The sequence below is a fragment of the Zophobihabitans entericus genome, assembly GCF_011745665.1.
In the GTDB taxonomy this organism is placed as follows: Bacteria; Pseudomonadota; Gammaproteobacteria; order Enterobacterales; family Orbaceae; genus Zophobihabitans; species Zophobihabitans entericus.
On sequence record NZ_CP050253.1, the window covers coordinates 1,730,144 to 1,787,814 of the forward strand.

Annotated in this window: 56 protein-coding genes and 6 tRNA genes (2 of these 62 running past the window's edge); 35 read left to right on the forward strand and 27 right to left on the reverse strand. The window is 37.9% G+C overall.

Annotated features, from left to right (window positions below; all coding sequences use genetic code 11):
- Positions 1–951 carry the 3' portion of a citrate synthase gene (locus tag IPMB12_RS07865; RefSeq protein WP_166916584.1) on the forward strand. 405 nt of this gene lie to the left of the window's left edge, so the window shows 951 of its 1,356 coding nt (coding positions 406–1,356); its start codon lies off the left edge, out of view; its stop codon occupies positions 949–951.
- A 533-nt stretch (positions 952–1,484) separates the two neighbouring features.
- On the opposite strand, the gene pssA is transcribed toward IPMB12_RS07865, so the two are convergent.
- Entirely contained in the window at positions 1,485–2,840 is a 1,356-nt protein-coding gene (gene pssA / locus IPMB12_RS07870; protein WP_166916586.1) for a CDP-diacylglycerol--serine O-phosphatidyltransferase, read from the reverse strand.
- A gap of 212 nt (positions 2,841–3,052) precedes the next feature.
- Between pssA and IPMB12_RS07875 the strand changes: the two genes are divergently transcribed.
- From IPMB12_RS07875 to creC, 3 genes are read left to right on the forward strand one after another with little or no spacing between them, the layout of a single operon-like run.
- On the forward strand, positions 3,053–3,490 hold the full coding sequence (locus IPMB12_RS07875) for a GNAT family N-acetyltransferase (protein WP_208293463.1): 438 nt from the start codon (positions 3,053–3,055) through the stop codon (positions 3,488–3,490).
- An 18-nt stretch (positions 3,491–3,508) separates the two neighbouring features.
- Positions 3,509–4,195: a two-component system response regulator CreB gene (gene creB, locus IPMB12_RS07880; RefSeq protein ID WP_166916588.1), complete on the forward strand. Its 687-nt coding sequence runs from the start codon at positions 3,509–3,511 to the stop codon at positions 4,193–4,195.
- A gap of 1 nt (position 4,196) precedes the next feature.
- Positions 4,197–5,621 (forward strand): two-component system sensor histidine kinase CreC, encoded by a 1,425-nt coding sequence (gene creC / locus IPMB12_RS07885; protein ID WP_166916590.1) that lies wholly within the window; start codon positions 4,197–4,199, stop codon positions 5,619–5,621.
- A 10-nt stretch (positions 5,622–5,631) separates the two neighbouring features.
- Here the strand turns inward: creC and ydiK are convergent, their stop codons facing one another.
- Entirely contained in the window at positions 5,632–6,705 is a 1,074-nt protein-coding gene (ydiK, locus tag IPMB12_RS07890; RefSeq protein WP_166916592.1) for an AI-2E family transporter YdiK, read from the reverse strand.
- A gap of 155 nt (positions 6,706–6,860) precedes the next feature.
- Here ydiK and eco point away from each other — a divergent pair, with 155 nt between their 5' ends.
- Positions 6,861–7,352: a serine protease inhibitor ecotin gene (gene eco / locus IPMB12_RS07895; protein ID WP_166916593.1), complete on the forward strand. Its 492-nt coding sequence runs from the start codon at positions 6,861–6,863 to the stop codon at positions 7,350–7,352.
- A 71-nt stretch (positions 7,353–7,423) separates the two neighbouring features.
- Here the strand turns inward: eco and tolC are convergent, their stop codons facing one another.
- Positions 7,424–8,758: an outer membrane channel protein TolC gene (tolC, locus tag IPMB12_RS07900; protein ID WP_166916595.1), complete on the reverse strand. Its 1,335-nt coding sequence runs from the start codon at positions 8,756–8,758 to the stop codon at positions 7,424–7,426.
- A 131-nt stretch (positions 8,759–8,889) separates the two neighbouring features.
- On the opposite strand from tolC, the gene nudF reads away from it, so the two are divergent.
- A complete protein-coding gene (nudF, locus tag IPMB12_RS07905; protein ID WP_166916597.1) occupies positions 8,890–9,525 on the forward strand; it encodes an ADP-ribose diphosphatase in 636 nt (211 codons plus the stop codon).
- A gap of 206 nt (positions 9,526–9,731) precedes the next feature.
- Positions 9,732–10,508, forward strand: coding sequence for a 3',5'-cyclic-AMP phosphodiesterase (cpdA, locus tag IPMB12_RS07910; protein WP_208293464.1), 777 nt, complete (start codon positions 9,732–9,734; stop codon positions 10,506–10,508).
- A 50-nt stretch (positions 10,509–10,558) separates the two neighbouring features.
- On the opposite strand, the gene IPMB12_RS07915 is transcribed toward cpdA, so the two are convergent.
- The 6 genes from IPMB12_RS07915 to fldA form a co-directional block, all read right to left on the reverse strand.
- Positions 10,559–10,900, reverse strand: a complete 342-nt coding sequence (locus IPMB12_RS07915; RefSeq protein WP_166916601.1) for an HI1450 family dsDNA-mimic protein — start codon at positions 10,898–10,900, stop codon at positions 10,559–10,561.
- Between the two features lie 8 nt (positions 10,901–10,908).
- A complete protein-coding gene (gene cls, locus IPMB12_RS07920) occupies positions 10,909–12,378 on the reverse strand; it encodes a cardiolipin synthase (RefSeq protein ID WP_166916603.1) in 1,470 nt (489 codons plus the stop codon).
- A 1-nt stretch (position 12,379) separates the two neighbouring features.
- Positions 12,380–12,838, reverse strand: a complete 459-nt coding sequence (gene yciA / locus IPMB12_RS07925; RefSeq protein WP_166916605.1) for an acyl-CoA thioester hydrolase YciA — start codon at positions 12,836–12,838, stop codon at positions 12,380–12,382.
- 30 nt (positions 12,839–12,868) lie between these two features.
- Entirely contained in the window at positions 12,869–13,411 is a 543-nt protein-coding gene (locus IPMB12_RS07930; protein ID WP_166916607.1) for a septation protein A, read from the reverse strand.
- A gap of 18 nt (positions 13,412–13,429) precedes the next feature.
- Entirely contained in the window at positions 13,430–13,891 is a 462-nt protein-coding gene (fur, locus tag IPMB12_RS07935; protein ID WP_166916609.1) for a ferric iron uptake transcriptional regulator, read from the reverse strand.
- Between the two features lie 176 nt (positions 13,892–14,067).
- Complete coding sequence (gene fldA / locus IPMB12_RS07940; protein WP_166916611.1) at positions 14,068–14,580, reverse strand: flavodoxin FldA; 513 nt, start codon at positions 14,578–14,580, stop codon at positions 14,068–14,070.
- Positions 14,581–14,759: 179 nt separating this feature from the next.
- Here fldA and sucC point away from each other — a divergent pair, with 179 nt between their 5' ends.
- The 13 genes from sucC (at position 14,760) to IPMB12_RS08005 (ending at position 25,788) form a co-directional block, all read left to right on the forward strand.
- Positions 14,760–15,941, forward strand: a complete 1,182-nt coding sequence (gene sucC / locus IPMB12_RS07945) for an ADP-forming succinate--CoA ligase subunit beta (RefSeq protein WP_166916613.1) — start codon at positions 14,760–14,762, stop codon at positions 15,939–15,941.
- A gap of 13 nt (positions 15,942–15,954) precedes the next feature.
- Complete coding sequence (sucD, locus tag IPMB12_RS07950; RefSeq protein WP_166916615.1) at positions 15,955–16,824, forward strand: succinate--CoA ligase subunit alpha; 870 nt, start codon at positions 15,955–15,957, stop codon at positions 16,822–16,824.
- A gap of 179 nt (positions 16,825–17,003) precedes the next feature.
- Positions 17,004–18,572, forward strand: a complete 1,569-nt coding sequence (locus IPMB12_RS07955; RefSeq protein ID WP_166916617.1) for a cytochrome ubiquinol oxidase subunit I — start codon at positions 17,004–17,006, stop codon at positions 18,570–18,572.
- 19 nt (positions 18,573–18,591) lie between these two features.
- The gene (cydB, locus tag IPMB12_RS07960; protein WP_166916620.1) at positions 18,592–19,728 is read left to right on the forward strand and encodes a cytochrome d ubiquinol oxidase subunit II; all 1,137 of its coding nucleotides are present in this window, start codon (positions 18,592–18,594) and stop codon (positions 19,726–19,728) included.
- A 14-nt stretch (positions 19,729–19,742) separates the two neighbouring features.
- Positions 19,743–19,850, forward strand: coding sequence for a cytochrome bd-I oxidase subunit CydX (gene cydX, locus IPMB12_RS07965; RefSeq protein WP_166916622.1), 108 nt, complete (start codon positions 19,743–19,745; stop codon positions 19,848–19,850).
- A 240-nt stretch (positions 19,851–20,090) separates the two neighbouring features.
- A complete protein-coding gene (ybgC, locus tag IPMB12_RS07970; RefSeq protein WP_166916623.1) occupies positions 20,091–20,486 on the forward strand; it encodes a tol-pal system-associated acyl-CoA thioesterase in 396 nt (131 codons plus the stop codon).
- A 5-nt stretch (positions 20,487–20,491) separates the two neighbouring features.
- Positions 20,492–21,163 carry a protein TolQ gene (gene tolQ, locus IPMB12_RS07975; RefSeq protein WP_166917742.1) on the forward strand — a complete coding sequence of 224 codons (672 nt, stop codon included), beginning with the start codon at positions 20,492–20,494 and terminating at the stop codon, positions 21,161–21,163.
- A gap of 4 nt (positions 21,164–21,167) precedes the next feature.
- The gene (gene tolR, locus IPMB12_RS07980; RefSeq protein WP_166916625.1) at positions 21,168–21,590 is read left to right on the forward strand and encodes a colicin uptake protein TolR; all 423 of its coding nucleotides are present in this window, start codon (positions 21,168–21,170) and stop codon (positions 21,588–21,590) included.
- A gap of 207 nt (positions 21,591–21,797) precedes the next feature.
- Positions 21,798–22,811: a cell envelope integrity protein TolA gene (gene tolA, locus IPMB12_RS07985; protein ID WP_166916627.1), complete on the forward strand. Its 1,014-nt coding sequence runs from the start codon at positions 21,798–21,800 to the stop codon at positions 22,809–22,811.
- Positions 22,812–22,948: 137 nt separating this feature from the next.
- Positions 22,949–24,244 carry a Tol-Pal system beta propeller repeat protein TolB gene (gene tolB / locus IPMB12_RS07990; protein WP_166917743.1) on the forward strand — a complete coding sequence of 432 codons (1,296 nt, stop codon included), beginning with the start codon at positions 22,949–22,951 and terminating at the stop codon, positions 24,242–24,244.
- Between the two features lie 58 nt (positions 24,245–24,302).
- On the forward strand, positions 24,303–24,776 hold the full coding sequence (gene pal / locus IPMB12_RS07995) for a peptidoglycan-associated lipoprotein Pal (RefSeq protein WP_166916629.1): 474 nt from the start codon (positions 24,303–24,305) through the stop codon (positions 24,774–24,776).
- A 108-nt stretch (positions 24,777–24,884) separates the two neighbouring features.
- Positions 24,885–25,592: a tol-pal system protein YbgF gene (ybgF, locus tag IPMB12_RS08000; RefSeq protein WP_208293465.1), complete on the forward strand. Its 708-nt coding sequence runs from the start codon at positions 24,885–24,887 to the stop codon at positions 25,590–25,592.
- A 120-nt stretch (positions 25,593–25,712) separates the two neighbouring features.
- A tRNA-Lys gene (locus tag IPMB12_RS08005) sits at positions 25,713–25,788 on the forward strand.
- A 210-nt stretch (positions 25,789–25,998) separates the two neighbouring features.
- On the opposite strand, the gene IPMB12_RS08010 is transcribed toward IPMB12_RS08005, so the two are convergent.
- Positions 25,999–26,895 carry a LysR family transcriptional regulator gene (locus IPMB12_RS08010; RefSeq protein ID WP_166916633.1) on the reverse strand — a complete coding sequence of 299 codons (897 nt, stop codon included), beginning with the start codon at positions 26,893–26,895 and terminating at the stop codon, positions 25,999–26,001.
- Between the two features lie 199 nt (positions 26,896–27,094).
- Here IPMB12_RS08010 and IPMB12_RS08015 point away from each other — a divergent pair, with 199 nt between their 5' ends.
- The 4 genes from IPMB12_RS08015 (at position 27,095) to fruK (ending at position 30,996) form a co-directional block, all read left to right on the forward strand.
- On the forward strand, positions 27,095–27,763 hold the full coding sequence (locus tag IPMB12_RS08015; RefSeq protein ID WP_166916635.1) for an RraA family protein: 669 nt from the start codon (positions 27,095–27,097) through the stop codon (positions 27,761–27,763).
- Positions 27,764–27,776: 13 nt separating this feature from the next.
- Positions 27,777–28,427 carry a 4-carboxy-4-hydroxy-2-oxoadipate aldolase/oxaloacetate decarboxylase gene (locus IPMB12_RS08020; protein WP_166916637.1) on the forward strand — a complete coding sequence of 217 codons (651 nt, stop codon included), beginning with the start codon at positions 27,777–27,779 and terminating at the stop codon, positions 28,425–28,427.
- A 41-nt stretch (positions 28,428–28,468) separates the two neighbouring features.
- On the forward strand, positions 28,469–29,803 hold the full coding sequence (locus IPMB12_RS08025) for an MFS transporter (protein WP_166916639.1): 1,335 nt from the start codon (positions 28,469–28,471) through the stop codon (positions 29,801–29,803).
- Positions 29,804–30,060: 257 nt separating this feature from the next.
- Entirely contained in the window at positions 30,061–30,996 is a 936-nt protein-coding gene (gene fruK, locus IPMB12_RS08030; protein WP_166916641.1) for a 1-phosphofructokinase, read from the forward strand.
- 34 nt (positions 30,997–31,030) lie between these two features.
- Here fruK and IPMB12_RS08035 read toward each other — a convergent pair whose 3' ends face one another.
- Positions 31,031–31,606, reverse strand: coding sequence for an LOG family protein (locus tag IPMB12_RS08035; RefSeq protein ID WP_166916643.1), 576 nt, complete (start codon positions 31,604–31,606; stop codon positions 31,031–31,033).
- 183 nt (positions 31,607–31,789) lie between these two features.
- Here IPMB12_RS08035 and IPMB12_RS08040 point away from each other — a divergent pair.
- Positions 31,790–31,865 (forward strand) — tRNA-Asn (locus IPMB12_RS08040).
- 139 nt (positions 31,866–32,004) lie between these two features.
- On the opposite strand, the gene IPMB12_RS08045 is transcribed toward IPMB12_RS08040, so the two are convergent.
- Together IPMB12_RS08045 and IPMB12_RS08050 are read right to left on the reverse strand one after the other, a co-directional pair.
- Positions 32,005–33,462 (reverse strand): pyridoxal phosphate-dependent decarboxylase family protein, encoded by a 1,458-nt coding sequence (locus IPMB12_RS08045; protein WP_166916645.1) that lies wholly within the window; start codon positions 33,460–33,462, stop codon positions 32,005–32,007.
- 321 nt (positions 33,463–33,783) lie between these two features.
- Positions 33,784–36,393 (reverse strand): autotransporter outer membrane beta-barrel domain-containing protein, encoded by a 2,610-nt coding sequence (locus tag IPMB12_RS08050; RefSeq protein WP_166916647.1) that lies wholly within the window; start codon positions 36,391–36,393, stop codon positions 33,784–33,786.
- A gap of 531 nt (positions 36,394–36,924) precedes the next feature.
- On the opposite strand from IPMB12_RS08050, the gene recA reads away from it, so the two are divergent.
- The 8 genes from recA (at position 36,925) to IPMB12_RS08090 (ending at position 42,223) form a co-directional block, all read left to right on the forward strand.
- Positions 36,925–37,959: a recombinase RecA gene (gene recA / locus IPMB12_RS08055; protein ID WP_166916649.1), complete on the forward strand. Its 1,035-nt coding sequence runs from the start codon at positions 36,925–36,927 to the stop codon at positions 37,957–37,959.
- Positions 37,960–37,967: 8 nt separating this feature from the next.
- Complete coding sequence (locus IPMB12_RS08060) at positions 37,968–38,507, forward strand: regulatory protein RecX (protein WP_166916651.1); 540 nt, start codon at positions 37,968–37,970, stop codon at positions 38,505–38,507.
- A 332-nt stretch (positions 38,508–38,839) separates the two neighbouring features.
- Positions 38,840–41,470, forward strand: coding sequence for an alanine--tRNA ligase (gene alaS, locus IPMB12_RS08065; protein ID WP_166917744.1), 2,631 nt, complete (start codon positions 38,840–38,842; stop codon positions 41,468–41,470).
- A gap of 26 nt (positions 41,471–41,496) precedes the next feature.
- The gene (csrA, locus tag IPMB12_RS08070; protein ID WP_166916653.1) at positions 41,497–41,697 is read left to right on the forward strand and encodes a carbon storage regulator CsrA; all 201 of its coding nucleotides are present in this window, start codon (positions 41,497–41,499) and stop codon (positions 41,695–41,697) included.
- Between the two features lie 142 nt (positions 41,698–41,839).
- Positions 41,840–41,932: transfer RNA gene (locus IPMB12_RS08075), tRNA-Ser, on the forward strand.
- A 23-nt stretch (positions 41,933–41,955) separates the two neighbouring features.
- Positions 41,956–42,032 (forward strand) — tRNA-Arg (locus tag IPMB12_RS08080).
- 19 nt (positions 42,033–42,051) lie between these two features.
- Positions 42,052–42,128: transfer RNA gene (locus IPMB12_RS08085), tRNA-Arg, on the forward strand.
- A gap of 18 nt (positions 42,129–42,146) precedes the next feature.
- A tRNA-Arg gene (locus tag IPMB12_RS08090) sits at positions 42,147–42,223 on the forward strand.
- 456 nt (positions 42,224–42,679) lie between these two features.
- On the opposite strand, the gene IPMB12_RS08095 is transcribed toward IPMB12_RS08090, so the two are convergent.
- The 9 genes from IPMB12_RS08095 to rsfS form a co-directional block, all read right to left on the reverse strand.
- Entirely contained in the window at positions 42,680–43,405 is a 726-nt protein-coding gene (locus IPMB12_RS08095) for an amino acid ABC transporter ATP-binding protein (RefSeq protein WP_166916655.1), read from the reverse strand.
- Positions 43,406–44,080, reverse strand: a complete 675-nt coding sequence (gene gltK, locus IPMB12_RS08100) for a glutamate/aspartate ABC transporter permease GltK (RefSeq protein WP_166916657.1) — start codon at positions 44,078–44,080, stop codon at positions 43,406–43,408. It lies immediately after the preceding gene.
- Between the two features lies 1 nt (position 44,081).
- The gene (locus tag IPMB12_RS08105) at positions 44,082–44,819 is read right to left on the reverse strand and encodes an amino acid ABC transporter permease (RefSeq protein WP_166916659.1); all 738 of its coding nucleotides are present in this window, start codon (positions 44,817–44,819) and stop codon (positions 44,082–44,084) included.
- Positions 44,820–44,896: 77 nt separating this feature from the next.
- Positions 44,897–45,766, reverse strand: coding sequence for a glutamate/aspartate ABC transporter substrate-binding protein (locus IPMB12_RS08110; protein ID WP_407704081.1), 870 nt, complete (start codon positions 45,764–45,766; stop codon positions 44,897–44,899).
- A 213-nt stretch (positions 45,767–45,979) separates the two neighbouring features.
- Positions 45,980–47,506 (reverse strand): apolipoprotein N-acyltransferase, encoded by a 1,527-nt coding sequence (gene lnt, locus IPMB12_RS08115; protein ID WP_166916661.1) that lies wholly within the window; start codon positions 47,504–47,506, stop codon positions 45,980–45,982.
- Positions 47,506–48,375, reverse strand: a complete 870-nt coding sequence (corC, locus tag IPMB12_RS08120) for a CNNM family magnesium/cobalt transport protein CorC (protein WP_166916663.1) — start codon at positions 48,373–48,375, stop codon at positions 47,506–47,508. Before corC ends, lnt begins: the two co-directional genes overlap by 1 nt.
- A 17-nt stretch (positions 48,376–48,392) precedes the next feature.
- Entirely contained in the window at positions 48,393–48,857 is a 465-nt protein-coding gene (gene ybeY / locus IPMB12_RS08125) for an rRNA maturation RNase YbeY (RefSeq protein ID WP_166916665.1), read from the reverse strand.
- 6 nt (positions 48,858–48,863) lie between these two features.
- Complete coding sequence (gene rlmH, locus IPMB12_RS08130; RefSeq protein ID WP_166916667.1) at positions 48,864–49,334, reverse strand: 23S rRNA (pseudouridine(1915)-N(3))-methyltransferase RlmH; 471 nt, start codon at positions 49,332–49,334, stop codon at positions 48,864–48,866.
- A 6-nt stretch (positions 49,335–49,340) separates the two neighbouring features.
- Positions 49,341–49,658: a ribosome silencing factor gene (gene rsfS, locus IPMB12_RS08135; protein ID WP_166916670.1), complete on the reverse strand. Its 318-nt coding sequence runs from the start codon at positions 49,656–49,658 to the stop codon at positions 49,341–49,343.
- Positions 49,659–49,816: 158 nt separating this feature from the next.
- Between rsfS and fabB the strand changes: the two genes are divergently transcribed.
- Both fabB and asnA read left to right on the forward strand, forming a co-directional pair.
- Positions 49,817–51,028, forward strand: coding sequence for a beta-ketoacyl-ACP synthase I (gene fabB / locus IPMB12_RS08140; RefSeq protein WP_166916672.1), 1,212 nt, complete (start codon positions 49,817–49,819; stop codon positions 51,026–51,028).
- 387 nt (positions 51,029–51,415) lie between these two features.
- Positions 51,416–52,411 (forward strand): aspartate--ammonia ligase, encoded by a 996-nt coding sequence (gene asnA / locus IPMB12_RS08145; protein WP_166916674.1) that lies wholly within the window; start codon positions 51,416–51,418, stop codon positions 52,409–52,411.
- Between the two features lie 56 nt (positions 52,412–52,467).
- Here the strand turns inward: asnA and sppA are convergent, their stop codons facing one another.
- The 5 genes from sppA to lptD form a co-directional block, all read right to left on the reverse strand.
- The gene (gene sppA, locus IPMB12_RS08150) at positions 52,468–54,300 is read right to left on the reverse strand and encodes a signal peptide peptidase SppA (RefSeq protein ID WP_166916676.1); all 1,833 of its coding nucleotides are present in this window, start codon (positions 54,298–54,300) and stop codon (positions 52,468–52,470) included.
- 110 nt (positions 54,301–54,410) lie between these two features.
- Positions 54,411–55,229 (reverse strand): bis(5'-nucleosyl)-tetraphosphatase (symmetrical) ApaH, encoded by an 819-nt coding sequence (gene apaH, locus IPMB12_RS08155; protein WP_166916678.1) that lies wholly within the window; start codon positions 55,227–55,229, stop codon positions 54,411–54,413.
- 17 nt (positions 55,230–55,246) lie between these two features.
- Positions 55,247–56,050, reverse strand: coding sequence for a 16S rRNA (adenine(1518)-N(6)/adenine(1519)-N(6))-dimethyltransferase RsmA (gene rsmA, locus IPMB12_RS08160; RefSeq protein ID WP_166916680.1), 804 nt, complete (start codon positions 56,048–56,050; stop codon positions 55,247–55,249).
- On the reverse strand, positions 56,043–57,341 hold the full coding sequence (gene surA / locus IPMB12_RS08165) for a peptidylprolyl isomerase SurA (protein WP_166916682.1): 1,299 nt from the start codon (positions 57,339–57,341) through the stop codon (positions 56,043–56,045). The genes rsmA and surA overlap by 8 nt, the downstream gene beginning before the upstream one ends.
- Positions 57,342–57,458: 117 nt before the next feature.
- On the reverse strand, positions 57,459–57,671 hold the end of the coding sequence (gene lptD, locus IPMB12_RS08170) for an LPS assembly protein LptD (protein ID WP_166916684.1). 2,154 nt of this gene lie beyond the right edge of the window; the window shows 213 of its 2,367 coding nt (coding positions 2,155–2,367); the start codon falls outside the window, past its right edge — the gene reads right to left on this strand; its stop codon occupies positions 57,459–57,461.

Genomic DNA, 57,671 nt, shown 5'->3' on the forward strand with positions numbered 1-57,671 from the left:
GGGCAAAATATTATGAATATTTTAGCTCGTACAGTGCTGGAAATGTACACATATGATGAAGCACCTGATGATACCACGCGTGAGAATTTAATGCGTCAATCCATCGATCTGGTTGCGAAGTTCCCGGCAATTATCGCTTATGCTTATAATATTTTACGTCATAGTGCCAAAGGTCAGTCGCTACATATCCGTCATCCAAATGAGAATTTTTCTATTGCAGAAAACTTTCTATATATGATGAAGGGCTCAAATGGTTACACTAATTTAGATGTTCGAGTACTTGATCTGGCAATGATCATTCATGCTGAACATGGTGGTGGTAATAACTCAACATTTACGGTGAGAGTAACCAGTTCAACTGGAACAGATACTTATTCCTCAATTGCGGCGGGTATTGGTTCATTAAAAGGTCCTTTGCATGGTGGTGCAAATCTACAAGTGTGTAGTATGTTTGAACACCTGAAAGAGGCGATCAACGACTGGACAGATGTTAAAGAACTGGATACTTATCTGGCTAAAATGTTAAACCGCGAAGCATATAATAAGGCGGGTCTTATTTATGGTATTGGTCATGCGGTGTATACCATTTCTGATCCACGGGCCTCTTTATTAAAAGAAATGGCAAGGGATCTGGCTGAAGAGAAAGGTCGTCAGAAAGAGTTTGAATTTTTGCAGTTAATTGAAGAACGTGCGATCAATGCTGTGATGAGCCGTAAAGGAAGTAAAGCGAAGAAACAGGTTTGTGCTAACGTTGACCTGTATTCTGGTTTTGTGTATGAGATGATTGGTCTGCCTAAAGAAGTTTATACCGCGTTGTTTGCTATGTCTCGTATTGTTGGATGGTGTGCACATCGTATCGAAGAACTGAATTTTGATGATCGCCGAATTATTCGACCGGCTTATAAAAATATTGGAGATTTTGTTGAATTCGTTTCATTGAAGGATCGATAGAATTCAGTAATTTGTTTTTCAAAACGCGGCTATGCCGCGTAACTTATTAGTCTTAACAATGTGTTGAGCTGCGAACGCCAGTGGGAACACTGCGATTTTACTAAAGCGCAAGTATGAGAGGTCTTCTCGATTGTTTTGGTGCTGTCTGATTGGTCTTCTAACAGTATAATCAGGTTTTTATGCTAGCCACAATTTACTCTAACGCATTGATTAATAAGCATTTTAATTTTTAAATGTGTAATAAAATCAAATAATTATGATTTTATCTTGTAAATTTTTCTTAAAAGCATGGTCATGTAGCGCAATTGAAGATTTTTTGATGGTATTAGCAGGGGGTTTTTGCGGGGAAGCACGCCCCCTCTGTTCGTGTGTTTTTGTATCGCTACTCGTTATGAGTATTGGGTTTAGGACGGACTGCGCCGCCCATGCGCAATGCTTTTGGTGAGTTTGATGGCCTACCGCACCCCACAGGCTAATAGTTTTCACAGCTCTAAGATCTACAGAGCGCGACTACGTCGCGCAACTTTATCAACCTATAATAATCGTTTGATAATTCTATCAACCCGAATACGGCTCAAACGTTTGATCAGTTTATGAACATGTTTTGGATAGAACTGGCTGGCTTGTATTTGTTGGTAATGAGTAACCAAAAATGTGTGTTTACGAATACTTTCCAGTTCTTGCTCAAACTGAGATTGTAACTGGTGATGTGGGTCGTGAATTAATACTGCGTTTTCTAGATCTAAACGCCATGCACGTGGATTTAAATTATTACCCGTTATCATGACCCAGTTATTATCGATCCAGATACCTTTGAGATGATAAGTATGATCTTCATCTTTCCAGAGGCGAACGGTTAATAAACCTTTATCGATAAAGTGTTGTAAACGCGTAATGAAGTTACGTAAATTGACCTCATAAAGATAAGGTAATCCACCAGAAATATTAAATGGTTGGTCTTCCGGAATATAGAAGTCATTTGCTGTTTTGTCACCGATAATAATTTCTACCTGTTTGCCTTTCTTCAACAGACGAATAATATCTTTGATCAGAACTGCTGGCAGGTTGAAATAAGGAGTACAAAATGTTGCTTTGTGTTGTGTGCAATTAATCAGGTGATGAATCATCTGATTTAAATCGTTATTTCTACCCAGTCCAATAATAGGGGAAACAGCTAGCTCGTTATTATCAGCATCTGCTTTATATTGATATTGGTTTTGTGATAGTTGCCATCTAAGTTGTTTGATATCAGGCTTAATCTGTTTACGGGATGGTTGTTCCGGATTATCTAGCTTTTGAATCGCTGATGCAGTGATCAAATGCTGGTCAACATAATTAACCATACTGTCAGTTAACGCTTTATTCGTGATTAAGTGATAACGATCAAAGCGATATTTATCCAGTTTATGTAAATAGACATTATTAATACTTGCACCCGTGTAAAGCAGAGTATTATCAATGATGCTCCCTTTAAGATGCAAAACACCTAGCATCTCTCGGCGGTTAACTGGTACGCCATAATAATCAAGATGAATATCCGGATATTTCTGCTGCATCTTATGATAGTAATTGGCATTACTTTCAACAGGTCCTTCGCCGATACGCCCGCGCTGTGCACGATGCCAGTCGACAAAAATCTTAATATCTAATTGAGGGTTACTTTTCTTAGCCTGATAAAGAGCTTCTAATACTTCCTGACCCGCTTCATCTTTCTCCAGATAAAGGGCGATAATATAAATACGATGTTTAGCACTCTCTATGGCTTTTAGTAATTCAATGCGATATTCAGAAGGGGACAATAAAATACGAAACTCATCTTGAGATTGTTTGAGTTTTGGTAGTTCATCAAGATGTTTTTGATGATTATATTTGAAAAAAGGTATCCGCATGTTGTTATTGTCATTGCTAAAATTTGAAATAGAATAGCATAAATCGTTCAGTTAAAAAAACGTAATTTAGAATCTGTGATGGACTCAACAAACTGATAAGATTGACGTAGATAAAAATGATTTATTTTGAACTAATAGTAAATTGAATTGTCCTGAAATAAATATTTGGGTAACATCATTAAATTGAACAAATTAAATAGTATAGGTGTAGTGTGAAAATCAAACATGTCATTGGTAAAGTTTCTCCGATTGTAGATGATGCTTTCGCTGTCCGGAAACAAGTTTTTGTGGATGAACAGGGTTTTGATTTATCAATCGAAGTTGATGAGTATGATGAAAAAGCGTTACATCTGGTTGGGTATGAGAAAGAGCAACCTATAGCTGTTGCCAGAATGATTTTTAAAGATCATGGTGTGGGGAAAATTGGGCGAGTGGCCATTTTGAAGCCTTTTCGTCAGCAAGGTTTAGGTAAATTGATTATGGTGTATTTGATCGATGCCGCTAAACAGAATAATTTAACCAAACTTCAGTTATCTTCTCAGTTACATGCAAAAGATTTCTACCTGAATTTAGGCTTTGTTACAGAAGGAGATGTCTATCTGGAAGAAGGAGCTCCGCATATTTTAATGAACTATCAGATTACTCAATAGACAAAGGATAAAATATAGATGTCAGTGATTTGGTTAGTTGAAGATGAGCCTGCTATTGCAGATACGCTAATCTATAAATTACACGCTGAAAATTTTCAGGTGCGTTGGTTTGAGCGTGGTGAGCCTGTTTTACAGGCATTAACTCAAACATCTGATGTCTGCCCTGATTTAGTCATTTTAGATATTGGTTTACCGGATATTAGTGGCTTTGAATTAGCTAAAAAAATTCTGACTAGTCATGATTTGCCTATTATCTTTTTAACTGCCAGAAGTGAAGAGCTGGATCGTATCTTGGGTCTGGAAATTGGTGCCGATGATTATATTGCAAAGCCCTTTTCACCAAGAGAAGTGGTGGCAAGAGTTAAGGCGGTTTTAAGGCGCGTAGATAAACAGCAAAAGTCTCAGCCGGTTGTAAAGCAGTTCCAGTTAGACGAACAGAGTGCACTAATTGTTTATCAGGGGCAACGTCTGATATTAACCCGCTATGAATATCTGTTATTAAAAACACTACTGAAATCACCTAATCGTATTTATTCACGCTCACAATTAATGGATTTAGTCTGGTGTGATAATGAAGAGAGCCTTGAACGTACTGTTGATACACATATCAAAACGTTACGCAGTAAACTTCATCAAATCAATCCTGACAGCCAGCCTATTCAGACACATCGTGGCTTAGGTTACTGCTTAGTGCAGGAGTCATAAGATGAGAATTGGTTTACGGTTGCTTATTGGTTATCTGTTAATAGTTGCCATTGCCAGTTACTTTATTTTAAGTATTTTTCTTAAAGAGATTACGCCAAGTGTCCGCCGGGCTACAGAGGGGATGCTGGTAGATACTGCTAATTTACTTGCACATATTGTAACTCAGGACCGGGATGATTTAAGTCAGTTTAATGAGAGTGATTTTTATCGTGCTTTTGAAGAAGTTAATAAATATCCTATCGGCGCTAATATCGATGGCATTGTTAAAAACCGTGTCGCGTATCGAGTCTATATTACCAATAAACAAGGTATCGTCATTTTTGATTCAACAGGAATGGATGTAGGTAAAGATTATTCACGCTGGAATGATGTTTACTTAACTCTGCGAGGGAGATATGGTGCACGAAGTACTTTATCTAATCCGGCGGATAAAACCAGTAGTGTAATGTATGTTGCCGCACCTTTACGAATTAAAGGTGAGATTGCAGGTGTATTAACTGTCTCTAAGCCAAATAAAGATATGGCTGTGATCGTTGAGCGTAGTGAAAGACGGATTTTATATTTTGGCCTTATCCTTATTATATTGGCACTGGGTGTCGGTGGTGTATTTATCTGGTGGATAAATCGCTCGATCAGTCGCTTAGTGAACTATGCTGAAAAAGTGTCTAATCATGAAGAAGTGTTATTGCCGAAGTTAGATTCTCCGGAATTAACGACACTTGGTCTGTCTCTGGAGAATATGCGTTTAAAGCTTGAAGGTAAGGATTATGTTGAGAAATATGTACATACCTTAACGCATGAACTTAAAAGTCCGTTAGCTGCTATTCGTGGAGCGACAGAGATTTTGCAGGATAGTCATGATATTAATGAGACTGAACGGAGATTTCTAAATAACATCGATGAACAAAGTGAGCGTCTACAGCAGTTAATTGATAAGATGCTACAGCAAGCACGCTTAGAAAGTCGTGTTGGTGTTGATTTACAATCAACAGATTTATCTTCTTTGTTAAGTCAGGTGGTTGAAAATAAGCAGATTCAGGCGATAGCGAAACAGGTCACGCTTAAACTGGCTAAAAGTGAGAGTCAGAAATTAGTTCTCGATCGTTTTTTAATTACTCAGGCCATGAGTAATTTGCTTGATAATGCTTTAGATTTTACACCAGAAGGTGGGGAAATTAATGTTTCAGGAGAAGTAGCAGATAAACAATATATTATTACTGTCTCTGATACCGGTTCAGGGATTCCTGAATTTGCTAAAGAAAAGGTTTTTGAACGTTTCTATTCCCTTCCTAGAGCTAATAAAAGTAAAAGCACAGGACTTGGATTATCTTTTGTAAAAGAAGTGGTCATGTTACATCATGGTAATATCAGAATTCAGTCACAAGAAGATAAAGGAACTGTGGCAACTTTGATACTGCCAATTTAATACTAACCAATTAATTAATAAATTCCTGATTTTCTTGTTGTTCTTCAACCCAGGCATTAATGAGTTTATATGATAGGGCAAGTACTACCGGACCGATAAATAATCCCATGATACCAAATCCTAAAATACCACCAATTACACCACATAAAATGAGTAAGAAGGGTAAGTCTGCACCTTTTTTAATTAGAATTGCCCGCATTACACTATCAAGCGTAGTCAGTGCAATTGCAGTAATAATCAGAATAATACCGGCAACAATATTATCAGTCCAGAATTGCCAGATAATGCAAGGAATCATGACGAGCAATGGACCAAGTTGTGCAACACAGAAAATGAAAATAACCAGTGTTAAAAGTCCTGGATATGGTGTACCAGTGAGTGAGAGACTTAATCCACCAATCAGCGCTTGAGTTAAGGCGGTAACTACAACACCAAGCGCCACGGCTCGAATCGCCTGACCTGCTAACGTCACTGCAAAAATCCCTTTTTGAGGGGACAATCTGGCTGCAAATTGTTTTAGATGTTTAACAACACTTTCACCTTTAAAATACAGTAACGCACTGAAAATAATCATCACACCACAATGGAAAATAAGAATACTGATATTGGTGACTTGTTCAATCACCCAGCTAATCACTGTACCTATATGGGGCTGCACCTCAGCCATAAGCTGGGAACCATCGGTATTGACAATTTCTACCCATTTTTGCTGTAACTCAAGACCAACCACCGGAATACTCGCTAACCAGTCGAGTGTTGGAATTTGTTCATGGGAAAGGTTTTTAGCCCACTCAATCAGATATGCGCCATTTTTAGTGATACTGTAAATAATTAAAGAGAATGGAATAACAAAAACTAAAGAGAGAATTAATGTCATGACCAGAACAGCCAGAATACGGCGATCAAGCAGACGATGCTGAATTCTTAACATCAATGGCCAGGTTGCAATGACCACCATCACTGCCCAGAAAAAACCAAAAAGAAAGGCTTCTACTACACGATAAGTAATAATGATCAGTAAACCAATAATCAAAAGATTAAAAATGAGCTTTAGAAGATCATAGGTGTTTTTTTCTGCCGGCATAAAATGTTAATTTAATCAGTTTATTTTAGATCATACTATATCACATTAATCGTGAAAACTATGGTTTAAATAGGAGAGGTTGCTATAAATTATAATGACGATTTATATGAAAAGAACTAAAATAACAGGGTTAATTTATAACAGGAGAGTTTTGAATGAAAAAGTTAATGGCTTTAGTATTACCATGTGTTTTATTAGCGGCTTGTAGTATGCCAGCTCAACAGACAAGGAGTCAAAGTGTGAACGAAGTGGCACCATATCCGGAAGCGCAAGCGGGTTATACTCGTTCAGTAATCTATTTACCTGAACTTAAAAATGAAGAAAATGCCAAAGTGGAACTTGTGATTGGTAAAGATACTGAAGTGGATTGTAATTCACAATTCTATACAGGTACTGTGAAGGAAGAAACGCTCAATGGCTGGGGCTATAATTACTATGTTGTTGAGAAAGTAAATGGTCCGGTATCAACGCTTATGGCATGCTTAAATGCTGAAAAACAAACTAAGTTTGTGACATTAAACAGCAATTTAGATTTACTTCGTTATAACAGTAAATTACCAATTGTGGTATATGCACCAAGTGATCTTCAGGTTAAATATCGAGTCTGGACTCAAAGTGATTCAGCAATCCCGGCGACAATTGAATAAATCTAGTCAGATTTGAGATATAAAAAAAGCACGAACTCCGTGCTTTTTTTATATCTGTTACTTGTTACTTTTTAGTCGATTGAAACGATTGTTCCAACTTGTGCACCAAGCATATTATTTAATGTGACTAAGTCATCAGCAGTTAATGTACCAACAGCATATTTTAGACGTAGTAAATTAGTCAGATAGTTATACTTTGCATCAGATAATTGTTGTTTTGCATTATATAACGTTGTTGTTGCGGTTAATACGTCAACAATTGTTCGTGTCCCAACTTCATAACCAGATTGTGTGGCTTCTAATGAACTTTGAGCAGATATCACAGTTTGTTGGTAAGCTTTAATCGAACTGATTGATGCAGAAATATTGTTATGTGATGAACGAACCTGATTTACAACACTACGGTTAGTACTTTCCAGTTTTTCACTATAAACCACATAGTTATATTGTGCTTGTTTTACCTGAGATTGTGTTGCTCCGCCAGAGAAAATTGGAACATTCAAATTCAAAGAAATTTGATTAGTACCATTGATACGATTACCTGGTGTTTGTGCTGCAGAACCATAGCTCTCATTTTTTGCAATACCTGTTGAGGCATCAAGAGTCAGCGTTGGCATGTGGCCGGCTTCTGCCTGACGAATTTGCTCTTTAGATAAATCAAGGCTTAAACGAGCAGCGAGTAAACTTAAGTTAGTATTCTCTGACTGTTGTAATAAACGATTAATCTGTTCGGGTTTTTCAGTAGCAAATGATGAAGTATTGATCGTTGCTAAGCTGGCATAAAAACGTCCACTCACCTGACGTAAATCTTCAATCGCATTATTTAAATCATTGTGCGCACTCACTTGTTGAGCAATAGTTTGGTCATAATCAGCTTGTGCATTTTGTACATCAGTAATTGCCACCAAACCAACACGGTGTTTTTGACGTGTTTGTTCTAACTGACGATAGATAGCTTGTTTTTGAGCATCAATATAACTTAAAGTATCGATACTTTTTAAGACATTAAAATAAGCAACCGCAGTATCAAGGATAAGCGTTTGTTCTTGCGCTTCGTAGGTCATATCCTGAATACTTGCTGCTTTTTGACTGATACTCAGTGCCTTCCAGCTGGAAAAATCAAATAAAGATTGAGATAAGTTTAGAGTCAGACTACCTGATTTAGTGTTCTGGTCATCAGCTTCACGGTAACCATGAGCGACACCATATGAACCTTTTAAACCTAATTGTGGTAATAAACTTGCTCTTGAACCAGATATGGCCGCGTAAGCTTTATCGCGCTCTGCCTGCGCACTTCTTAAATCAGGATTTGATGATCTTGCTTGCTCATACACTTGTAATAAGTCTTCAGCTAAGGCATATTGACTAAAACATAATCCGATCAGAAGGGGTATTACTTTTTTCATGCATTGTCCCTGTAATTTCAACTAAAACTTGCGAATTATGCAATTTTAACAGATTATTTTGAGATATAAAGGTGACTTTTTAATCTCAGCACATTTTAATAAAATTTAAGGATATAAGGAGCAGATTTACTATGAAGGAACTGACCACTAACCCAGTCGTTTTTACGGATAAAGATGTCGAAGGGTTGACTAAAAAGGAACTTTATAAAGGCTTTTTTTCATTACTGCAATATAGTTTTCGTTATCGTAAATTTGATGGTTCAATGAGTGAAGTTGTCCAGCGTGAAATTTTTGAAAGAGGGCATGCTGTTGTTTTACTGGCTTATGATGCAAAACGTGACGATGTTGTGTTACTGGAACAAATTCGTATTGCTACAATTGGTCATCGTGATACTCCATGGATGCTTGAACTTGTTGCCGGGATGATCGACAAAGAAAATGAAAGTGTTGAGGATGTTGCCCGACGCGAAGCGATGGAAGAAGCGGGGATTAAGTTAGGTCGATGTAAACCGATTGTTAGTTATTTTGCCAGTCCGGGAGCACTAACAGAAAAGTTACATATTTTAATTGGTGAAGTCGATGCTTCTACTGCTAAAGGAATTCATGGTCTTGAAGAAGAAAGTGAAGATATCAGGGTTCATGTCACCAGCCGTGAGCAAGCGTATAAATGGGTTGAAAGTGGCTTGATCAATAATGCCGCATCAATTATTGCGCTACAATGGCTACAATTGAATTATAAGCAAGTTCAGGCTGAATGGTCTAAGTAGTGTCTTGATTTTATTTACTTATTATTTTTTATCTGCTGTAATATTTAAACAAATATTCGAGTTGATAATAAAAACTGTGCGCTAGACAACAGAATTTTCTGTCGAAACGTTGTATTATATAGCAGATAAAATAATAAGAATTTAATAGAGGCCTACTTTTGAGTGCATTTTTATCGTTACCTATAGATAAAAAAATAGGACGGATATTGCATATAACCGATACCCATCTTTTTGCCTGTGAAAATGAAACTTTACTTGGTGTAAATACCTTAGATAGTTTCAATGCAGTTATTTGTGAGATAGAGAAGAAAAAGCAATATTATGATTTAATCGTAGCAAGCGGAGACTTTGTACAGGATGGTTCTAAAGCCGCCTACGAACGTTTTGCCACACGTATTACACAGTTAGATATCCCTTGTGTCTGGTTACCTGGTAATCACGACATGTTACCCAATCTGCAACCTGTTTTTAATGAATATCAGATTCCAAATGAAAAACTTATTTTATTAGGTGAGAACTGGCTTATTATTTTGTTAAATAGCCAGGTTCCGGGTAAGGCATATGGCAGATTAGCCGAAAGTGAATTAAGTTTTCTGTCTGAGACGTTACAGCAATATTCTGAGCGTAATACTTGTGTTTTTTTACATCATCATCCGGTGCTGTCAGGATGCCAGTGGTTAGATCAACATTGTCTGCAAAATACTGAAAGTTTACAAAATATCCTTAAACAACATCCTCAGGTTAAAACTGTTGGTTTTGGGCATATTCACCAAAATATCGAACAGCAGTGGGAAGGTCGTATGGTTTTTGCCACACCATCTACATGTGCACAATTTAAACCACAATGTAATGAGTTTACTGTTGATGAATGTGGGCCCGGCTGGAGAGATTTATCTCTGTATGAAGATGGTACAATAGAAACTCAGGTTTCTCATATTGAGTCAACATTATTCATTCCTGATTTAACAATTAACGGCTATTAATTTATTAATAGATAATGTATTAATAGGCCGTTATTTTAGCCTCAACAGTGTTATTGCTTCCAAAGAATATGGCAGAATTTTTCATCTTTCTCGCGGCAAATTAGCATACGAGCAAAAATATCATCAATTTCACCTTGGTCATTGGTTAAACCAATAATGACTTCAGCAAAGAAATCATTGTTTAAAGGATCAAAATCAAGTTGCTCTTCCTGCCACATTGGATCGGGATCGTAGAGTTCTGCTGCGCCACGCTCTTCAAATTGTAAATTAAATAGAATGATATCTGCCGGCTCTAAATTATCCGGAGCAAGTTCTAAAAAGATATCATAAGCGGTATCAATAACTTCATCGTCTGATAAGCAGTTATTAATATCAAGTAAGGTTAAATCCATAAAAGCTCCTAGAGTAGCGGGGCAAAAAAGTAAAAAAGGCGTTCGATAATATGCTGCCAAAAAGGTCGTTTTAGCCAGCGCTGTTTATCAATAGGTTCTGAATTCGCCAGATAACCACTAAGTAACTGGTTAAGTTCCTGACCAAAGACACTATCATCAATGACTGCGGTAATTTCAAAATTTAGCCAAAGGCTACGCATATCCAGATTTACTGTACCAACAAAGCTGAGCTGTTTATCGATCAGAACACTTTTGGTATGAAGTAAATTATCTTTAAACTGGTAAAGTTTAACATTATTTTCTAGCAATTCAGAAAAGAAAGCCCGGCTGGCCCATTTTACCATTAAAGAATTGTTCTTTTGTGGAATGATAATGATAACTTCAACACCACGTTGTGCTGCTGAACAAATAGCATGTAATAAGTCATCACTAGGGACGAGATAAGGTGTAGTTAAAATAATCTGTTCCTGAGCAGCATAAACGGCGGTGAGAAGCACCTGGTGAATCATATTCTCACTATAACCAGGGCCAGAGGCAATAAGTTGTAATATATGGCCTTGTTCTTCCGGTGGTTCTGCAAACTCTAGTACTTTTGGGAGTATTAGCTGCTTGTTGGTTTCCAGCTTCCAGTCACTGGCATAGACGATTCCCATAACGGCAGTAATTGGGCCGGTCATACGAATCATAATATCTACCCATTCCCCAACATTACGGTCTTGCTTGAAGAAGCGAGGATCGACGATATTCATACTACCAGTGTAAGAAATATAGTTATCGATAATAATTATTTTACGATGTTGTCTGAGATCTAAACGACGAAACATCATACGAAACAGATTTACTTTTAATACTTCGATAACTTCTATACCTGCCTCACGCATCTTTTTACTATCTGGCGATCTTAAAAATTTACGGCTACCGGCAGAATCAAGCATAATACGGCAGGTAACACCACGTTCCGTAGCTCTGATTAAAGCAGCTTCAAGATCATCTGCTCGACCACCTTTATTCCAGATGTAGAAAACAAGCTCGATATTAGATTTTGCCTGATCAACGTCCTGAATTATATTGTCAAAAACGTCATCCGCATCCGTCAGTAATTCAATATGGTTTCCATTGATACCATCAAGACCAGTTTGATGTTTACAGAGTTGAAAGATAGGTTTGGCAACAGAACTAACATTAGAAGTAAAAATATGAGGGAAATCCTGCATTTCGTGCATGAAACTCTCGATTTGTGGTTTCATTTCTTGTGCTTGACTGGCACGCTTTTGACCAAGATGAACTTCACCTAGCAAGAAATACAGAATAATCCCAACGACGGGAATAAGATAAATAACTAACATCCATGCTACGACATAAGTCGTTGGACGACGTCTGGTGACAATACGTAAGATAGTTATAACGACGAGCAGCCAATAACTAAAAAAGATAACGGAGCTCATTATTGCATAAAATGAGCTAAGTGAAACATTCATTTTAACAGCCGCTGCGTAGTATACTTACATCATTCGTTTTAGCATCAAAATTCTGGTGTAATTCTGGTAAAGGTTTTGGATTGAAATGTTTATCTACTGAAACATAAGTAAATTCAGCTTCAGTAATACAAAAACGCTCACCAATTCTGGTATAGTCAGTGACTTTCTTTACCCATACTTCAATAGCAATAGTGAGTGAGGTTCTGCCTGTTTTTAATACTCTGGCATAACAACACACAACATCACCAATTAAAGCCGGTTTCAAAAAGGTAATACTACTGACATTTACTGTAACAACACGTCCTTTTGCTACTTCTTTAGCTAAAATAGCCCCACCCAGATCCATCTGAGACATGATCCATCCGCCAAAAATATGTCCATAAGGATTACTGTCGGCAGGCATAGCCAGAGTCCGTAAAACTAGTTCACCTTTAGGCGTACTTTTTTCTTCAGCGCTCATTTAAGTTCTCCACACTGATTTTGAGAAATATTATGCTTGGGAGCTATTCTTATCTATTTGTTTGTAGATGTAAATACCAGACAGAATAGTAAATACTAATGTGATACCCGGTAAAATAAAGGTCTTAAATGTTACCCAAAACTCTTGTGACATAGAGTAGGTGATATACAGATTCGCTAAGGCACATACAATAAAGAAGATAACCCAGCTAAAATTAAGTTTATTCCAGATTTGGGTTGGTAGATTAAGTTCTTTACCAAGTAATTTTTGTAACAGAGGTTTTTTAAAAATTAGCTGACTGGCCAGTAAAATAATAGCAAAGATAAAATAGATAATGGTTACTTTCCATTTTATGAAGTCAGGATTCCTGAAATAGAGTGTTAAAGCGCCAAAGATAATGATCATCAGGTAAGCAAACAAGGCGACTTTTTCTATTTTTTTATAGATAATCCAGGTAATGATTAGTGCAACTGTTGAAGCAATCATTAAGCCAGTTACACCGATATAGATATCATAAACTTTGAATAAAATAAAAAAGATGACCAAAGGAATAAAATCAAGTAATTGCTTCATTATCTAAAAACCTATGGTCTATTTTTTATTATTATTTGCTTGGTTGTGTAAGCCTGGTAATTTTTTACAATCGCCACCGGTACAGTTACCATAAAGATATAAACTATGATGTGTCAGAGCAATACCATGCTGTTTAGCGATTTCTTTTTGGCGTTGTTCTATCACTTCATCTCTAAATTCGAAAACTTCGCCACAATCCAGACAGATTAAATGGTCGTGATGAGTTTGATGGGCTAATTCGAAAACAGCTTTGCCGCCTTCAAAGTTATGACGGGTGACAATACCTGCATCATCAAATTGGTTGAGTACTCGATAGACAGTAGCTAGACCGATTTCTTCACCGAGTTCTAATAACTTTTTATAAAGATCTTCTGCTGTAATATGTTGGAATTCTGGGGTCTGTAACAACTCTAAGATTTTTAGACGGGGTAACGTAATTTTTAGCCCAGCTTTTTTCAATGCTAAATTATTATCAGCCATAGTAGAATCTCTTTATATCAAATTAATAACAGTTTTTCATTATAAGAGGATTAACCTAAAAATAAAACGATTATTATTATAGGTAGTATGAATGAGTGTACTTCATTTATGAATAAATCAAGTACACTAAAAAATAAAGGTGCCAAAGCACCCTTATTCTATAGTACAAGGTAGGATTATAAGTCCATTTCTGCAGAAACTTGTTTAACCCAAGTGTCAATACGTTGAGAAGAAAGTTCTGGCTGGCGATCTTCATCAATAGCAAGTCCAACAAAATGTTTATCATCTATCAGACTTTTTGAAGCTTCGAAATGATAGCCTTCTGTTGACCAGTGACCAACAATTTTAGCGCCTCTTGGCTCAATAATATCGCGTAATGTACCCATTGCATCACAGAAGTATTCTGCATAATCTTCCTGATCACCACATCCAAAGATAGCAACAGTTTTACCCGCGAAATCAATATTTTCTAATGTAGGGAAGAAATCATCCCAGTCACATTGAGATTCACCGTAATACCATGTTGGAATTCCAAATAAGAGTTTATCGAATTTCTCGATATCAGCCTGAGTACTTTTTGCAATATCGTGTAGCTCAGCAACATCATCCCCTAATTGAAGTTGGATTAGTTTCGCAACATTTTCTGTGTTTCCGGTGTCACTACCAAAAAAAATACCAACTTTTGCCATCTTTTAAATCCTATATTTGTTATGAAGATGGTCAATTATAACACTGCTGTTACAAAAGCGGTAATAATTGTCATTTAATATCTACACAATTGCGGGATATTAGATTAAACTGAAAAGACATCTCAAATGCTGGAAATATCACGTTTCTCAGCAAAAAATCGTAACATATGGACCGTTATATGAATCTGCATGAATACCAGTCAAAACAGCTGTTTAAACAATATGGGTTACCTGTTCCGGAAGGTTATGTTTGTAACTCAATCGATGAAATAAATGATATTGTGACCGAAATTGCTTCGCAAAAAGAGTGTGGGAAGTGGGTTGTTAAGTGTCAGGTTCATGCAGGTGGCAGAGGCAAAGCTGGCGGTGTTATTTGTACAGAGAATTTAAAAGATATACAAAAGTTTGGTGAAAAATGGCTGGGTCATCAACTCGTTACTTATCAAACAGATAGCTATGGTCAGATAGTTAATCAGATACTGATAGAGAAAGCATCGGATATTGCTAAAGAACTTTATTTAGGTGCTGTCGTGGATAGAAGTTCCCGTCGGGTAGTTGTTATGGCTTCAACAGAAGGTGGAGTCGATATTGAGTCAGTAGCTAAAAATACTCCTCATTTGATTCACAAAGTGATGATTGATCCATTAACTGGACCTGGAAGCTATCAAGGACGGGAACTGGCGTTTAAGTTAGGTTTAAGTGGGAAGCAAATTAATCAATTCACAAAAATCTTTTTAGGTCTTGCTAATCTGTTTATCAAAAATGATTTTGCCTTAGCGGAAATTAATCCTTTAGTTATTACACAAACAGAAGAGATTATTTGCTTAGATGCGAAAGTTTCTCTAGATGATAATGCCTTATATCGTCACCCTGAGTTGAGTGTTTTACGCGATATTACACAAGAAGATGAACGTGAATCAATTGCGGCAAAGCAGGGGATTAGTTATGTTTCATTAGACGGTAATATTGGTTGTATGGTAAATGGTGCAGGCTTAGCAATGGCCACAATGGATATCATTAAACTGTATGGTGGTGAACCAGCTAATTTTCTGGACGTTGGTGGCGGGACGACAAAAGAGCGTGTCACTGAAGCCTTCAAACTCATTCTATCGGACAAAAAAGTGAAAGCTATTTTAGTAAATATTTTTGGTGGTATTGTCCGGTGTGACTTAATTGCAGATGGAATTATTGCAGCTATAACAGAGATTGGTTTAACAGTACCTGTGGTTGTGCGTCTGGAAGGAAATAATGCAGACAAAGCCAGAAAAATTTTAGCGGATAGTCAACTTAATGTAATTACCGCAACAAGTTTAACTGATGCAGCACAAAAAATTGCATTAGCTGCACAAGCAATGAATTAAGTGGAGAGTTTTAATGGCGATTTTAATTAATAAAGAGACAAAAGTAATTTGTCAGGGATTTACTGGCAGTCAGGGAACTTTCCATTCAGAACAAGCCTTAGCATACGGTACTAAACTGGTTGGTGGTATTACTCCGGGTAAAGGGGGAACAACGCATTTAGGATTACCTGTATTTAATACTGTTTATGAAGCTGTTGAAGCTACAGGTGCGACTGCCACAGTTATTTATGTACCGGCAGCATTTGGTAAGGACGCTATTTTAGAAGCGATTGATGCCGGCATTGAATTAATTGTTTGTATTACTGAAGGTATTCCGACGCTAGACATGCTGATTGTGCGCGAAAAATTGGAACAGAGTAATAGTATGATGATAGGTCCAAATTGTCCGGGAATCATTGTTCCGGATGAGTGTAAAATTGGTATTATGCCCGGACATATCCATTTAGCCGGTAAAGTGGGTATCGTTTCACGTTCAGGAACACTGACTTATGAAGCGGTCAAACAGACAACAGATGCAGGTCTTGGTCAATCCGTGTGTGTGGGTATTGGTGGTGATCCTATTCCAGGCTCTGATTTTATTTCTATTCTTAAATTATTAGAGCAAGATCCAAAGACAGAGCTTATTGTTATGATTGGTGAAATTGGTGGTAGTGCAGAGGAAGAAGCTGCAACTTATATTAAACATCATGTAACAAAACCTGTTGTTGGTTATATTGCTGGTGTTACTGCGCCAAGTGGTAAGAGAATGGGACATGCCGGAGCAATTATTGCAGGTGGTAAAGGTACCGCGGCAGAGAAAACACAAGCTTTAGAGGCAGCAGGAGTAGTAGTTGTTAAAAGTTTAGCTGATATTGGTGACGCTGCTAAAAAATTAATAGCGTAAAATTTGATGTCTATCAATTTTTACAAAAAATTGTGTTAGACACCATACAACCTGACAAATATTTGTGTTATATTGTCGCTAATTTTATTCAGTTAGACTTAATATAATACAACAAGTTATTGTTTATAATTATTATTGGGCAGTCATATTGTCTCTAGTATTGGGACTTAGGAGCGCAGATGTTAGATATTGTTGAACTATCTAGACTACAGTTTGCGCTAACAGCCATGTATCACTTTATTTTTGTACCATTAACGCTGGGTTTAGCGTTTTTGCTTGCAATTATGGAAACGATATATGTTGTTAGTGGTAAACAGATCTATAAAGATATGGTGAAGTTCTGGGGTAAGTTATTTGGAATTAACTTTGCCTTAGGTGTAGCAACTGGTTTGACTATGGAGTTCCAATTCGGAACTAACTGGTCTTACTATTCACATTATGTTGGGGATATTTTTGGTGCACCGCTTGCTATTGAAGCGTTAGTTGCCTTCTTCCTTGAATCAACATTTGTGGGTATGTTTTTCTTTGGATGGGATCGTCTAAGCAAAGGTAAACACTTAATGGTTACCTGGCTTGTGGCATTTGGTTCAAATTTATCTGCTCTTTGGATTCTGGTCGCAAATGGCTGGATGCAATTCCCGTCTGGTTCTGAGTTTAACTATGAAACCATGCGAATGGAAATGACGAGTTTCTCTGAATTAGTATTAAGTCCAGTTGCACAATTTAAATTTGTTCATACTGTATCGGCTGGTTATGTAACAGGTGCTATTTTCATTCTTGGTATCAGTTCTTATTACCTGCTTAAAAAGCGCGATGTTGCTTTTGCTAAACGTTCTTTTGCTGTTGCAGCGGCGTTTGGTTTTATGGCATCTATTAGCTTAATTGTGATGGGTGATGAAGCGGGTCATGAAATGACGACAGTACAACCAACTAAACTGGCAGCAATTGAAGCAGAATGGGAAACTCACCCAGCTCCGGCAGCCTTTGTTCTTGTTGGTTTCCCTGATCAGACAGAGATGAAAAACCATTATACGATTGAAATTCCTTATGTGATGGGTATTATCACGACTCGTTCTTTAACCCAGCAAGTGACTGGTCTTAAAGATATCATGAAGGAAAATGAAGGTCGTATTCGTAATGGCATGATCGCGTTTGAAAACTTAGAGAAAATGCGTGAAGGTAGTACCGACCCAATTGTTCGTCAGTTATTCGATAAATACAAAGATGATCTTGGATATGGCTATTTAGTACAACGCTTTACTAATGCGGATAATGTGACTATTCCACAAGCGACAGAAGCACATATTCAGGCCGCGGTTCAGGACTCAATTCCACAAGTATTCCCACTTTACTGGTCATTCAGAATCATGGTTGGTTTAGGTTTCTTAATGTTACTGGGTATTGGTTTATCATTATGGAATACTTACAAAGATCAAATTGGTGAGAAACGTTGGTTATTATGGTTAATGTTCATCAGCATTCCATTCCCATGGATTGCCAGTGAATGTGGTTGGTTTATTGCAGAGTATGGACGTCAACCTTGGGCGATTGAAGGAATATTACCGACCGGTGTGGCTAATTCAACCTTAACGGCTGGAGATATTCTGTTCTCAATGATCTTAATCTGCGGTCTGTATACGTTGTTCTTAGTTGCAGAGATGTTCTTGATGTTTAAATTTGCCCGACTTGGTCCAAGTAGTTTAAAAACGGGTCGTTATCATTTTGAACAAACCCAAGCAGCCCAATAGGACATAAGGAGTATATACAATGTTTGATTATGAAGTATTGCGCTTAATCTGGTGGGTGCTGATAAGTGTCTTATTAATTGGTTTTACTGTCACCGATGGCTTTGATATGGGAGTAGGTATTTTACTTCCTTTTATTGGTAAAACTGACAATGAACGACGAATTATGATTAACTCCATTGCTCCGCACTGGGATGGTAATCAGGTTTGGTTAATTACTGCAGGTGGTGCGTTATTTGCTGCATGGCCGCTAGTTTATGCTGCGGCGTTCTCGGGTTTTTATGTTGCTATGATTTTAGTTCTTGCAGCATTATTCTTCCGACCAATTGGTTTTGATTACCGTTCAAAACTGGAAGACAGAAAATGGCGTAATCTATGGGATGGCGGTATTTTTATTGGTAGCTTTGTGCCTGCTTTAGTCTTTGGGGTCGCTTTTGGTAATTTATTACAAGGCGTTCCATTTGAAGTTGATAGCTTGGCTCGCGTATCTTATAAAGGTGGCTTCTTTGGGCTGTTAAATCCATTTGCATTACTCGCAGGTGTGGTCAGTCTGACTTTAATTGTGACGCAAGGCGGTGCCTGGTTACAAATGAAGACAAAAGGTGAGCTTTATCTTCGTGCTCGTAAAGCAACTCAAATTTCTACACTAATTACTGCTATTGCATTTGTTTTGGCTGGTATTTGGGTAATTTGGGGGATCGATGGTTATGCTGTAATAGGCGAACAAAGCCACATAGCTGCATCAAATCCACTAAATAAAGAAGTGGCAACAGGTGTTTCATGGTTAAGTAACTTTGAAGCGATGCCAATCTTATGGACATTACCAATTTTAGGTGCAGTATTACCACTATTAACAATTATGTTCTCTGCGTTGAATAAGAGTGGTTTTGTGTTCCTGCTGTCTTCTCTGACAATTGTTTGTGTACTACTGACTTTTGGTGTGACAACATTCCCATTCATTATGCCATCAAGCATTATGCCTAATGCTAGTTTGACGATTTGGGATGCTACATCAAGTTTCAATACATTAACTGTTATGACTATTGTAGCGGCTATCTTTGTTCCAATTATGTTACTTTATACTGCTTGGTGTTATATCAAGATGTTTGGTCGCTTAGATAAAAACTATATTGAAAGTAACAAAACGACACTTTATTAAGAGAGGGATAGCAAATGTGGTATTTATTTTGGGTAATAGGCACATTATTAGCATGTAGCTTTGCTATCATCACCGGTCTTTGGATCGATAGAAAAGATAGTGAGAAAAAAGAAGAAGAGTAATTCTTTATTCTACATGACATAAATGTCATCATTTTACTAATAAAAACAGCGCTTTTAACGGGCGCTGTTTTTGTTTTTTGCTTGTATAAATGAAAGACTACGAGGATAATATGAACATATTTTTTGAATTTATTACAAATGATAATTGTTTTCATTTGTTGAATTTTGTATTATCTTCAGCTGAATTCGATATAACTGAAAACATTACCTATCTATTTTAAATGACAGTGAGTTGTTATCGTGAAAGATTTTAAATGGCAGGCCAGAGTGTATTATGAAGATACCGATGCTGGCGGTGTTGTTTATCATGCTCGTTATTTAGCATTTTATGAACGAGCAAGAACAGAAATGTTAAGACAATACAATATTCAGCAAGAGTCTCTGCTTAGTCAGAATATTGCGTTTGTCGTAAAAAGTATGACGATTGATTATGTTTCTGCTGCTCGTCTGGATGACTTGTTAACCATTGAATGTAAAATTGAGTCTGTACGTCGGGCTTCTTTACAATTTAAACAGCAAATCTTGGATCAGAATGGCAAATTAATTAGTCAGGCAGATGTATTGATAGCATGTGTTGATATATCAAAAATGAAGCCAATTGCGCTTCCTCAAATTATTGTTGCGGAGTTTATGTAGTGGAAATGAATGTTATTGACCTGTTTTTAAAAGCAGGCATCCTGGTTCAATGTGTTATGTTATTGTTACTTGCTTTCTCAGTGATTTCATGGGCAATAATTATTCAAAAAAGCCGTATGCTTACGCAAGCATCTCACCAGATTAAAGAGTTTGATGAACAGTTCTGGTCAGCTGATCAGCTTTCTAAACTTTATGAAGAGTGTCATGAGCAAAAAGATTCTTTATCTGGTACAGAACTGATTTTTTACTCAGGATTTAAAGAATTCTCTCGTCTATATAAAATTAATCCGGATATGCCAAAAGCTGCTTTAGATGGCGCATCACGAGCAATGCGTTTGTCTGTGAATCGTGAGCTGGATATTCTGGAAACTCATATCCCTTTCCTTGGTACTGTTGGTTCAATTAGTCCATATATTGGATTATTTGGAACAGTATGGGGGATCATGCACGCCTTTATCGCGCTGGGTTCTGCAAAACAAGCAACATTACAAATGGTTGCTCCGGGTATTGCAGAAGCGCTGGTTGCCACGGCAATTGGTCTGTTTGCTGCGATTCCGGCTGTTATGGCTTATAACCGTTTAAGTGTTCGTGTTGCTCGTCTTGATCAAGATTATTTGAACTTTATTGATGAATTTACTGCAATTTTACAACGTCAAGCTGTAGCAGTAAGGAAGTAATTAAATGAGTCGACGTAATCAACGCTTCTCCACAAAATCAGAGATCAATATCGTTCCACTTCTGGACGTATTATTGGTGCTTGTTCTGATTTTTATGGCGACAGCTCCTATTATTAGCCAGAGTGTAGAAGTGGACTTGCCAGAGGCATCGGAAGCTAAAACAGTCTCTCCGGCTGAGAATAAACCTATTATTATCGAAGTCTCTGATATCGGTGTTTATACCTTAATCATTGAACAAGAGCGTAAATCCAATTTACCAGCAGAACAGATTATTTCTGAAATTAAGCAGCAGATTAGTCAAAATGAAAATGCGATTTTCTTAGTCGGAGGAGCAAAAAATGTTCCTTATGAAGAGATTATTAAAGCATTGAATTTATTACAATCAGCGGGTGTTAAGTCTGTAGGACTTATGACTCAACCTGTTTAAAATTAGCCATCTTTATCTGGGCGGAAATCGCTCAGGTAAAGAGTCTAATCATCTCATTATTATTCCTTTTGTCAGATATGAAATCCCTAATATGATAATTGTGCAGTTTAAAACTTGAATCTGCAAAATAATACCTGATGATTTTTTTAAATAATAATGAGACAATAATCACATATTTTTACTGGTAACTATAGCATTACAATATTTATGACGCGTAACTATAATTCTAAATTGAAGTTTGCAATTATCCTGTCATTAGGATTGCATGTTGCTATCCTGATTGCTCTTGGGATTAGTGCGTTTAATTATACATCTACCTATGCCGGTGATGTTAATGGTAATGCTGTGGATGCAATTATGGTTGATCCTCGAATTGTTTCTGAACAGTATGCTCGTCAGGTTCAACAAAAAGATGCATTAGTTGAGGCTGAAAAGCAACGTCAGCAACAGGCAGATCAGCGTGCTCGTGAGTTAGAAGAAAAACAAGCCGCTGAACAGCAGCGTTTAAAAGATTTAGAAAGAGAGCGTTTAGCCGCTCTTGAAAAACAAAAGCAGGAAGCTGCAGCAGCTCAGGCTGCACAAGCGGCCGCTCGTGAGGCAGAGGCTGAAGCTGCTAAAGCCAAAGCACAGCTTGAAGAACAACAAAAACAAGCACTTCTGGCTAAACAAAAAGCGGAAGAAGACGCTAAGTTAAGAGAGCAGCAGGTTAAAGCTGAGCAACAACGAATTGAGCAAGAAAAATTACGTGCTGAAGCTGAGCGTCAAAAGGCTGTAGAAGAAGCAGAGAAAGCGCGTCAGGAAGCCGAACGTCAGAAACAAATTGCCGCGGCAGAGCGCGCCAAAGCTGAGCAACAAAAGCAAAGTGCTGCTGAAGAAGCATCTCGCCAACAAGAGTTGAATGATATTTTGGGCAGTCTGACATCCAATGCACCGAAAGTACAACAAGGTGTTGCTAGTGGTGAATTGGATAAATATAAAACACTTTTACATAATGCAATCAGTAATAAATTTAATAACTCACAATTATATAGTGGTAAAAATTGTGTATTAACGATAAAAATTGCCCGTGATGGATTATTACTAAGTGTAGATTCTACAGAAGGGGATACTGCGTTATGTAGAGAGGCAATTTCTGCCACTAAACTAGCTGCCATTCCTAAGCCTACCAGCGATGCTCTTTATCAGGCTGTTAAAGAGGTTACTGTAGATTTTAGACCATAGTATCTATAGAAACGGACAATGATTTAAATACGTTAAACCTACGTGATAGTTATTGAGAAACAAACAAAATAGATTTACTATGATACGTAATGAGTAAAGTATTACGAATACCTAATAGAAAAGGATGTTAAGTAATGATTAAATATGTATGTCGGTTATCGCTTGGTTTTCTTCTCCTTATTTGGGGAATTACGTCACAAGCTGATGTCCGAATTATTATTACTGATGGTATGAATTTGGCTAAGCCAATTGCTGTTGTCCCTTTTAAATGGCACGGAACAGGCCAGCCGCCACAAAAAATGGAAGAGATTGTAAGTTCTGACCTGCGCAACAGCGGGCAATTTAATCCAATTGCAGTTAGAGATATGCCACAATTACCAGACACAGCTTCTGCAGTCACGCCAAAAGCGTGGAGTGCAATAGGTATTGATGCGATTGTTGTTGGTCATATTCAACCGGGTGAAAATGGTAACTATTTAATTAGCTATCAACTTGTTGATACACTAAACTCTCCGGGTGAAATTTTAGCTCAGAATCAATATACTGTGCCTGCTCGCTGGTTACGCTATGCTGGTCATACAGCGAGTGACGAAGTATTTGAAAAGTTAACAGGTATTAAAGGTGCATTCAGAACTCGTATCGCTTATGTAGTAAAAAATAATAGCGGTAAATTCACGCATGAATTACGAGTGTCTGATTACGATGGTTACGACCAAATTACAGTACATCGTTCAACAGCACCGCTAATGTCGCCAGCCTGGTCACCAGATGGTACTAAGCTTGCTTATGTGACTTTTGAAAGTGGTCGTTCTGCGCTGGTAATGAAAACATTAGCTACTGGTGAGCTAAAAACAATTGCGTCTTTCCCACGACATAATGGCGCTCCAGCGTTTTCACCAGACGGAAAAAAATTAGCATTTGCATTATCAAAAGAGGGAAGTTTGAACCTCTATGTTATGGATTTACAAACTAGTAAAATTAGCCGTGTAACCTATGGTCGCAGTAATGATACTGAACCAGCATGGATGCCGGATAGTCAAACGCTAGTATACACATCAGACCAAACAGGACGTCCTCAGCTTTATACTATTAATATTGCTGGTGGTTCTTCTCAACGTCTAACATGGGATGGTGTACAGAATCAAAACCCGTCAGTTTCAGCTGATGGTAGTTTTGTGGTGATGATCTCAACGAGTGATAAAGGACAATTTGTCACGAAGTACGATTTAGCATCGGGTGCTTATCAAATATTAACGGGTACGTTTTTAGATGAAACACCAAGTGTGTCACCTAATGGTACTATGGTTATGTATAGTTCGACCCAAGGATTGGGAACAATATTAAATTTAGTTTCTGCTGATGGGCGGTTTAAAGCGAGATTACCGGCTACTGATGGGCAAGTATCATTCCCAGCATGGTCTCCGTATTTGTAGCTTTAGTTTTTTAATAGTTATTTAACAGAGTGTTATATACAACATAAGGAGTCTTAAAATGCAATTTTCTAAAATGGTAAAAGGTGTATTATTCGCACTACCAATTATTGCGATTACAGCGTGTTCTTCTACTGGCTCATCAAGTGAATCTACTGATGGATCAGCTTCTGCAAACGCGCAAACAAGTGCACAATTACAGAAGTTACAACAAGTAAATACAGTCTACTTTGATTTTGACAAATACAATATCAAACAAGACTTTACTGCAGCATTAGATCAACATGCTGAATTCCTACGTACTCATTCTTCATTCTCAATCGTAATCGAAGGTCATGCGGATGAGCGTGGTACGCCAGAATACAACATCGCATTAGGTGAGCGCCGTGCTGCAGCAGTTAAAGCATATCTACAAGGCCGTGGTGTAGCAGAGTCTCAAATCTCTATCGTTTCATACGGTAAAGCAAAACCAGCTGTACTTGGTCATGACGAACGTGCTTATGCTCAAAACCGTCGTGCGGTAATCGTATACTAATATCTACAAAAATAACTGAGTTCTCAGTTATTCATGTTCAATCGGCTATTTTTAAATTAGAAATAGCCGATTATTTATCTTCCATCTGCACCATTAGAGTTAATGATTATGTATAAGAAAATTACTGGTCTTTGCTTATCAGTTTTATTTGTCACTACAGCACATGCTGCTTCATCATCTGAACTGGAACGTATTGTGACCGCACAAGGACAGCTATTAACACAGTATCAGCAGCAAATTAGTGACTTACAACGTGAAGTTGATGAATTAAGAGGACAACTTCAGGAAAATACATATCAGCTAGGGCAAACGATCGAAAGACAAAAAATGATTTTACAGCAGCTTAGTGATACACCAACTAAACCGGCTACTACATCGACCTCTACATCTACTGCTAGTAGTGATAGCAATACGTTAGTGGGTTGGTCACCATCAGGTAATGATAAAACGGACTATAATTTTATTATTAAGTTTGTATTAGAAGGGAAGCAAACCAGAGAAGCAATTACTGCTTTTCAGGCATTTGTGAAGCAATATCCAAAATCTAGTTATCAGGCAAATGCTAACTACTGGTTAGGCCAGCTGAATTATGGTCAGAAAAAATTATCTGATGCTTCTTTCTATTTTGCAACAGTGGTAAAAAGTTATCCAAACTCAAGTAAAGCATCTGAAAGTCTGTATAAAATCGGTTTAATTTTAGCTGATCAAGGTGAAAAAGAGAAAGCGAAAGCTGTATTGCAGCAAGTAATTTCTCAGTATCCGAAAGATACCAATATTGTAAAACAAGCTCAGCAAAAACTGACTGAATTACAATAAATTTTATGCCGGGTGTTTGAATATCAAGCAGTCGGCACACTTTTCTAAATAAAATTATTGCATCAAAAAAATAATCCGCTTATTATAGCAACCCGAAATTAGATACACCTCCCCAGAAATGGGTCGTTAGCTCAGTCGGTAGAGCAGCGGACTTTTAATCCGTTGGTCGAAGGTTCGAATCCTTCACGACCCACCATTATTCTTCAATAAAATCAATAAGTTATATAATAAACCACACATAAAGATTCGAACCTTTGTTCGACAAAATTGTCTGGAACAATTTTGAACGTTGCATCAGCAACGGCCCGAAGGGTGAGTATCAGGATGATACGAATGACATCCTTCACGACCTCCATTATTTCCTTAATAAAATCAATAAATTAAAAAATATAAAACCTTGGTAACCTTAATATTGCAAACTAACCTTCTTTAAAATAAGTAAGAATTTATTCACTAATGGATTAATTTCATTTTTTCTGGTGTAGGCCACAACTGTGGTACTAATTGGAAAGTTTGCGACAGAGATAAAAGCCACATCGGTACGATTATTTTTAGCAACAGAGTGTCCTACAAACGTCATCCCAAGTCCTGCCCCAACTAAACCTAGAGCCGTATGAATTTCTACAGCCTCATAAGCGACAGGAACGTAATTTCCGGTAGAGTGAATGGTTGATGCCATTAATTGGTTAAAATTGGTTTTTATGTCCTTAGGATAAGTGATTAGTGGGATTGCAGATAGTTCCTCGAGTGTTAATGTCTCTTTTTTGGCTAGATGGTGCCCAATAGGTAAGGCAACAACAAACGGTTCTTTAATTAAGATTGTTTCATCAAATTCTGCCTGTGCAGTTCTATTTCCAATAAATCTTGAGATCCCAATATCTATTTTGGAATTTTTTAAATGATCAATTTGATATTCTGATAGCGCCTCAACCAATTCTAAATGAACGTTGGGATGGCTTTCTCTGAATAGGCGCAAGGCCTCTGGTAATAGTGAAACAATGGTTGATCGTGTGAAGCCAATACTCAGCCAGCCTCGCTTCCCACTTGCGACATCTTTTGTTTCAGCTTCTAGTCGAGATAACTGTCTTAATTGTTCTTTAGCACGCGGATACAGATAACGACCAAGAGAAGTCAGTTCCATCGGGCGTTTACTACGATCAAATAATTCAGCTCCCAGTAATGCTTCCAGCTGGCTTAATTGCATACTAATTGCTGTTGGCGCAATAAATAACTGCTCTGCTGCAAGTGCCGCACTTCCGGATTCAACAATCTGACAAAAATATTTTAACTGTTTTAAATTCATTTATATTTCCTGCCGCTGGTAATACATCTCATTTTTAATCAAAAATCACGGAGAAGATCACATTTCTTATTTCCGTTATTTGACATAGAAAAATACATATCTTTAGTTCAATTTTTCTTATCTTATTTTCAATATTCGATGTTTGATATTGGTTTTATTTTATTTAAGAATGAGCCTAATTACAACATGGAGATAATTTATGAACACAATAGATAAAGAATTACTACAAAAAATTCAGGTGTTATCTACTGCAGAGTTATCGGATGCTCTTGATTTTTTTAAGTTAAAAGGTAGTGCATTGGGTATTAAGCATATCGCAGGAACGGCGCGTTTTTTTGGTTTTGCTTATACGCTCAGATTTGCTCCTGTCGATCCCGATAATCCAGGGACTGTGGGTGATTTTATCGATAACGTACCAGAGGGGAGTGTTGTCGTTATTGATAATAATGCTCGTACGGATTGCACGGTTTGGGGTGGAATTTTAAGTAATGTCGCTAAACAAAGAAATATCGCCGGAACTGCGATTAATGGTGTATGCCGGGACACAATAGAAGCGGATGACGCGCAATATCCTCTGTATGCCTTAGGTCGATTTATGAGAACAGGTAAAGATCGCGTACAGGTTGAAGAAAGCGGGGGAACTGTCGTCCTTGGTGATGTGCGCGTCAATCATGGTGATTTTGTTTTTGGTGATTTAGATGGGGTGGTAGTGGTACCGGCTCAGCACCTGAATAAAGTTGTTGAGAAAGCATTCATTATGAATCAGGTAGAGCAACAAATTGTTACAGCAGCCTTATCCGGAATGCCTTTAGCCGAGGCCAGAGTGAAATTTGGTTATCACACCTTACAACGTAGTCCTGAGAAATAACTGAGGAGGCTTTATGAATAATCAAATTATCACCCAGGAAATGAGCGCTATTTTAAAACGTTTAGGCTCAGCAACGATTTATGAAGCACAAGGGGCTAAAGGTGCTTTTGGTTCTGATATTAAACCCATTGATAACAATATGCGTGTGGTTGGTCGTGCGTTAACCGTTGATATCAGACCTGCTGATAACCTTATGCTGCACTATGCACTATTAAAAGCCAGACCTGGTGATGTGCTAGTTGTGGATGCGAAGGGATTTATGGAAGCAGGCCCATGGGGAGATGTTCTGACTGAGCAGGCCATGACAATCGGCGTGGAAGGCTTAATTATTAATGGCGCTGTCCGTGATGCGAATTCTATTTCTGAAGTGGGCTTTCCTGTCTTTTGTAAAGGGTTGAGTATTAAGGGAACGGAAAAGAATCAGCCAGGAAAACTCAACGTACCTGTGACTATATCAGGTGTGCAGATCAATCCTGGGGATATTGTTGTTGGTGACAGAGATGGTCTGGTTGTGGTGTCACTTGATGAGGTTGAGCAGGTTATACAAAAGGCATTACAACGAGAAGCAAAAGAAGACATCTTTAAAGAAAAAATTAGAAATGGGGCAACGACAGCAGAGTTATTAAATCTGTCTGAAACATTAAAACGATTTGAGTTAGTTTAATTTCGGTTAATTACTATAAAATAAAGAAATGGGGCTATTTTATGACAAATTCAGTAAAACAACAGAGTGGGAAACGTACCAATTATCGTTGGTTTGTTGCTCTTCTTTTCTTCATTATTTATACCATTGCTGCGGCAGACAGAGCCAACTTGGGTGTTGCACTACCTTTTATTAGAAAAGATTTTGATATGACGAACGCGGAAGCGGGTGGACTGGTCAGTCTTTTTCTTATTGCTTATGCGCTTATTCAGCTTCCGTCAGCCTGGTTATTGTCAAAATTTGGGGTGAGAAAAGTTTTTCCGATCTCGATGATTTTAACCTCAATTGCAACCGGCTTAACGGGTACTGTTAACTCACTCTTCGCGCTTAAAATGTGTCGTTTAACACTGGGGCTGGCTGAAGGGCCACTGCCAATTGGTGTAACAACGACCATTAATAACTGGTTTCCATCAAAAGAGAAGGGAACGGCATCTGGTATTTTCCTTTCCGCTGTAAAGTTTGGACCGGTTGTTACACCTATTTTAGGGGCTGTGATTATCTCTATCTGGGGCTGGAAAGAAGTGTTTATTTTCTTTGCTGTTCCGGGAATTATCTTATCCGCTTTTTGGTATATGTTAGTACAAAATAAACCTTCAGAAAGCCGTTTTACCAATCAGCAAGAAGTAGATTACATTGCAGAAAATGAAAATGGTGGTAATCAGGCAAAAGGTGTCACTGCCTCTGTTGAAATGCCATTATTGGATAAAATCATCAGAGTTAAAGAAGTCGAGCAACTTAATACAAATAAAGATATTTTTAAATCATGGAATATTATTGGTTGTTCACTGGGATATTGCTTCCAGCTAGGTATCTCAAGTCTGTTACTGGCATGGATTCCAACATATTTACTAGTCGTTAAAAACTTCTCAATTATTGGTATGGGGATTGTAGCGGCAGCTCCGTGGGTTGGTGCAGTGGTTGGTAATCTGTTTGGTGGTTTTCTTTCTGATCGGATACTGGGACGTCGTAGAAAACCTGGCATGATGATCTCTTCTATTGCCACGGCTGGTATGATGTTTGTGTTAATTAACGCACCTGCTGAGCCAACAATCTTTGGTCTTTTACTATTCTTAACCGGAGTTCTGTTAAATATTGGTTTCTCTGCTTATATGGTTTATCCGATGTCATTTACTGCTAAAGATAAATTCCCGACAGCTAATGCTATCGTTAATATGGGCGGACAATTAGGTGGTGCTGCGACACCATTTATTGCTGGTTTACTGTTAGATAGTTATGGCTGGAACTCAGTATTTACTTTTATGTCTATTATTTCCTGTTTAACGTTTATTATTGTTCTGACTATTGCTGAACCGCTAAAAACAGTAGCAAAAAAATAGTCCAACCAGACTGATTAAAAATAGAACCAGCATATTTATGTTGGTTCTATTTTTTTATGTAAAAGCAGAGAATTGAAAACATTTTATATCTCAGGCTAACCATTCGTTTTCATAGTCATACCTTTTCTAAAAATACTCAGACAGCAATTTTTAAAATTTAATGAATATTCATGTATACTAAATCCTTATATTTTATCTAATATTAGATATCAATTGGTATTCTTAAAAAGAAAAGATGGTAAATAAAGGAAATCGTTATGAGCTATAAGGTAGCAACTATTACTTTAAATCCGGCTTATGATCTGGTGGGCTTTTGCCCGGCAATTACTCTTGGTGATGTGAATTTAGTACAAACCACAGGCTTACACGCTGCAGGCAAGGGGATTAATGTCGCTAAGGTACTGCACGATCTGGGAATTAATTGTACTGTTACTGGCCTGTTGGGGCTGGATAATCAGGATGGCTTTAAACAACTCTTTGAGCAACTGGGACTTGATAATAAATTTCAGACTGTAGAAGGCCGTACCCGAATTAATGTAAAACTAACCGAAGCGGATAATGATGTCACAGATTTGAATTTTTCCGGATTTACAGTAAGTCCTGCAGCATGGCAGCAATTTACTCAGCACTCTTTAGCATTACTTAAACATATGGATATGGTTTCTATTAATGGTAGTTTACCTGCAGGTATTGAACTGGGTGAATTTACCAGCTGGATGGAAGCAGTGAAAACAGTATGTCCAAAAGTGGTATTTGATAGCAGCCGTGATGCACTGAAAGCCGGTATGATGACACTGCCGTGGCTTATCAAACCAAATGAGAAAGAGCTTTCTCAATATGCAGGAAAAACGTTAACAACGATTGATGAGCTAAAAGCTACGGCTAAAGAACTGGTAGGTAAAGGTGTTGAGCATGTGATTGTCTCTATGGGCCCCGATGGTGCTCTCTGGATCACTAAAAACGAGTCATGGCACGCCAAACCGCCATCTTGTCCGATTGTAAGTACAGTTGGTGCAGGGGATTCAATGGTTGCAGGTTTGATGTATGGGCTATTAACAGGTATGTCCATTAAAGATGTGCTAAAACTTGCTTCTGCTATTGCTGCATTGTCCGTGAGCCAGACTAATGTCGGAATTAGTGATAAACAAGTCCTTGATCAGATGATCGAAAAAATTGCTATAAGAGAGATTTAAATTAGTAGGGTAGAGAATTATCTCTACCTCCATTTTATTGTTTAACCCAGCGTTCCAGATTTTTAGGAAAGTAGTTATCCATTTGTTCCAGTAGTGAAAGTGGGTTATCAGTCACAATTAACGTCTCATAAAAACTTTCACGAATAAACCCTTCCTGTACTGAATGTTTTAGAAATGAGATCATTGGATTATAAAAACCAGAAATATTAAAGAGTGAAACGGGTTTTTTATGATAACCAATTTGAGCACCAGTCCAGACTTCGTACAGCTCTTCAAGAGTACCGGTACCACCTGGCATAGCAATAAAACCATCAGCAAGTTCTGACATTCTGGCTTTTCGTTGATGCATATCCTGCACTATTTCCAGCTGTGTGATCCCTTTATGAGCGGTTTCAGCTTTGACCAGACGCTCCGGAATAATACCAATGACTTCACCACCATGTTCAAGCACAGAGTTGGCAATAATACCCATCAAACCTCTATTACCACCACCATAAACTAAATTACGGCTTTGTTCTGCCAGAGTTTTGCCTAACTGGTAAGCATAATCTTTATATTCTGAACGTGTGCCTTCACTGGCACCACAATAAACACAAATATTCTTTTTCATGGTAAAGCACAAACTTATTAATAAATAGAGTGATAAAAATTCTAACATGATTTCTATTACCGGTAATTATCTATTCATAAGAAAATGAAAAAATGATTAGATGCTGACCAGTTAAAGTCATTTTTCCCGGTTTGGCGTTGACATAAGAGGAAGAGACAGATAATATCTTTGCCATTAAACTATTCCTCCATAGCTCAGTCGGTAGAGCGACGGACTGTTAATCCGCAGGTCACTGGTTCGAGCCCAGTTGGAGGAGCCATATTAGAGTTTTGGAATATTTATCAGGTTATAAATATTCGGAAATTCAGTCAGTTAAAGCCCTCATGTATACAATATACATGAGGGCTTTTTGTTTATAGTTATTTTATAATATTACTTTCAGCTAAAAGTAGTTCATCCTATAGCTTAGATGAATCCAAAGAATGTGATTTATTATTTGATAATAAATTATCAAGGACTTCTGCCACTGCTTTAATCGACATTTCAATATCCGCTTCCGTTGTTTGCCAGCCACATACAGATATTCTCATACAGCGTCTGCCATTCCAGGTTGTCCCACCGACAAAAAGTTTGCCAGAAGCATTAATTTTATTAATAACCAGATCGGTGAAAGCATCATTTTCCTGTTCGGTATAGGGTATTTGAGGATTTACAAAACGAATTAATCCCTGATTAATCGTTGGTTCCCAAATGATTTCTGCACCTTTAAGTTTACCTATGCCTATAGTTAACCTGTGAGCATACTGACAGCATCTTTCAATCAGGTCTGCGATTCCGTTAGTACCTAATTGCCTGATAGCTGCATAAGTTGGTACGCCTCTGCCTCTTCTTGACCATTCAGGATTCCAGTCAAACTGATCTCTGGCGGTATCAGCATGAGTCAGATAACTTGCACGCAGAGACATAGAGGCTTTATGTGCTTCATTATTTTTAACAAAGGCATAACCACAATCATAGGGGATATTTAGCCATTTATGCCCGTCTGTTGCCCAGGAATCTGCGTATTCTACTCCATTTAGCATGTGACAATATTTATTACTGGCATTTGCCCATAAACCAAAAGCACCATCTACATGGACCCAGGCATTGTATGCATGTGCTAATGGAATGATTTCATTGAAATTATCATAAACTCCGGTATTGATATCACCAGCACATAGCTGGACGATGACAGGTTTACCTTTAAACTCCTCAAGGGCGATTTGCAGACTATCAAGTTTTAGCTGCCCACTTTCATTGATTTCAAGCGGTTTAATAGATTCACTACCCAAGCCTAAAAATCTTGCCGCTCTTTCAACAGAGGCATGTAATAATTTGTTGGTCAGAATATAAATTTGTGGTGCACCGGATAATCCTTTTACTTCCACGTCCCATGAGTGTTTTTTCAACAGAGCATTACGTGCGGTAGCAAGACAGGTGAAATGCGCCATTTGACAACCGGTTGTAATTGCAAAACTTGACAGCTGTGGTAAACCCAGAATTGTTTTTAGCCATTCACCAACGACTTCCTCAATGACGGCTTCAGCCGGGGAACAGGCATATAAAGCAGCATTTTGATCCCATGTTGATGTTAACCAGTCGGCCGCAAGTGCTGCCGGAATACAGCCTCCTATAACCCAGGCAAAGAATCTACCACCGGCACTACCTAATAAACCACCATCAACATCTTTTACCAGTTCACTGATAACGGTGTCAGCAGATTCACCATAAGTATTTAATGGTTTGTTTAAGTCTTGTCGTAGTGATTCCAGACTTTTTGTAGCACACACATCATCGTATTCAAGTTTATTCAGATAATCCATGGCATATTTCAACGTATTATTTAAAACGGCATACTGTTCATTTTGTTTAGTCATCTTTATTGCTCCTTAAGCTCCCTTAAAAATGATACTAGGGATTTGCTATTTAATTCATTATATAGAGCGACTGACAAAATATACGCTGTTTTCGGACATGTATATTGTATAAAAATGATTTATTTGTAGGGCTTTCTGCTGGCTATAAAAAGTATATTATTCTGAATATATAAAAGAGATATCAGGCTGAGCTTTCTACATTAGAGCGGAATTTAGGGATATATTAGGTAAATTATAACTATTTGATTTTTTTGGTGTTTTTTAAATAAAAGCCTCTAATTATTTAGAGGCTTTATAGTGATATTTAGTATTACTCAAAAATTAGAATGAATAACGGATTCCGATGTTACCTGCATAAGGCATACTAGAGTCTTTAGCTTTCATATAATTGATTTCTGCATAAGCACTAAAACCATTAGTAAGGTTAGTTGTTGCACCTAAACCAACTTTAACTGCCGCACCTGAGATATCGTTATTAAAGCTATCTTCATCATTAATATATACTTTGTTGCGATCGACAAACTCATAGTTAACCGCTAAACGCATATATGGTTTGAAGTCACCACCGTCAAAAGTAAAGTTGTAACCGGCAACACTACCAACTTCAGTTTTGAAGCTACTTGCATTATCGATTTCTGCTTTTAAGCCATTACTTAATGTGTAATCAGCGCTACCAGCGTAGAAACCAGAAATAAGTACATAAGGTGCAGCAAACAGATTATCTTGCTCTAAGTGTTTACCTAATTCGAAAGAGACACCTAAACCTGATAAGTTATATTGGCCAGTCACTTTATCGCCATTAGTTGAAACAGCGTCAGTTTTGTTTCTGAAGTGGTTATACTTCATTACATAGTCAGCATACCAGCCGGAATTACCAATGTAGCTACCATAAAAACCAGCAGTATAACTATCTACCTTACCATCGCCACCACGTCTGAAATCAATATCAGAACGAGAGTAACCGACCATCGCACCAACATGAAGTGTACCATCAGCTTTTTCTTCTGCACGGTCAAAACCAATTACAAAGCCGTTCATGTCTTGCTTATAGTTAGCACCCTGATCGTGATCTACTTTATAACGACTGGTAATGTATTTACCCCAGACACCATTTTGTAGAGTATTGTTTTCAAGCTCGCCTAAACGTTGACGTAATGTTGATTGCTCGGCATCCCAAATTGTGGGTGTTACGTTAGCTACAGCAAGTACGGCATCAGTTGTTGGTGTGGTAATAGTCAGACCAGTTGCAATTAAATGCCAGTCTTCCATATTTGTTGTACCGTTTGAACTATGTTGTAGCTCATACTGCACCATGTAAGCACCTGCATCAGCACGACTTCTGGCTTTATTTAAAGTAAAACTATCATCTAATGAATTCTGACCAGCACTAATTAAGTGGTGAGTTCTGTCACCTAAATTAGTACCAGAGTCATTAACTACTACCGTAAATAAATCCGGATCGGCAATTTTGTTCTCAACATATAAGAAGTCACCCTGACCATTATTAAGATTCGCATTCATGACGATAGTACCTGAACCGGTTAGGGTTTCTAGTTCTAGTCGGCTAAACTTGCCTGCATCACTCCCATCCTGACTACCAAAATGAATCAGACCATTAGTTGAATTAAGAGTTTTAATTGTCGCTGTCGATTCTGTCGTATCTGCATTATGTTTGATATATAACTGAGCATCAGCACTTAAGAGTGATACTTCATTAGCCCAGGCACCTTTACCGCCAAGGTAGTTGTTACTCCAGTTATGAACGTCACCGCCTTCCATCGTTAATGTGCCGTTTTCAACATCGAGCGCTAAAGATGAATAACCACCATAAGCAATATTTACTCTACCACCATTTTTTACAGTAGTATTTAAGATACCGCCATGCTCATTAACATTGATTAAACCGCCATCAACAGTAGTGTTCTCGGTATAGGCATACCACTCAACGCGTTGTTCACCACCGGCATAAATTGTGGCGTTAGTTGCTTTTTGACCACGGTTAAGGATGGAGTTTTGACCTTCCCATTGCTTGTTACTTTCACGCCAATAACCTTGTTGGCTACTGACAATTTGTAGTCCATAGACTTTGGTATTATCTGCAATACCGGCCTGAACACGTTGTGTACCGCCAGCATAAATTGTACTGTCCTGATCGGCAATATCGTTATCATCTGAGCCGGCATAAACTAATTGGTATGCACCATCATAAACTTTAGTTTCAATAGATTTACCACTGGCCAGCTGATAACTACCTGCACCACTGATATGACTATTTTTAGCGGTACCGCCCCAGATATACTGAATACCGCCATTGATAACGATAGTATCTTCAGCATAAGCGTTATCACTGGTCACCATCAGGCGTTGTTCACCACCATCAACGATAGTAGCTTGCGCATAAGCATAATCACCAAGAACCTGAGTACCACCCGTTTTGACTAGTGTATTGTATGCTTCAGCATTTTTACGAAGACTTAAGCTACCACGATCTTCAATGATGGTGTCATAACCTTTGGTACCTTCTTGTAAAACTAAGACACCAATATGTTTATCACTGGCGGCACCTTTTACAATAGTGCCCACGGCAATACCTGTGCCATAAATATCCATCTGAACGGAATCCAGTGTTGTGTTAAAGCTGGACGCACCATCACGCATCCAAATTTGCTGGGTCGCTAATTCCGATGTAATCGTTCGGGTGAGTGTTTCACCACTCAGGAACTTCTTACCATCTAAAGCAATAAGATTTTTACTCTGCCAGGACGTTATGATTTGATCAAAACCACTGGAGTATTCAGGATTATCTAAAATCAGTTTGATATCTGGGGTCGCCTCTTTTGGCGGAAAACTATCAGGGACAGTTTCAGCAAAAACAGGCAATGACATTGTAAATAACACTGGAAGTGTTAAGACAGGCTTAACAAATTTCATTACATTCTTCTCCATTCTATACTTTATTTCTTTATCTGTTATTTTAAATAACTAACTTATTGATAAATTGTTTTTATTTTTATTTAATCTGTGTAAAGTCAAATTGTTTACTTAATGTAAAAAATCGTCCATGTGCAATGTGACATTTGGTTGGGTTATTCGGGAAAATATTGAGAAATTTAAATCATTTAAGTTTGCTCGTGACCTAATTTTGCGTAATACCGCACAAAATTTGTGTGGAATTATATACATTAGCAATAATTTGTATATAACGGTTTCGTCTATTTCTGTTATAAACGTAATGAAATGTTAATATATTTATTAAGAAACGCGATTAACTTTTTGTAATAATACATTTTTTAAAAATGTAAATTTTTACAAAACTTACCTGCAAAAGTAAGCTAAAGTAAATTTAATTTTACTGCTTTTTACAAATTAAATAGAAGATAATAAAAAATACTTGATACTGTATAATAATACAGTATAATTGCAAAATCTAAATATCACTAACGAATGATGGATACTAATATTATGAACGAGAACAAACAACGCGCTTTATCAGCTGCATTAAGTCAAATTGAAAAACAATTCGGTAAAGGCTCTATCATGCGTTTAGGGGATACCCAGACTCTTGATGTAGATAAGATTTCTACAGGCTCTTTAGGATTAGATATTGCACTTGGCATTGGTGGTTTACCAATGGGACGTATTGTTGAAATCTTCGGGCCTGAATCTTCAGGTAAAACGACATTAACATTATCGGTTATTGCTCAGGCGCAAAAACAAGGTAAAACTTGTGCATTTATCGATGCGGAGCATGCATTAGATCCTATCTATGCTGCTAAATTAGGTGTTCAGGTTGATGACTTACTGGTTTCACAACCAGATACTGGTGAACAGGCGCTGGAAATCTGTGATGCATTAGTTCGTTCTGGTGCGGTTGATGTGGTGATTGTTGACTCCGTGGCAGCTTTAACACCAAGAGCAGAAATTGAAGGTGAAATGGGTGATTCTCATATGGGATTACAAGCTCGTTTGATGTCTCAGGCTCTGCGTAAACTAACCGCCAATATTAAAAATGCTAACTGTTTAGTTGTATTTATCAACCAGATTCGTATGAAAATTGGTGTCATGTTTGGTAACCCGGAAACAACAACGGGTGGTAATGCTTTAAAATTCTATGCTTCTGTACGTCTTGATATTCGCCGTATTGGTTCAGTGAAAGAGGGTGAGGATGTCATTGGTAGTGACACTCGTGTTAAAGTCGTAAAAAACAAAGTCGCTGCTCCATTCAGACAAGCTGAATTCCAGATTCTGTATGGTTGTGGTATCTCTAAAGAAGGCGAATTAATTGATTTAGGTGTTAAACATAAATTAGTTGATAAAGCGGGTGCTTGGTACAGCTACAATGGCGAAAAAATTGGTCAGGGTAAAGCAAATTCAATGAAATATATTCAGGAGCATCCGGAAGTTTCTGCTGAACTGGAAGAGAAACTACGTGAGCTTTTATTAAATAGTCCTGCTCATTTTGCTGAAGAAGATGCTTCAGAGAGTAGTGAAGATTAATTGACATTGTGGATATATCATCCTGTATCACATCTTATAGTTTAATCCTTAATAAAGCTGTGCATTTACTTGCACAGCGGGATTATACGGAAAGTATTCTTCGTAAAAAACTGCAACTTTTTGCATTTCAACAAGCCCAAAAGAAATTATCCAAATCTTTTGAATCTGACTCTCTTGAAGAGTTATCTGAACAAGTCCAGCGTGCACATGATAAAGTTATCCGGCAAGTGATTGATTACTGCTATTTGCACCATCTGCTTAATGATAAACAATATATTGAACAATACTTAGCTATGCGTAGCCGTAAAGGCTATGGTAAAAACCATATTATTATGGATTTAAAGCAAAAAGGTGTTATACCCGCAGATATTGTGTCTGTTTTAGAAGAGTATGATATTAACTGGATTAGTGTTGCTAAACTTACAATAGAAAAGAAATTTAAAGTTTTGGATAAGAAAGATATTAAACAAAAAAACAGAGTTTATCGATTTTTACTCTCCAGAGGTTTTTCTCAAGCAGAAATTCAACACGCCTATCAACAAATATGACTTATCTTATTAATTTCTCAAAACTGAATAATTTATAAGTAAAATAAGCATTTATAAGATAAAATGAATTGTAAGCAATTTGTTTTCGAAAAATTTACATTATTCAAGATGCTTTTTTATACAATTATTCAAAAATTTAGACGACAGATATACTAAAATATTTATTAATACAGTATATTAGTATATTCGAATTAAACGCTGAATAGGCGGGAAGCTTAATTCAACAATTTTATCAAATTGATAATACAAATCTCTAATATATTAATTTCAATAAAATCAATTAATAATACTCATATTATTGGTTTTGTATTCATTTAAACTGGAATTTAATGATGAATAAAAGTACTGCTGAAATACGTCAAATGTTTCTTGATTTTTTTCATGGAAAAGGCCATGAAGTTGTGAGTAGTAGTTCTTTGGTTCCGCATAATGACCCAACATTACTCTTTACTAACGCAGGGATGAACCAATTTAAAGATGTATTTTTGGGACAAGATAAACGTTCATATAGTCGTGCAACCACAGCACAGCGTTGCGTTCGTGCAGGCGGAAAACACAACGATCTCGATAATGTAGGATATACAGCACGTCATCATACCTTCTTTGAAATGTTAGGTAATTTCAGTTTTGGTGACTATTTTAAAGAGAATGCAATTAAGTACGCATGGGAATTATTAACTGATAAAAATTGGTTTAATTTACCAAAAGACCGTCTATACGTCACTGTTTATGCAACCGATGACGAGGCTTTTGATATTTGGGAAAAGAAAGTAGGTGTCCCAAAAGAACGTATTATTCGTATTGGTGACAACAAAGGTGCTCCGTATGCGTCAGATAACTTCTGGCAAATGGGAGACACAGGTCCTTGTGGCCCATGTACCGAAATTTTCTATGATCATGGCGATCATATTTGGGGTGGATTACCAGGTACTCCAGAAGAAGACGGTGACCGATTTATTGAGATTTGGAACCTGGTTTTCATGCAGTTTAATCGTCAGGCCAATGGTGAGTTTAAACCACTACCAAAACCTTCTGTTGACACCGGTATGGGCCTTGAACGTATAGCTGCTGTTTTACAGCATGTAAACTCTAACTATGAAATTGATTTATTCGATAAATTAATTCGTAGCACGGCTGGTGTAATTGGTACCCAGGATTTAGCGAATAAATCACTCCGTGTTATTGCTGACCATATTCGTTCATGTTCTTATTTGATTGCTGACGGTGTTGTTCCTTCTAATGAAGGTCGTGGTTATGTGTTGCGTCGTATTATTCGTCGTGCGGTACGTCATGGTCATATGCTTGGTGCGAAAGATATTTTCTTCTATAAATTAGTTCAGCCACTTATTGATGTAATGGAAAGTGCTGCAAGTGATTTGAAAGCACAACAAAATTTTGTTGAGACAACTCTCAAAACGGAAGAAGAGCAGTTCCTAAAAACCTTAGAAAGGGGTTTATTCTTATTAGATCAGGAATTAGCTAAATTAACGGGTTCGGTGTTACCCGGAGAAGTTGCTTTTAAACTCTATGATACTTATGGATTTCCGTTAGATTTAATCGCTGACGTTTGTCGGGAAAAAGATATTACCGTCGATGAAGCTGGTTTTGAAAAAGCGATGGAAGCCCAAAGACAAAGAGCGCGAGAATCAAATAATTTTGGCGCTGATTACAATAGCATTATTAAATCTGAAGTCGTTACCGAATTCTTAGGTTATAACGCGGTAGAAGCTCAGGGTAAAGTCGTTGAACTATTTCAAAATGGACAAAAGGTTCAACATGCAAATATTGGTGAACCTGTTGTTGTTATTTTAGATAAAACAACATTTTATGGTGAGTCTGGTGGTCAGGCGGGTGATAAAGGTCTGCTCACTGCAGCAGGTGTTGAATTTAGTGTCAGTGATGCCCAAAAATACGGTAAAGCTGTTGGTCATATTGGTCATTTAGTTTCAGGCTCCTTGAAAGTGGGAGATATCATTACCACTGTTATTGATACAGAGCTTAGAGAGAGAACTAAATCAAATCACTCAGCAACGCATTTATTACAGGCTGCTTTACAACGTATTTTAGGTGCCCATGTGCATCAAAAGGGTTCTTTAGTTAATGCCAACTATTTGCGTTTTGACTTTTCTCATAGTGAGCCGGTAACGGCAAGTCAGATTGTTGAAATTGAGAATTTGGTGAATCAACAAGTACGTCGCAATTTACCTGTTGAAATTGAGATCATGGCAATTGAAGCAGCTAAAAGTAAAGGCGCAATGGCACTATTTGGTGAGAAATATGAAGATCAGGTGCGCGTCCTGACTATGGGTGATTTCTCTATCGAGCTTTGTGGTGGTACCCATGTAAACAGAACCGGAGATATTGGTTTATTCCGTATCAGTTCTGAATCAGGAATTGCTGCAGGAGTGCGCCGTATTGAAGCGGTCACAGGACAGGTTGCATTAAACCATGTTCATCAGGATTTACAGCAGTTAAATCAAATTGGTCAGCTTGTTAAAGCTGATAAAGCGAGTTCAGTTGATCGTGTAGCTCAACTTATTGAACAAACAAAACAATTAGAGAAAACAATCCAGCAGTTAAAAGAACAAAGTGCTGCGCAGGAAGGTGCACAACTGATTCAACAAGCAGTAAAAGTAAATGGTATAAGCATACTTGTCGCTCAAATCGACAATATTGAGCCAAAAGTTATGCGAACAATGATCGATGACTTAAAGAATCAAATTAAGTCAGGTGTTGTTATTTTAGCGTCTGTATTTGAAGGTAAGATTGGTCTTGCTGCAGGCGTGACACAAGATCTGATTAATCGGATTAAAGCTGGTGAACTGGTGTCAGAATTAGCATCTAAAGTTGGCGGTAAGGGTGGTGGACGCCCGGATTTTGCCCAAGCAGGAGGCGTGGATATTCAGGCATTACCGGAGGCTTTGTCCTCTATCAAAGCAATGCTTAATGATAGATTAAATTAATATAATTATAATTATTAGGAGGACTGATGTTAATTTTAACCAGGAGAGTTGGTGAAACATTAATTATTGGCGATGATGTAGTGATAACTGTTCTTGGTGTTAAAGGTAATCAAGTACGCATCGGTATTAATGCACCTAAAGAGGTTTCTATCCACAGGGAAGAGATTTATAACCGTATTCATCAGGCAACAAAAGAGCAGGATGAACCAGACTCAGGACAAGAATAGTGAGTCTATTTTTGTTTATTGTTAGAAATTGGGTATGAAATGCACAACTAACAGGTCTGAGGTAAAAAAATAATTGACTTATTTTCTGTAAAAAGTAATATGTCCGCCACGTAACTCGTTTAATGTTTTAAACGATTGACTAGGTGAGATGGCCGAGAGGCTGAAGGCGCTCCCCTGCTAAGGGAGTATGCGGTCAAAAGCTGCATCGAGGGTTCGAATCCCTCTCTCACCGCCATTTAAAATTACAAAGTAGTACATGCATCCGTAGCTCAGCTGGATAGAGTACCCGGCTACGAACCGGGCGGTCAGGGGTTCGAATCCCTTCGGATGCACCATTTCTTTATAGTAGTACTTGCATCCGTAGCTCAGCTGGATAGAGTACCCGGCTACGAACCGGGCGGTCAGGGGTTCGAATCCCTTCGGATGCACCATCTTCCTTATCTTTACCTGCATCCGTAGCTCAGCTGGATAGAGCACTCGGCTTCGAACCGAGCGGTCAGGGGTTCGAATCCCTTCGGGTGCGCCATAAATTCTCATATAAAATCTAAGTTTACTGTATCAGGTAGCGTAATAGTATTGTGCTGTGATTAGCTGGGGTTATGTGTGAGGTGGCGACTCCATAGTCGCTTTTCTGTTTCTATTCAAAATCTAAAATATAATCTCTTAATCTCTTAATCTCTTAATCTCTTAATCTCTTAATCTCTTAATCTTTTATCAGTGAATATCATTGGATGCCTACTGAGCTTAGCGATGCTATGGAGTAAGCGTTATATGGCTTGCATGTTCAGCGCATCGGAATAGTATCGGTAAGCTCACCGACTGGCTAACTCTTTCACCATTCTAAGATCCACAAGCGCGACTATGTTGCGCCACTCAACAACCTAGAGATGCCTTAAAACAAGAAATTGAAATTAGGGCAGGAGAAACAAAAATGCCGCACAAGATTACTTGTACGGCATTCAGTAATGCTTTATAAAAACGATTAATGAATAATCTTAGCCAGAAAGTCCTTAGCACGATCTGACTGAGGATCTGTGAAGAATTGTTCTTTTGGCGTATCTTCAATGATAGTCCCTTCATCCATAAACAGGATTCTGTGAGCTACTTTACGGGCAAAGCCCATCTCATGGGTAACAACCATCATTGTCATCCCTTCATAAGCCAGCTCGACCATAACGTCTAATACTTCATTAACCATTTCAGGATCAAGTGCTGAAGTTGGTTCGTCAAATAGCATGACAACAGGATCCATACACAGTGCACGTGCGATAGCAACGCGTTGTTGCTGGCCACCTGAAAGCTGACCGGGGAATTTATCTGCATGAGCAAGCAAACCTACACGATCAAGTAAACCAAGTGCTTTTTCATTGGCTTCTTCTTTAGAACGGTTTAACACCTTAATTTGAGCCAGTGTTAAGTTCTCAATAATTGACAGATGTGGGAACAACTCAAAATGCTGGAATACCATACCTACTTTAGAACGTAGTTTGGCTAAATCAGTTGCTTTACTGGTTACATTAACGCCATCCACCATAATAGTACCTTGCTGTACTGGTTCAAGAGCATTAACGGTCTTAATTAGTGTTGACTTACCTGAACCTGATGGCCCACAGACAACCACAACTTCACCTTTACCAACCTGAGTTGTACAGTCTTTTAAAACCTGAAATTGACCATACCATTTTGAAACATTTTTTAAGGAAATCATTTAAGCTAACCTTTTCTTGAAATAATTAATTAAACTCGACATAGAGAAACAGATAACAAAGTAAATAGCGGCAGAGAAAATAATCATCTCATTCATTACACCGTTATTTTTACCAATGATCTCTACACTACGATAGAAGAAGTCTGCCAGACTTAGAATATAAACTAAGGTGGTATCCTGGAACAGGATAATTCCTTGCATCAGGAGTAGTGGCGTCATAATTCGGAAAGCTTGCGGTAAAACAATAATACGCAATGCCTGTGAACGTGTCATACCAAGTGCAAGCGCTGCACTTAATTGACCTTTCGAAATACTTTGAATACCGGCACGGATAATTTCAGAGTAGTAAGCGGCCTCAAATAACGCGAAGGCGACCATGGCTGAAATTAAACGAATATCTGTACTTTGCGGTAAATTAAATAACTTAGCTAATAACTGAGGGACTAGTAAATAGAACCACAGTAATACCATCATAAGTGGAATCGCTCTGAAAGTATTCACATAAGCCATAGCAAACCAGCGTGCGGCTTTAATTGAGGACAGGCGCATAACCGCAAGTATCGTTCCCCATAAAATACCAAAGACAACAGCAGTAACAGTAATCTTTAATGTAAGTACTAACCCTTCCATAATATAAGGCAGATTTGGCCAAATTTGGCTCCAATCAAATTCCATATTATTTACCTCCTATTGAGCCAGGCAGGCGAGTACGTTTATCAATATATTGCATGGTTTTCATCACAACGATATTAATAATGACGTAACCAATGGTTACGGCAATAAATGATTCATATGGATGTCCGGCGTGTTCAAGTAATTGATTTGCTTGTTTTGAAAGCTCAAACAGTCCAACAGTTGAGGCTACCGCTGAGTTTTTCACCATATTTAATACTTCTGATGTTAATGGTGGTAATACCCGACGATAAGCATTAGGTAGTAAAATATATAAATAGGTTTGTTTTAAAGTGAGTCCAAGAGCTGTCGCGGCACTTTTTTGCCCAACAGGTAGAGACTGAATTGCAGTTCTGACTTGTTCACAAACACGCGCACCGGTAAAAAGTCCCAGACCGATAGCGCTCATAATAAAAATAAAGATGATGGGGTCTAGTCCAAATAAAAACTCTTTTGCTGCCTCAGGTAGAAGCTCAGGAACAACATAAACCCAGATAAACAGGTGAATAATTAATGGGATATTACGAAACAACTGCACGTAAATAGCGCCGATATTAGATAACAGACGATTTGGTAGAGTGCGTAGAATACCGAAGAAAGATCCAACAAAAAAAGCAATAACACCTGCACAAGCTGACAATAAGATGGTCATCTGAAAGCCCATCCATAACCAGCCGAGGTAGGTTGTATCACCAAATTTTGCAGGTTCTAAAAAGATACCCCAATTCCAATCTATACTCATAACAACTCCGTAGAAACCAAGAACATTATAACTGAAATTATAATGTTCTTGTTATCTATCAATTTAAATCTGAATGATTAGTTTAATGCCTTATCATTTGGAGCGGCAAATAACGCTTTCATTTCTGGTGAAAGTTCAAAATTCATATTTAAATTTTTCGGTGGAATAGGTTGAGTAAACCAGCGAGTATAAGATGCGTCAGCTACACCAGATTTTTGTGCATCAGCAATTGTTTTATCGATTAAAGTTTTGAATTGTTCGTCACCTTTACGTAGCATACAGGCGTAAGCTTCATAAGATAGTGGTGTACCAACAATTTCCCATTGATCAGGTTTACGAGCACGAGAACGTTCACCAGCAAGTAAGGCATCGTCCATTAAGAAAGCTGCAGCACGGCCGCTTTCCAGTGTTCTGAATGCATCACTATGATCTTTAGGTGTAATAATACGGATACCTAAGTTTTTCTCAGTATTTAACTGATTTAACATGACTTCAGATGTAGTACCCGCAGTAACAACAACATTCTTGCCTTTTAGATCATCAATGCTATTGATACCACTGCCTGTTTTTACCAGAAAACGAGTACCTACAATGAATATAGTATTTGAGAAATCGACTTGAGTCTGACGAGCTTCATTGTTTGTTGTTGAGCCACATTCAAAATCATAGCTGCCATTTTGTAATAGGGGAATACGGTTTTGAGATGTAACCGGTAAATATTTAATTTTTAGATTTGGCATATTGAGTTCAGTTTTAATCGCGTCCACAATCAGATTTGAATAATCCTGAGAATAGCCAACTACATTTTGTTGGTTGTCGTAATAAGAAAAAGGTACTGACGATTCACGATGACCGACAACAATAGTTCCATCTTGCTTAATTTTCGCTAGTGTACCGGTTAATTCTGCGGCGCTTGCGACTGAACTAACTAAGCCAATTAACACCATTGATAAAGTGATTTTAGTCAGTTTCGTATTAAATACATTTGTTGTGTGTTGTTTCATCATCAACTCCATTGTTTAATTTCGGTGATATCGTTTTGCACTGAAATGGTGAAATTAATCCCCTTTGTTGTGCAATAAACATATTGATATTAACCATAAGTAAATAAAATATGCTTTTGGGACTGCCTTTATTATTAAGCAAGAACTATGCCAAACTTAATGTTCTCTTTTACGCCAAAAAAGCATAATAAGTAACAGGCTAAGTGTTATGCCCCAAAATGGTTTATTTCCCCATTTTATGTAAGGAGTAAACCCTATTGTTGGTGATACTTGAGCAGTAAGAACTTGTTGTTCAAACTGAGGTAGTTGTTTTTGAATCTGACCATGGTGATCCACAATTGTGGTAATTCCGTTATTGGTACTACGGATTAAAGGTCGTCCAAATTCAACTGCACGAGTTCTGGCCATTTGTAGATGTTGCCAGGGACCAATGCTATTACCAAACCAAGCATCGTTAGAAACTGTAAGTAAAAAGTCAGTTTCAGGTGTGAAATTATCCCAAATTTGCTGAGACAGGATAATCTCGTAACAGATCGCAGTAACAAAGGTGTAACCCTTTATTTTTAGCGGCGCTTGAATGTATTCTCCTGATGACATTGAAGACATCGGAATATTCAATAAATCTGCAATTGGTGAAAGTAACCAGCTAAGAGGAATAAATTCACCAAAAGGAACCAAATGGTATTTATTGTATCGATTTGTTGTTGGGTATTGATAAGGTTGTTCATCACCCAGTACAACCAGCGAATTAAATATTCTATTCGCTGAGCGTGAAAATTGCAAATCGATTAGGCCAACAAGTACTGCCGTATCCATTAGACGTGCTTGTGTATCAATATTTTTTAAGTAACTCTGCTGGTTAATTTCCAGATCCGTAATCGCAGCTTCTGGCCAAATGATGATATTAGCTGAATCTAAGTTTTGCTCTGTAAGGCGCTGATAATCTTGCAGCGTTTGGGTCAGTCTTTTTGGATCCCACTTTAAGGATTGCTCGATATTACCCTGAATAAGCGCGAAATTCAGGGAACGGTCTTCATCGACTTTTACCCAATTTACTTGCCTGAGTAATAACGCGCTCCCTGTCAGTAGCAGAATTGTCAGAAATGCCGTTACAGGCTGCCATTTTGGGGCGCGATTTTTTATTGAATAATAGATATATAACAGTAAACCACTAATAACAGGAATAATCAGATTCAGAGAAGCAACACCAAAAACCGGTAAATAGCCATTTAATGGTCCGTCAAGCTGAGTATATCCCAGTTGTAACCAGGCAAAACCAGTTAAAATATAACCTCTTAAAAATTCAGTAATCTGCCATAAAGCAGGGGCTGCGATCACAAATTGAATAAATGAGTAGGGACGACTGGATTTTCTCAGTAAAGCTGCAAATATTGCCGGATACAGAGAGAGATAAACGATAAGAAGTGCCAGTAAAATAAATGCGATAACCGGAGGTAATTCACCAAATTGTTGAATACTAATATAAACCCAGTGAACGCCGGCCCCAAAAAAGCCAACTCCCCAGCAAAGACCCATAGCAAATGCTTGCTTAAGGCTGGCTGATGAAGCTACACAATATAATAGTCCACAATAAGCAATAAATGCAGTAATCCAGTAATCAAATGGTGCAAAGGCAAAGACGGCCAGTGCTCCACAAATAGCTGCAAGTATTGCTTTAATCATTATGCAGTACCAATTTCCAGATTGGGTGTCGCTGAGTTTTGTGGAATTGTTACGTGTAATTGAATAATACGGCGCTTATCCACAACTGCCACTTTGAACTGGTACTGATTAATAGTCACTGATTCACCTTTGGTTGGAAGATGCCCTAATTTTTGCATCACCAGACCACCAACGGTGTCTACTTCTTCATCACTAAATGCAGTGCTAAAGATTTCGTTAAACTCTTCAATTGGTGTCAGTGCTCGCACGGTATAGGTATCACCACTTAGATGACGTACATCACGATCTTCAATCTCATCATATTCATCTTCAATATCGCCAACGATGAGTTCAAGAATATCTTCAATTGTCACTACACCAGACACTCCACCAAATTCATCGACTGCAATAGCCATATGGTAGCGGTTAGCTCTGAACTCTTTTAACATCTGATCAACACGTTTGCCTTCCGGAATAACCACGACCGGACGGAGCACATTAGCCAGACAGAACTCTTCTGCATCTTTACGCATGAATACCAGTAAGTCTTTAGCCATCAAAACACCCTGAATATGATCTTTATCTTCACTGATCACCGGGTAACGGGAGTGGCCATGCTCCAGAATAATATCTATACATTCATCCAACGTTTGATTATTTTTAATGGTAATCATTTGGGAACGAGGAATCATAATGTCGCGCACGCGTTGTTCTGCAATATCCATTACGCCTTCAAGCATATCACGAGTATCTGGATCAATTAGTTCGTTTTCTTCTGAATCACGAATTAATTCAAGCAGATCTTCCCGATTTTTGGGTTCACTATGAAATAGTTCACTTAACCACAAAGCAAAACTTCTTTTTGGTCTCCGGTGAATATCATCGCTCATTTTCGATTTTTTTCCTTCTAGTCAATAAGTTGATAAGGGTTAATAAAACCAAGTTCTTGCATAATTTTAATTTCTAAACTTTCCATTTCCTCGGCTTCTTCATCTTCTATATGATCGTAGCCTAGTAAATGCAGGCATCCATGTATAATCATGTGTGCCCAGTGCGATTCTAAATCTTTGTGTTGTTCCAGCGCTTCTGATTCAACCACTGCTTTACAAATGATTAAGTCTCCAAGCAGTGGAATATCAATCTCAATGGGTGACTCAAACGGAAATGATAACACATTTGTCGGTTTGTCTTTATGACGATAAGTATTATTTAGTTGTCTACTCTCTTCTTCGTCAACAATACGGATAGTCAATTCTGCAGTATCCTGAAAAGGCAGTAATATCTTTTCCAGCCAGGCAGTAATTTGTGATTCTGTTGGCAGATTATCACTATTTTGACTGACAATTTGTAAATCAAGGATAATATTTTTCATAGCATGCTATTCCCGATGATAAGGATGATTAGCTGTGATACTCCATGCCCGGTATAGACTCTCGGCCACAATTACACGCACCAGTGGATGGGGCAGTGTCAACGGCGAAAGTGACCAGCTTTGTTCGGCAGCCTGTTTACAGGCAGGGGACAGCCCCTCAGGCCCGCCAATTAATAAACTGATATCTCTACCATCTAGTTTCCAGCGTTCCAGTTGAGAAGCAAGTTCTGGCGTGTCCCAAGGTTTTCCCGGAATATCTAACGTGATGATTTTATTACCTTTACCACAGGCAGAAAGCATCTGCTCGCCTTCTTTTTCCAGAATACGAGGAATATCAGCGTTCTTGGTACGTTTACCAGCAGGAATTTCGATAAGCTCAAAGGGCAGGTCTTTTGGAAAGCGATCACTATAATCTTTAAAAGCTGTGGTGACCCATTGGGGCATTTTATTACCAACCGCAATTAATTGCAGCTTCATACTTAATTAACCCCAAAGCTTCTCAAGTTCATATAACTGACGGCTCTCTTCTTGCATAACGTGCACAATAACGTTATCCAGATCTACAACAATCCAGTCTGCATCAGCTTGTCCTTCACTACCAAGAACTAAAAGGCCAGCTTTTTTCGCTTCTTCAATGATATTATCAGCAATAGAGGAAACGTGGCGATTTGAAGTACCAGTACAAATAATCATGTAATCAGTGATGCTTGATTTGCCTCTTACATCAAGAGTCACGATATCTTTACCTTTAATATCTTCAATTTTTTGGATAATAAATTGTTGTAAATTATCTGGTTGCAAAATAGAGCCCTTATCTAAATAAATTTTAGGGTAAATCATAGCATAATTTAATGGGAATTTTCATTCAGAGACTAAATTTAGTTGTTCAGCGTACAAGTGTACGCTATAATCAGCCTAATTTTTCGTGTGCACAGAGCACATATAATTGGGAGTAATGAATGAAAAGAGTTGTAATTACAGGACTTGGCATTCTTTCTAGTATCGGAAATAATGCAAAAGAAGTCTTGGCTTCACTAAAAACAGGAAAATCAGGTCTGACATTTTCAGAAGAAATGAAAGAAGCCGGAATGCGTAGTCATGTTTGGGGTAATGTTAAATTAGATACAACTGGTTTAATTGATCGCAAAATGGTTCGATTTATGGGTGATGCGTCAATTTATGCTTATCTTTCTATGCAAGAAGCGATTGCAGATGCAAAACTTTCTCCTGAGCAAATTTCTAATCCTCGTTCAGGCATCGTTGTTGGTTCTGGTACAGGTTCTGCTAAAGCTCAATACGCAGCAGCAGCGGGTATGAAAGAGAAAGGCCTGCGTGGCGTTGGTCCATATGCTGTGACTAAATCAATGGCTTCAGGCGTATCAGCTTGTCTGGCAACTTTCTATCAAATTAAAGGCGTAAACTATTCAATTAGTTCAGCGTGTTCGACCTCTGCTCACTGTATCGGTCATGCAGCAGAGCTGATTCAACTTGGCAAACAAGATATTGTTTTTGCTGGTGGTGGTGAAGAACTTTGCTGGGAAATGTCTTGTGAGTTTGACGCGATGGGTGCGTTATCAACTAAATATAATGATGAGCCAACTAAGGCTTCTCGTGCTTATGATGCTAACCGTGATGGTTTTGTTATCGCTGGCGGCGGCGGTATGTTAGTGGTTGAAGAACTTGAACATGCTCTTGCTCGTGGTGCACATATTTATGCAGAAATTGTAGGTTACGGGGCAACATCAGACGGTGCAGATATGGTTGCACCATCAGGTGAAGGTGCGGTTCGTTGTATGAGAATGGCAATTGAAAACGTTGATACACCAATTGAATACATCAACGTGCATGGTACATCAACACCAGTTGGTGATGTAAAAGAACTAGGTGCGATTGCTGAAGTTTTTGGTGATAACGTTCCGGCGATATCATCAACTAAATCAATGACAGGTCACTCACTGGGTGCTGCTGGTGTTCAGGAAGCGATTTACTCATTACTGATGCTTGAAAATGGTTTTATTGCACCAAGTATCAATATTGATGAACTTGATGAACATGCTAAAAATATGAATATCGTCACTAAACCAGTTGAAAAAGCATTGACGACTGTCATGTCAAACAGCTTTGGATTTGGTGGTACGAACGCAACACTTGTTATGCGTAAATATAAATAATATTTTATAATTAGCTGGAAATAGCGCCTTTTGTTGAGGCGCTATTTTTTTGAATGCTATTTTAATCCGGGAATGAAAGAGTGGGTTCTTGATTAGTCGGAATTTGCTCAGATATTCTTTAATTAGTTAAGTTGTTGAATAATAATAACTTAATAAAATAAAACTGTTTATTAATCAATGGGTTATGTTTTTTTTGATTTTGAGTGTTTTCTTAAAAACAAGGCCTTTATGATCATTAATACATCATTGATAAGCTAAAAATAAACTTAAAAATCTAAATAAATACCTATTGGATTATTTATTCTCGCAATAGATTTGAATAATTGTGATATCTGGTTTATTTTATACGACGAACAAATTTAAATTGAACCATTTTTAAGGGACCCTATGCGCGCATCTTTTATAGAACAACAACAAAAAATCGTGTTTGTTAAATCATTTTTTTCACAGCAACTTGCTGATAAATTGTCATTAGTTGAAGTTCAGGCTCCAATTTTAAGTCGCATTGGTGATGGGGTACAAGATAATCTATCCGGTAAAGAAAAAGCAGTACAAGTTCGAGTAAAAACAATTCCTCAGGCAGAATTTGAAGTTGTTCACTCATTAGCTAAGTGGAAGCGCAGAACCCTGAGTGAAAATCAATTTGATATTGGAGAAGGCCTTTATACACACATGGTTGCACTGCGCCCTGATGAAGATGCCTTATCACCATTACATTCAGTTTATGTCGACCAATGGGACTGGGAAAAAGTGATTTCACCGAGCGACAGAACAATTAGCTACTTAAAATCAACAGTAAAAAATATCTATGCAGCTATCAAAGCAACTGAAAAAGCGGTTAATGATAAATATGGTTTGAAACCGTTCTTACCTGAAACTATTACTTTTATTGACAGTGAATCACTATTGCAACGTTATCCTGATTTGACGCCTAAAGAGCGTGAAAATGCAATTACCAAAGAATATGGCGCAGTATTCTTAATTGGTATTGGTGGTAAGTTATCAAATAATAATTCTCATGATGCTCGTGCTCCTGATTATGATGATTGGAGTACCAAAAATGAAGAAGGGCATGTTGGCTTAAATGGTGATATTTTAGTTTGGAACCCTGTGCTTAAAATGGCATTCGAGCTTTCTTCCATGGGGATTCGTGTGAACCCAGAAGCACTGCAACGTCAGCTATCTTTAACTAATGATGAAGGCCGTTTAGCTTTTGACTGGCATAAAGCACTAATGAGTGGCAATTTAGTCCAAACAATTGGTGGTGGTATTGGTCAGTCTCGTTTAACCATGCTATTACTGCAACTTGATCATATTGGCCACGTACAATGTAGTGTCTGGGATGATAAGACCCTTAGTCAGTATAAATCGTTACTTAAATAGTTTTAAGTTAATCAAAAATAAAGGCGCTTTTAGCGCCTTTATTTTTATTGGGTAAATTAATTCACATCGGCACAGTTTAAACAATAAATGTAGCGGTTTTGTGAATCAGTCAGATTGTTCCACAATTCTGTTTGCTGCTTTAATTGTTTAGATATTGGTAATTGTGTGTAAATCATTTCTGCTAATGATTTTGGTAGTGAAGCTGAGATATTACCAAATACAGTATTAAACCAGTTCATTTCCGGTTTTAACCAGTTAATTCTATATTCATTGATGTGTGCAAGTTCAGCAGCTTTATTGAGTGCATCATCAAAATCACCTAGTTGATCAACCAGATTAAAGCTCTTCGCATCAGTACCAATCCAGACTTGTCCTTGTGCAACTTTTTCTACCTGATCAAGAGTAAGACCTCTGGCCTTGGCGACAATATTCACAAAAGATTGATAGCCATTTTCAATACTTAATTGCATTAATTCATTTTGCAGCGGATTGAGCTCTTTGGTAAATGCCAGATCCGCCAGTGGAGATGTGGATACGCCATCAGTGTGAATCCCGACAGAATCAAGTGTTTTTTCAAATGTAGGGATAATACCAAAAATACCAATAGAACCTGTTATCGTATTTGGACTGGCAACAATATAATCCGATTCACTGGCTATCCAGTAACCGCCTGAAGCGGCCATACTGCCCATAGAAACTACAACGGGTGTGCCTGTATCTCTGATAGCCTTAATTTCACTACGAATAGCTTCTGACGCATCTACACTACCACCAGGGCTATCGATACGAACCACCACAGCTTTAATATGATCATTATCTCTGATTGATTGTAATTGCCCGGTAATAGTATAACTACCTGCATTGCTTTCTGTATTACTACCGCCGGTAATTGCTCCGTTCACAAAGACAATGGCAATTTCTGAATTTTGATTTAAAACTTCTTCAGGTGTATTTAACACATAATCGTAGAAGCTAAGTCTTGGACTATAACTAAATAAGTTATCCATCTCCTGACCAAATTCAGATGTAGATACAATCTCATCGACAAGATTATTGTTTAAAGCATATTGAGTGAGATCACCAGAAAGTTGTCTTAGCTTAGATAGCATTACTGTTGGTTCTGGCACCAGTTCATTAGCAAACATTTCACGATTATCTGCGGTATCTTCCAGATAACTGTTCCACATTGTTTCTAACCAGCGACGCGTATTTGCTCGTGATTCTTCAGACATATTATCACGCAGGAAAGGTTCAACAGCTGACTTATAAGTACCAACACGGAAAACATTTACTTTAACATCAAGGTTATCCAGTAAGGTTTTGTAGTAAAGACTGTTTGCAGAAAAGCCGTAAACATTCACACTACCCATAGGTGTTAAATAAATTTTATCAGCAAAACTTGCCAGATAGTATTGAGCCTGATCGTAAGAAGATCCAATTGCATAAACAGCTTTGTCATTAGCACGAAACTCCTCCAGATATTTACCAATATATTGTAAAGAGGTGAGGTTAGTTCCGGTAAAATTGTCCAGTTCAAGAATAATGCCTTGAATATTATTATCGTAAGTGGCTTGGTGAATTTTCTGTGTTAATGTAAATAAGCTATTTTCACGCGTTAAATCGACATTTTCACCAGAAAATTTATTACGTAGTTTATAAAATTCATCATCATATATCGGGCTATCAACAATTGAGCCCTGAATATTTAAAACTAAGACACCTTCTTGTGGAATAAAAGAGGAATTCTCTTGTTCTGTAATTAATCCCCATAAGCCAATAAAAAGCAGGATAAAGATTAAAAAGAAGATATTCATAATAATTTCGCGAATTAGATTGAGAGCTTTCCACGCGAATTTAAAAATTTTACCAATGACTTTCCAAAAACTCATAATATCTGGCTGACCTTTTTTATTGAGATGATTCATCATACATGAAAATGATGAAAAGAGTAGGTTTGTTATCTATCTACAGTTATACAACAGCACAGAACGATAGAATGTTACTTTTTATAGGCTCGTTTTTTGAAATATTGCTTATCTTCCCAGCGTAAACAAGTAAGCTTTCCGCCCCAGCAGCAACCGGTATCAAGTGCATAGATGCCTTCCGGAGTATATTTGCCATTTAAAGAAGCCCAGTGGCCAAAAGCGATACTGTACTTTGGATAGTAATCACTATTTTCCAGTAACATAAACCAGGGTTTTAATTTACCCGGAGCCTCTGGTGGGGATTCTTTATAATACATATCTAAGCGGCCATCTAAATTGCAGTAGCGCATACGAGTAAAAGCGTTGGCAATATAGCGCAAACGCTCTACGCCTTGTAATTCAGAAGTCCAGAAGTCAGGCAGATCGCCATACATCGCATCCAGAAAGAAAGGGTAACTATCGCTGGATAAGATAGCTTCTAAATCTTTGGCACATTTCTTAGCTGTCTCAAGATCCCATTGTGGACTCAGACCGGCATGTGCCATGATAAGTTTTAATTCTTCATCGATTTGTAGTACGGGCTGACGACGTAACCAGTTAATTAGCTCGTCACAATCAGGAGCAGTGAGTACCGGAGTAAGATGATCTTTCGATTTATTTTTACTGATTCCGGCATAGATAGCCAGCAGGTTTAGGTCATGATTGCCTAGTGTCATTCTTGCTTTAGAACCAAGGGATTTTACAAAACGTAATACTTCCAGTGATTTTTCACCTCTGGCAACTAAGTCACCGGTAAACCAGATGATATCACTATCACTATATTCTGCTTTTTCCAGTACACGCATCAGCTCATCATAACAACCGTGAACATCACCAATGAGTAAATTTGCCATGATAAGTGCTCCGGGAACTAAGCAGGTATATAAGCGTTAGCGAGTGCACAATATTGTGCAACGGACAGGTTTTCTGCTCGCAGATTGGCATCGATATTTAAACTATCAAATTGCTCTGCAGTAAAGAGCTGACCTAAACTGTTACGAATGGTTTTACGGCGCTGGTTAAATGCCTGAGTGGTAATATGGCCAAGTACTTTAATGTCTTTAACCGGATTAGGAATCATCGCATGCGGCGCTAAACGTACAACTGCTGAATCAACTTTTGGTGCCGGCTTAAATGCAGTTGGTGGTACTTCTAGGACTGGAATGATTTGGCAATAATATTGCGCCATGACACTGAGTCGTCCGTAGGCTTTGCTATTTGGTGCTGCAACTAAACGATTAACCACTTCTTTTTGCAACATAAAATGCATATCTGCAATCGCATCATAATAGCTGAATAGATGAAACATCAAAGGTGTAGAAATATTGTAAGGAAGGTTACCAAATATACGTAAAGGCTGACCTGCCTGTTTAGCGAGTTCATCAAAATTAATGGTCATAGCGTCTTGTTGAATGATTGTCAGCTTATCGCCTAGTTTTGGATGGGTCGCCAGACGTGCTGCTAAATCACGGTCAATTTCAATTACAGTTAAATGATCGACCTGACGAGCAACGGGTAAGGTTAGTGCGGCCAGACCCGGGCCAATTTCAACCAGAGCTTGGCCGTTTTTAGGCTGAATAGCAGCCACAATACTTTCAATAATATAGTCATCATGTAAAAAGTTTTGACCAAAACGTTTTCTGGCAAAATGCCCCTGATGTACACGATTATTCATTGTCTTCGCCAATAATTTTTACATAAGCATCAGCACGTAATTCCTGAATCCAGATTTGTAACTCTTCACTGAACTTACGATTAAAGATTAAGCGATAAGCCTTTTCCTTCTGAGCTAAATCGGTGCGATCTTCTTTACGTGTATCCAGTAACTGGATTAAGTGCCAGCCAAAAGCAGATTTAATCGGTTGGCTGATTTCACCTTTTTTCAGTTTAAGCAGGGCATTTCTAAAGGCTTCATCGTAGCGCTCAGGCATATTCCAGCCAAGTTCACCACCTTTTTCAGCTGAACCTGGATCTTCAGAAAAGGCTTTCGCTAACTCTTCAAAGGTTGCCTGATTATTCACAATTTGTTGACGCATATCAGCAAGCTGATTTTTTGCCTGATCATCAGTGACCAGCACATTGGTTTTGATCAGAATATGACGAGCATTAACTTCAAGCACAGTGATTGGTTGCTGGGTTTCACCACGTGTGTTATCCACTTTTAAAATATGGAAACCAACACCAGAACGGATAGGACCAATAATATCGCCTTTTTGTGCCTGAATAACTTTACCTTCAAACAGCGTTGGTAATTCGCTCACTTTTTGCCAGCCTAAGCTACCACCTGACAATGCCGCCTCATCATTTGAGTAAGTTGCAGCTAAGCGGGCAAAGTTACCACCATTACGAAGCTGTGAAATAATATTTTGGGCTTTTTCTGTTGCTGCTGTAACTTGTGCTTTACTTGGATTTTCAGGTAAGGCGAGCAAAATATGACTGATATTGACTTCTATATTATTAGCCGGTTGTTTAGCCAGAGTACTTGCTAAAGAATCGACTTCTTGTGGCGTAATTGAAATACGACGACGAACTTCTGTCATACGCGTTTCATCAATTAACATATCAGTACGAATACGTTCACGATAGCTGTTATAACTGATACCGGAACTGGATAGGTGACCACGTAGTTCATCAACAGTTAAGTTATTTTCTTTAGCAATTTGTTGAATAGTCCGAGTGACATCAGCATCAGAAACGGTAATTTTTAAACGCGCAGCTTGCTGTAAAATTAAATTATCGACAATTAAACGCTCAATAACCTGATGTCTGAGTGCTGCATCATCAGGAAGATTTTGTGGCGGTGTTGACGCTTTAATATCGTTAAACATCTGCTTAACTTTACTTTCTAAAACGACATTGTTATTTACTACTGCTGCAACCTGATCGACAACTCTTGGAGCAGCAAAAGCGATACTGGTTGCACATAAACCTAAAATTAAACCGATAGTACGTAGTTTATTTGTCATGATGTTCTTTTTAAGCGTCATAATTTTCAGTTATTATCATAAATGGTCAATAGTTACTTAGACCTGTATTTAGTTTATTAGTTCCGTTAACAGCTAAATACAGATTCCTATATATTCTTAGTTCTCTTCAAATGCAGATTGGTACGGAAGAAGTCCAAAATCTAACATTTTAGCCGTAGTGTTACGGTTAGTGCTAAGTCCTCTTAACTCAAAGTTAAACGAGAGTTTATTATCATATTGGCTGGTTTGAGTACTAGCATTCCAGTCGGTAATTTTACGTCCATATTGAACAGAGAAGCCCCAGCAACAGGAATTATACTGGAAACCAAT

What these genes read in the sequence shown, in the direction of transcription:
- sppA (WP_166916676.1), bottom strand. Translation starts at nt 54,300, where the DNA reads ATGAGTTTTTGGAAAGTCATTGGTAAAATTTTTAAATTCGCGTGGAAA.
- cydX (WP_166916622.1), top strand. Translation starts at nt 19,743, where the DNA reads ATGTGGTATTTATTTTGGGTAATAGGCACATTATTAGCATGTAGCTTT.
- lnt (WP_166916661.1), bottom strand. Translation starts at nt 47,506, where the DNA reads ATGATTAAAGCAATACTTGCAGCTATTTGTGGAGCACTGGCCGTCTTT.
- IPMB12_RS08105 (WP_166916659.1), bottom strand. Translation starts at nt 44,819, where the DNA reads ATGAGTATAGATTGGAATTGGGGTATCTTTTTAGAACCTGCAAAATTT.
- IPMB12_RS08035 (WP_166916643.1), bottom strand. Translation starts at nt 31,606, where the DNA reads ATGAAAAAGAATATTTGTGTTTATTGTGGTGCCAGTGAAGGCACACGT.
- IPMB12_RS08095 (WP_166916655.1), bottom strand. Translation starts at nt 43,405, where the DNA reads ATGATTTCCTTAAAAAATGTTTCAAAATGGTATGGTCAATTTCAGGTT.
- IPMB12_RS08050 (WP_166916647.1), bottom strand. Translation starts at nt 36,393, where the DNA reads ATGAAATTTGTTAAGCCTGTCTTAACACTTCCAGTGTTATTTACAATG.
- pal (WP_166916629.1), top strand. Translation starts at nt 24,303, where the DNA reads ATGCAATTTTCTAAAATGGTAAAAGGTGTATTATTCGCACTACCAATT.
- sucD (WP_166916615.1), top strand. Translation starts at nt 15,955, where the DNA reads ATGGCGATTTTAATTAATAAAGAGACAAAAGTAATTTGTCAGGGATTT.
- tolR (WP_166916625.1), top strand. Translation starts at nt 21,168, where the DNA reads ATGAGTCGACGTAATCAACGCTTCTCCACAAAATCAGAGATCAATATC.
- gltK (WP_166916657.1), bottom strand. Translation starts at nt 44,080, where the DNA reads ATGGAATTTGATTGGAGCCAAATTTGGCCAAATCTGCCTTATATTATG.
- eco (WP_166916593.1), top strand. Translation starts at nt 6,861, where the DNA reads ATGAAAAAGTTAATGGCTTTAGTATTACCATGTGTTTTATTAGCGGCT.
- IPMB12_RS08045 (WP_166916645.1), bottom strand. Translation starts at nt 33,462, where the DNA reads ATGACTAAACAAAATGAACAGTATGCCGTTTTAAATAATACGTTGAAA.
- pssA (WP_166916586.1), bottom strand. Translation starts at nt 2,840, where the DNA reads ATGCGGATACCTTTTTTCAAATATAATCATCAAAAACATCTTGATGAA.
- fldA (WP_166916611.1), bottom strand. Translation starts at nt 14,580, where the DNA reads ATGGCAAAAGTTGGTATTTTTTTTGGTAGTGACACCGGAAACACAGAA.
- corC (WP_166916663.1), bottom strand. Translation starts at nt 48,375, where the DNA reads ATGAGCGATGATATTCACCGGAGACCAAAAAGAAGTTTTGCTTTGTGG.
- rsmA (WP_166916680.1), bottom strand. Translation starts at nt 56,050, where the DNA reads ATGAATAATCGTGTACATCAGGGGCATTTTGCCAGAAAACGTTTTGGT.
- nudF (WP_166916597.1), top strand. Translation starts at nt 8,890, where the DNA reads ATGAAGGAACTGACCACTAACCCAGTCGTTTTTACGGATAAAGATGTC.
- IPMB12_RS08015 (WP_166916635.1), top strand. Translation starts at nt 27,095, where the DNA reads ATGAACACAATAGATAAAGAATTACTACAAAAAATTCAGGTGTTATCT.
- IPMB12_RS07915 (WP_166916601.1), bottom strand. Translation starts at nt 10,900, where the DNA reads ATGGATTTAACCTTACTTGATATTAATAACTGCTTATCAGACGATGAA.
- ybgF (WP_208293465.1), top strand. Translation starts at nt 24,885, where the DNA reads ATGTATAAGAAAATTACTGGTCTTTGCTTATCAGTTTTATTTGTCACT.
- recA (WP_166916649.1), top strand. Translation starts at nt 36,925, where the DNA reads ATGAACGAGAACAAACAACGCGCTTTATCAGCTGCATTAAGTCAAATT.
- ydiK (WP_166916592.1), bottom strand. Translation starts at nt 6,705, where the DNA reads ATGCCGGCAGAAAAAAACACCTATGATCTTCTAAAGCTCATTTTTAAT.
- IPMB12_RS08010 (WP_166916633.1), bottom strand. Translation starts at nt 26,895, where the DNA reads ATGAATTTAAAACAGTTAAAATATTTTTGTCAGATTGTTGAATCCGGA.
- tolQ (WP_166917742.1), top strand. Translation starts at nt 20,492, where the DNA reads ATGAATGTTATTGACCTGTTTTTAAAAGCAGGCATCCTGGTTCAATGT.
- csrA (WP_166916653.1), top strand. Translation starts at nt 41,497, where the DNA reads ATGTTAATTTTAACCAGGAGAGTTGGTGAAACATTAATTATTGGCGAT.
- fabB (WP_166916672.1), top strand. Translation starts at nt 49,817, where the DNA reads ATGAAAAGAGTTGTAATTACAGGACTTGGCATTCTTTCTAGTATCGGA.
- fruK (WP_166916641.1), top strand. Translation starts at nt 30,061, where the DNA reads ATGAGCTATAAGGTAGCAACTATTACTTTAAATCCGGCTTATGATCTG.
- IPMB12_RS08110 (WP_407704081.1), bottom strand. Translation starts at nt 45,766, where the DNA reads ATGGTGTTAATTGGCTTAGTTAGTTCAGTCGCAAGCGCCGCAGAATTA.
- asnA (WP_166916674.1), top strand. Translation starts at nt 51,416, where the DNA reads ATGCGCGCATCTTTTATAGAACAACAACAAAAAATCGTGTTTGTTAAA.
- IPMB12_RS07955 (WP_166916617.1), top strand. Translation starts at nt 17,004, where the DNA reads ATGTTAGATATTGTTGAACTATCTAGACTACAGTTTGCGCTAACAGCC.
- IPMB12_RS08025 (WP_166916639.1), top strand. Translation starts at nt 28,469, where the DNA reads ATGACAAATTCAGTAAAACAACAGAGTGGGAAACGTACCAATTATCGT.
- tolC (WP_166916595.1), bottom strand. Translation starts at nt 8,758, where the DNA reads ATGAAAAAAGTAATACCCCTTCTGATCGGATTATGTTTTAGTCAATAT.
- apaH (WP_166916678.1), bottom strand. Translation starts at nt 55,229, where the DNA reads ATGGCAAATTTACTCATTGGTGATGTTCACGGTTGTTATGATGAGCTG.
- surA (WP_166916682.1), bottom strand. Translation starts at nt 57,341, where the DNA reads ATGACAAATAAACTACGTACTATCGGTTTAATTTTAGGTTTATGTGCA.
- tolA (WP_166916627.1), top strand. Translation starts at nt 21,798, where the DNA reads ATGACGCGTAACTATAATTCTAAATTGAAGTTTGCAATTATCCTGTCA.
- rlmH (WP_166916667.1), bottom strand. Translation starts at nt 49,334, where the DNA reads ATGAAGCTGCAATTAATTGCGGTTGGTAATAAAATGCCCCAATGGGTC.
- creB (WP_166916588.1), top strand. Translation starts at nt 3,509, where the DNA reads ATGTCAGTGATTTGGTTAGTTGAAGATGAGCCTGCTATTGCAGATACG.
- IPMB12_RS07930 (WP_166916607.1), bottom strand. Translation starts at nt 13,411, where the DNA reads ATGAAGCAATTACTTGATTTTATTCCTTTGGTCATCTTTTTTATTTTA.
- alaS (WP_166917744.1), top strand. Translation starts at nt 38,840, where the DNA reads ATGAATAAAAGTACTGCTGAAATACGTCAAATGTTTCTTGATTTTTTT.
- ybeY (WP_166916665.1), bottom strand. Translation starts at nt 48,857, where the DNA reads ATGAAAAATATTATCCTTGATTTACAAATTGTCAGTCAAAATAGTGAT.
- cydB (WP_166916620.1), top strand. Translation starts at nt 18,592, where the DNA reads ATGTTTGATTATGAAGTATTGCGCTTAATCTGGTGGGTGCTGATAAGT.
- creC (WP_166916590.1), top strand. Translation starts at nt 4,197, where the DNA reads ATGAGAATTGGTTTACGGTTGCTTATTGGTTATCTGTTAATAGTTGCC.
- sucC (WP_166916613.1), top strand. Translation starts at nt 14,760, where the DNA reads ATGAATCTGCATGAATACCAGTCAAAACAGCTGTTTAAACAATATGGG.
- IPMB12_RS08020 (WP_166916637.1), top strand. Translation starts at nt 27,777, where the DNA reads ATGAATAATCAAATTATCACCCAGGAAATGAGCGCTATTTTAAAACGT.
- fur (WP_166916609.1), bottom strand. Translation starts at nt 13,891, where the DNA reads ATGGCTGATAATAATTTAGCATTGAAAAAAGCTGGGCTAAAAATTACG.
- cls (WP_166916603.1), bottom strand. Translation starts at nt 12,378, where the DNA reads ATGAATGTTTCACTTAGCTCATTTTATGCAATAATGAGCTCCGTTATC.
- yciA (WP_166916605.1), bottom strand. Translation starts at nt 12,838, where the DNA reads ATGAGCGCTGAAGAAAAAAGTACGCCTAAAGGTGAACTAGTTTTACGG.